This window comes from Herbaspirillum rhizosphaerae, assembly GCF_001189965.1.
Lineage (GTDB): Bacteria > Pseudomonadota > Gammaproteobacteria > Burkholderiales > Burkholderiaceae_D > Herbaspirillum > Herbaspirillum rhizosphaerae.
Genome location: NZ_LFLU01000003.1, coordinates 339,518 through 396,615 on the forward strand (window position 1 = coordinate 339,518; position 57,098 = coordinate 396,615).

Annotated in this window: 52 protein-coding genes (1 of these 52 cut by a window edge); 38 read left to right on the forward strand and 14 right to left on the reverse strand. The window is 57.2% G+C overall.

Features of this window, described 5'->3' with window-relative positions; genetic code table 11:
* The 3 genes from AKL25_RS07030 to AKL25_RS07040 all read right to left on the reverse strand — a co-directional run.
* On the reverse strand, positions 1 to 147 hold the 5' portion of the coding sequence (locus AKL25_RS07030) for a vWA domain-containing protein (RefSeq protein WP_050476914.1). It extends 1,023 nt beyond the left edge of the window; only the first 147 of its 1,170 coding nucleotides appear in the window; it begins with the start codon at positions 145 to 147; its stop codon lies off the left edge, out of view.
* Between the two features lie 22 nt (positions 148 to 169).
* Positions 170 to 757, reverse strand: coding sequence for a GNAT family N-acetyltransferase (locus tag AKL25_RS07035; RefSeq protein WP_050476915.1), 588 nt, complete (start codon positions 755 to 757; stop codon positions 170 to 172).
* A 61-nt stretch (positions 758 to 818) separates the two neighbouring features.
* Positions 819 to 1,673 carry an AAA family ATPase gene (locus AKL25_RS07040; RefSeq protein ID WP_050476916.1) on the reverse strand — a complete coding sequence of 285 codons (855 nt, stop codon included), beginning with the start codon at positions 1,671 to 1,673 and terminating at the stop codon, positions 819 to 821.
* Positions 1,674 to 1,901: 228 nt separating this feature from the next.
* On the opposite strand from AKL25_RS07040, the gene AKL25_RS07050 reads away from it, so the two are divergent.
* From AKL25_RS07050 to AKL25_RS07060, 3 genes are all read left to right on the forward strand, one after another.
* On the forward strand, positions 1,902 to 4,025 hold the full coding sequence (locus tag AKL25_RS07050) for a site-specific recombinase (RefSeq protein ID WP_050476918.1): 2,124 nt from the start codon (positions 1,902 to 1,904) through the stop codon (positions 4,023 to 4,025).
* A gap of 244 nt (positions 4,026 to 4,269) precedes the next feature.
* Complete coding sequence (locus AKL25_RS07055; protein ID WP_050476919.1) at positions 4,270 to 4,584, forward strand: c-type cytochrome; 315 nt, start codon at positions 4,270 to 4,272, stop codon at positions 4,582 to 4,584.
* Between the two features lie 12 nt (positions 4,585 to 4,596).
* On the forward strand, positions 4,597 to 4,950 hold the full coding sequence (locus AKL25_RS07060; protein ID WP_050476920.1) for a c-type cytochrome: 354 nt from the start codon (positions 4,597 to 4,599) through the stop codon (positions 4,948 to 4,950).
* Positions 4,951 to 5,067: 117 nt separating this feature from the next.
* Here AKL25_RS07060 and AKL25_RS07065 read toward each other — a convergent pair whose 3' ends face one another.
* Positions 5,068 to 5,490, reverse strand: coding sequence for a DUF1841 family protein (locus AKL25_RS07065; RefSeq protein ID WP_050476921.1), 423 nt, complete (start codon positions 5,488 to 5,490; stop codon positions 5,068 to 5,070).
* A gap of 189 nt (positions 5,491 to 5,679) precedes the next feature.
* Between AKL25_RS07065 and AKL25_RS07070 the strand changes: the two genes are divergently transcribed.
* Positions 5,680 to 6,903 (forward strand): branched-chain amino acid ABC transporter substrate-binding protein, encoded by a 1,224-nt coding sequence (locus tag AKL25_RS07070; protein ID WP_050476922.1) that lies wholly within the window; start codon positions 5,680 to 5,682, stop codon positions 6,901 to 6,903.
* A 39-nt stretch (positions 6,904 to 6,942) separates the two neighbouring features.
* Here the strand turns inward: AKL25_RS07070 and nth are convergent, their stop codons facing one another.
* From nth to fdxA, 5 genes are all read right to left on the reverse strand, one after another.
* Positions 6,943 to 7,593 (reverse strand): endonuclease III, encoded by a 651-nt coding sequence (gene nth, locus AKL25_RS07075; protein WP_050476923.1) that lies wholly within the window; start codon positions 7,591 to 7,593, stop codon positions 6,943 to 6,945.
* 16 nt (positions 7,594 to 7,609) lie between these two features.
* The gene (gene rsxB, locus AKL25_RS07080; RefSeq protein ID WP_240475675.1) at positions 7,610 to 8,338 is read right to left on the reverse strand and encodes an electron transport complex subunit RsxB; all 729 of its coding nucleotides are present in this window, start codon (positions 8,336 to 8,338) and stop codon (positions 7,610 to 7,612) included.
* Between the two features lie 159 nt (positions 8,339 to 8,497).
* Positions 8,498 to 9,733 carry a polyhydroxyalkanoate depolymerase gene (locus AKL25_RS07085; RefSeq protein ID WP_050476925.1) on the reverse strand — a complete coding sequence of 412 codons (1,236 nt, stop codon included), beginning with the start codon at positions 9,731 to 9,733 and terminating at the stop codon, positions 8,498 to 8,500.
* 320 nt (positions 9,734 to 10,053) lie between these two features.
* Positions 10,054 to 11,136 carry an NAD(P)/FAD-dependent oxidoreductase gene (locus tag AKL25_RS07090; protein ID WP_050476926.1) on the reverse strand — a complete coding sequence of 361 codons (1,083 nt, stop codon included), beginning with the start codon at positions 11,134 to 11,136 and terminating at the stop codon, positions 10,054 to 10,056.
* A 202-nt stretch (positions 11,137 to 11,338) separates the two neighbouring features.
* Positions 11,339 to 11,662, reverse strand: a complete 324-nt coding sequence (gene fdxA / locus AKL25_RS07095) for a ferredoxin FdxA (RefSeq protein ID WP_007878247.1) — start codon at positions 11,660 to 11,662, stop codon at positions 11,339 to 11,341.
* A 403-nt stretch (positions 11,663 to 12,065) separates the two neighbouring features.
* Between fdxA and AKL25_RS07100 the strand changes: the two genes are divergently transcribed.
* The 4 genes from AKL25_RS07100 (at position 12,066) to AKL25_RS07115 (ending at position 17,129) form a co-directional block, all read left to right on the forward strand.
* A complete protein-coding gene (locus AKL25_RS07100; protein WP_050476991.1) occupies positions 12,066 to 13,226 on the forward strand; it encodes an ABC transporter substrate-binding protein in 1,161 nt (386 codons plus the stop codon).
* A gap of 161 nt (positions 13,227 to 13,387) precedes the next feature.
* Complete coding sequence (gene pncB, locus AKL25_RS07105) at positions 13,388 to 14,560, forward strand: nicotinate phosphoribosyltransferase (protein ID WP_050476927.1); 1,173 nt, start codon at positions 13,388 to 13,390, stop codon at positions 14,558 to 14,560.
* A 193-nt stretch (positions 14,561 to 14,753) separates the two neighbouring features.
* Complete coding sequence (locus tag AKL25_RS07110; RefSeq protein WP_205627222.1) at positions 14,754 to 16,127, forward strand: sodium:proton antiporter; 1,374 nt, start codon at positions 14,754 to 14,756, stop codon at positions 16,125 to 16,127.
* Positions 16,128 to 16,145: 18 nt separating this feature from the next.
* Positions 16,146 to 17,129: a 2-hydroxyacid dehydrogenase gene (locus AKL25_RS07115; RefSeq protein WP_050476929.1), complete on the forward strand. Its 984-nt coding sequence runs from the start codon at positions 16,146 to 16,148 to the stop codon at positions 17,127 to 17,129.
* A 101-nt stretch (positions 17,130 to 17,230) separates the two neighbouring features.
* Here the strand turns inward: AKL25_RS07115 and AKL25_RS07120 are convergent, their stop codons facing one another.
* Positions 17,231 to 17,485, reverse strand: coding sequence for an acyl-CoA-binding protein (locus AKL25_RS07120; RefSeq protein ID WP_050476930.1), 255 nt, complete (start codon positions 17,483 to 17,485; stop codon positions 17,231 to 17,233).
* A 36-nt stretch (positions 17,486 to 17,521) separates the two neighbouring features.
* Positions 17,522 to 17,878, reverse strand: coding sequence for an FKBP-type peptidyl-prolyl cis-trans isomerase (locus AKL25_RS07125; protein WP_050476931.1), 357 nt, complete (start codon positions 17,876 to 17,878; stop codon positions 17,522 to 17,524).
* Positions 17,879 to 18,165: 287 nt separating this feature from the next.
* Between AKL25_RS07125 and AKL25_RS07130 the strand changes: the two genes are divergently transcribed.
* From AKL25_RS07130 to AKL25_RS07150, 5 genes are all read left to right on the forward strand, one after another.
* Positions 18,166 to 19,158 (forward strand): YVTN family beta-propeller repeat protein, encoded by a 993-nt coding sequence (locus AKL25_RS07130; protein ID WP_050476932.1) that lies wholly within the window; start codon positions 18,166 to 18,168, stop codon positions 19,156 to 19,158.
* The gene (locus tag AKL25_RS07135; protein WP_050476933.1) at positions 19,158 to 20,003 is read left to right on the forward strand and encodes a polysaccharide deacetylase family protein; all 846 of its coding nucleotides are present in this window, start codon (positions 19,158 to 19,160) and stop codon (positions 20,001 to 20,003) included. The genes AKL25_RS07130 and AKL25_RS07135 overlap by 1 nt, the downstream gene beginning before the upstream one ends.
* Positions 20,004 to 20,029: 26 nt before the next feature.
* Entirely contained in the window at positions 20,030 to 21,016 is a 987-nt protein-coding gene (locus tag AKL25_RS07140) for a sterol desaturase family protein (RefSeq protein WP_050476992.1), read from the forward strand.
* The gene (locus AKL25_RS07145) at positions 21,016 to 21,837 is read left to right on the forward strand and encodes an EI24 domain-containing protein (protein WP_050476934.1); all 822 of its coding nucleotides are present in this window, start codon (positions 21,016 to 21,018) and stop codon (positions 21,835 to 21,837) included. The genes AKL25_RS07140 and AKL25_RS07145 overlap by 1 nt, the downstream gene beginning before the upstream one ends.
* A 72-nt stretch (positions 21,838 to 21,909) precedes the next feature.
* Positions 21,910 to 22,719: a competence/damage-inducible protein A gene (locus AKL25_RS07150; RefSeq protein ID WP_050476935.1), complete on the forward strand. Its 810-nt coding sequence runs from the start codon at positions 21,910 to 21,912 to the stop codon at positions 22,717 to 22,719.
* Between the two features lie 314 nt (positions 22,720 to 23,033).
* Here AKL25_RS07150 and AKL25_RS07155 read toward each other — a convergent pair whose 3' ends face one another.
* The gene (locus AKL25_RS07155; protein WP_050476936.1) at positions 23,034 to 23,600 is read right to left on the reverse strand and encodes a phasin family protein; all 567 of its coding nucleotides are present in this window, start codon (positions 23,598 to 23,600) and stop codon (positions 23,034 to 23,036) included.
* A gap of 224 nt (positions 23,601 to 23,824) precedes the next feature.
* Between AKL25_RS07155 and AKL25_RS07160 the strand changes: the two genes are divergently transcribed.
* Positions 23,825 to 24,727, forward strand: coding sequence for a histone deacetylase family protein (locus AKL25_RS07160; protein WP_050476937.1), 903 nt, complete (start codon positions 23,825 to 23,827; stop codon positions 24,725 to 24,727).
* An 81-nt stretch (positions 24,728 to 24,808) separates the two neighbouring features.
* Positions 24,809 to 25,759: a DMT family transporter gene (locus AKL25_RS07165; RefSeq protein ID WP_240475667.1), complete on the forward strand. Its 951-nt coding sequence runs from the start codon at positions 24,809 to 24,811 to the stop codon at positions 25,757 to 25,759.
* 12 nt (positions 25,760 to 25,771) lie between these two features.
* Here AKL25_RS07165 and AKL25_RS07170 read toward each other — a convergent pair whose 3' ends face one another.
* On the reverse strand, positions 25,772 to 26,566 hold the full coding sequence (locus AKL25_RS07170) for a helix-turn-helix transcriptional regulator (protein ID WP_050476939.1): 795 nt from the start codon (positions 26,564 to 26,566) through the stop codon (positions 25,772 to 25,774).
* A 163-nt stretch (positions 26,567 to 26,729) separates the two neighbouring features.
* On the opposite strand from AKL25_RS07170, the gene AKL25_RS07175 reads away from it, so the two are divergent.
* The 3 genes from AKL25_RS07175 (at position 26,730) to pbpG (ending at position 29,802) form a co-directional block, all read left to right on the forward strand.
* Positions 26,730 to 27,491 carry a class I SAM-dependent methyltransferase gene (locus AKL25_RS07175; RefSeq protein ID WP_050476940.1) on the forward strand — a complete coding sequence of 254 codons (762 nt, stop codon included), beginning with the start codon at positions 26,730 to 26,732 and terminating at the stop codon, positions 27,489 to 27,491.
* Positions 27,492 to 27,606: 115 nt separating this feature from the next.
* Positions 27,607 to 28,539: a DMT family transporter gene (locus AKL25_RS07180; RefSeq protein ID WP_050476941.1), complete on the forward strand. Its 933-nt coding sequence runs from the start codon at positions 27,607 to 27,609 to the stop codon at positions 28,537 to 28,539.
* A gap of 144 nt (positions 28,540 to 28,683) precedes the next feature.
* Positions 28,684 to 29,802 (forward strand): D-alanyl-D-alanine endopeptidase, encoded by a 1,119-nt coding sequence (gene pbpG, locus AKL25_RS07185; protein ID WP_050476942.1) that lies wholly within the window; start codon positions 28,684 to 28,686, stop codon positions 29,800 to 29,802.
* Positions 29,803 to 29,892: 90 nt separating this feature from the next.
* Here the strand turns inward: pbpG and AKL25_RS07190 are convergent, their stop codons facing one another.
* The gene (locus tag AKL25_RS07190; protein ID WP_050476943.1) at positions 29,893 to 30,687 is read right to left on the reverse strand and encodes an IclR family transcriptional regulator; all 795 of its coding nucleotides are present in this window, start codon (positions 30,685 to 30,687) and stop codon (positions 29,893 to 29,895) included.
* Between the two features lie 920 nt (positions 30,688 to 31,607).
* On the opposite strand from AKL25_RS07190, the gene AKL25_RS07195 reads away from it, so the two are divergent.
* The 20 genes from AKL25_RS07195 to AKL25_RS07275 all read left to right on the forward strand — a co-directional run bounded on the left by AKL25_RS07195 (position 31,608) and on the right by AKL25_RS07275 (position 57,041).
* A complete protein-coding gene (locus tag AKL25_RS07195; RefSeq protein ID WP_240475668.1) occupies positions 31,608 to 33,062 on the forward strand; it encodes a ShlB/FhaC/HecB family hemolysin secretion/activation protein in 1,455 nt (484 codons plus the stop codon).
* Positions 33,063 to 33,087: 25 nt separating this feature from the next.
* On the forward strand, positions 33,088 to 41,109 hold the full coding sequence (locus AKL25_RS07200; protein WP_050476944.1) for a hemagglutinin repeat-containing protein: 8,022 nt from the start codon (positions 33,088 to 33,090) through the stop codon (positions 41,107 to 41,109).
* 12 nt (positions 41,110 to 41,121) lie between these two features.
* Positions 41,122 to 41,397, forward strand: a complete 276-nt coding sequence (locus AKL25_RS24125; protein WP_157050524.1) for a hypothetical protein — start codon at positions 41,122 to 41,124, stop codon at positions 41,395 to 41,397.
* Positions 41,398 to 41,713: 316 nt separating this feature from the next.
* Entirely contained in the window at positions 41,714 to 42,205 is a 492-nt protein-coding gene (locus AKL25_RS07205) for a hypothetical protein (RefSeq protein WP_050476945.1), read from the forward strand.
* A 1,023-nt stretch (positions 42,206 to 43,228) separates the two neighbouring features.
* On the forward strand, positions 43,229 to 43,819 hold the full coding sequence (locus AKL25_RS24130; protein WP_157050526.1) for a hypothetical protein: 591 nt from the start codon (positions 43,229 to 43,231) through the stop codon (positions 43,817 to 43,819).
* Positions 43,820 to 43,890: 71 nt separating this feature from the next.
* On the forward strand, positions 43,891 to 44,427 hold the full coding sequence (locus AKL25_RS07210) for a hypothetical protein (protein ID WP_050476946.1): 537 nt from the start codon (positions 43,891 to 43,893) through the stop codon (positions 44,425 to 44,427).
* Between the two features lie 86 nt (positions 44,428 to 44,513).
* Positions 44,514 to 44,915 (forward strand): hypothetical protein, encoded by a 402-nt coding sequence (locus AKL25_RS24135; protein ID WP_157050528.1) that lies wholly within the window; start codon positions 44,514 to 44,516, stop codon positions 44,913 to 44,915.
* Positions 44,916 to 45,028: 113 nt separating this feature from the next.
* The gene (locus AKL25_RS07215) at positions 45,029 to 45,640 is read left to right on the forward strand and encodes a hypothetical protein (RefSeq protein WP_050476947.1); all 612 of its coding nucleotides are present in this window, start codon (positions 45,029 to 45,031) and stop codon (positions 45,638 to 45,640) included.
* A 558-nt stretch (positions 45,641 to 46,198) separates the two neighbouring features.
* Complete coding sequence (locus AKL25_RS07220; protein WP_050476948.1) at positions 46,199 to 46,900, forward strand: hypothetical protein; 702 nt, start codon at positions 46,199 to 46,201, stop codon at positions 46,898 to 46,900.
* 409 nt (positions 46,901 to 47,309) lie between these two features.
* Positions 47,310 to 48,440, forward strand: a complete 1,131-nt coding sequence (locus AKL25_RS07225) for a GGDEF domain-containing protein (protein ID WP_050476949.1) — start codon at positions 47,310 to 47,312, stop codon at positions 48,438 to 48,440.
* A gap of 140 nt (positions 48,441 to 48,580) precedes the next feature.
* Positions 48,581 to 49,117: a hypothetical protein gene (locus tag AKL25_RS07230; RefSeq protein ID WP_050476950.1), complete on the forward strand. Its 537-nt coding sequence runs from the start codon at positions 48,581 to 48,583 to the stop codon at positions 49,115 to 49,117.
* 314 nt (positions 49,118 to 49,431) lie between these two features.
* Positions 49,432 to 50,445: a sulfate ABC transporter substrate-binding protein gene (locus AKL25_RS07235; protein ID WP_050476994.1), complete on the forward strand. Its 1,014-nt coding sequence runs from the start codon at positions 49,432 to 49,434 to the stop codon at positions 50,443 to 50,445.
* Between the two features lie 82 nt (positions 50,446 to 50,527).
* A complete protein-coding gene (ssuE, locus tag AKL25_RS07240; RefSeq protein ID WP_050476951.1) occupies positions 50,528 to 51,118 on the forward strand; it encodes an NADPH-dependent FMN reductase in 591 nt (196 codons plus the stop codon).
* A 99-nt stretch (positions 51,119 to 51,217) separates the two neighbouring features.
* Positions 51,218 to 52,186 carry a sulfonate ABC transporter substrate-binding protein gene (locus tag AKL25_RS07245; RefSeq protein WP_050476952.1) on the forward strand — a complete coding sequence of 323 codons (969 nt, stop codon included), beginning with the start codon at positions 51,218 to 51,220 and terminating at the stop codon, positions 52,184 to 52,186.
* Positions 52,187 to 52,268: 82 nt separating this feature from the next.
* Positions 52,269 to 53,450, forward strand: a complete 1,182-nt coding sequence (gene ssuD, locus AKL25_RS07250; RefSeq protein ID WP_050476953.1) for an FMNH2-dependent alkanesulfonate monooxygenase — start codon at positions 52,269 to 52,271, stop codon at positions 53,448 to 53,450.
* Positions 53,451 to 53,459: 9 nt separating this feature from the next.
* A complete protein-coding gene (gene ssuC / locus AKL25_RS07255; RefSeq protein ID WP_050476954.1) occupies positions 53,460 to 54,317 on the forward strand; it encodes an aliphatic sulfonate ABC transporter permease SsuC in 858 nt (285 codons plus the stop codon).
* A gap of 14 nt (positions 54,318 to 54,331) precedes the next feature.
* The gene (locus AKL25_RS07260) at positions 54,332 to 55,177 is read left to right on the forward strand and encodes an ATP-binding cassette domain-containing protein (RefSeq protein ID WP_050476995.1); all 846 of its coding nucleotides are present in this window, start codon (positions 54,332 to 54,334) and stop codon (positions 55,175 to 55,177) included.
* Between the two features lie 45 nt (positions 55,178 to 55,222).
* Positions 55,223 to 55,438 (forward strand): TOBE domain-containing protein, encoded by a 216-nt coding sequence (locus AKL25_RS07265; RefSeq protein WP_007884497.1) that lies wholly within the window; start codon positions 55,223 to 55,225, stop codon positions 55,436 to 55,438.
* Between the two features lie 138 nt (positions 55,439 to 55,576).
* Positions 55,577 to 56,443, forward strand: coding sequence for an EAL domain-containing protein (locus AKL25_RS07270; RefSeq protein ID WP_050476955.1), 867 nt, complete (start codon positions 55,577 to 55,579; stop codon positions 56,441 to 56,443).
* A 1-nt stretch (position 56,444) separates the two neighbouring features.
* Entirely contained in the window at positions 56,445 to 57,041 is a 597-nt protein-coding gene (locus AKL25_RS07275; protein WP_050476956.1) for an RBBP9/YdeN family alpha/beta hydrolase, read from the forward strand.
* The last annotated feature ends 57 nt before the right edge of the window (positions 57,042 to 57,098 follow it).

Genomic DNA, 57,098 nt, shown 5'->3' on the forward strand with positions numbered 1-57,098 from the left:
GACCAGCGTGATGCGTGCGAGGTAGTAGAAATCATCGATCGACGACGAGATGACGTTCTTTTGCATGGCTTCGAGCAGGATCAGGAACTCCTTGATGGAGACCGGGATCCGTGCATCCTTGAGCGTGAAAAAGAAGTCGATCAGCATACGAAAAATAGTTGAATCCGGATCAATGGCCGAGCTTGAATTGCAGATGGCGTTTGACCGACGGCCATTCGGATTCGATGACCGAATACACCACCGTATCGCGCAGCGAGCCGTCCGGCATGCGCTGATGATTGCGCAGGATGCCGTCCTGTTTGGCGCCGAGACGCAGGATGGCGGCGCGCGATTGCTGGTTCAGCCAGTGCGTGCGGAATTCGACGGCGATGCAGTGCAATGTTTCGAAGGCGTGCGTCATCAGCATCAGCTTGCATTCGGTGTTGATGCCGGTGCGCTGGGCGCTGGCGGCAGTCCAGGTCGAACCGATCTCGACGCGGCGATGTAGCGGGTCGGCGTTCATGTATGTCGTCATGCCGCACAAGCCGCCGGTGTCGTGGCGCCGCGTGACGAAGGGCAGCATCGAGCCTTGTTCCTGCAGCTTGAGGCGGCGTTCGATTTCGGCGCGCATGTTTTCCGGTTTGGGAATCGAGGTGTACCAGAGCTTCCACAGCTTGCCGTCGGATACCGCCGCAATCAGCGCATCGTGATGATCGAGCGACAGCGGCTCCAGCGTGGCGTACTGGCCTTTGAGCGTGATCGGGTGCAGGAACTGCATGGCGGACTCCCAGGGTTGGCGACGACGATGTAAGACGATTTACGGCAGATTGACGATCAGCTTATCGGTTATTGCGCGACATGAACACCAGGCGCTCGAACAGATGCACGTCCTGCTCGTTTTTCAGCAATGCGCCGTGCAGCGGCGGAATCACCGCCTTGCCGTCCTTGCTGTGCAGCGTTTCCGCCGGGATGTCTTCGGCCAGCAGCAGCTTGAGCCAGTCGATCAGTTCCGACGTCGAGGGCTTTTTCTTCAGGCCGGGGATGTCGCGCACTTCGTAAAAGGTCTGCAGCGCCTGCGCCAGCAGGTCGCGCTTGAGATGGGGAAAGTGCACGTCGACGATTTGCTGCATCGTGTCCTTGTCGGGGAACTTGATGTAGTGGAAGAAGCAGCGGCGCAGGAAGGCGTCCGGCAATTCCTTCTCGTTGTTCGAGGTGATGATCACCAGCGGGCGATGGCGGGCCTGCACCATCTCGCGCGTTTCGTAGACGTAGAACTCCATGCGGTCGAGTTCGCGCAGCAAGTCGTTGGGGAATTCGATGTCGGCCTTGTCGATTTCGTCGATCAGCAGGACTTGCGGTTCATCGGCGGTGAAGGCTTGCCACAGCACGCCCTTGACGATGTAATTGTGGATGTCCTTGACGCGCTCGTCGCCGAGCTGGGAATCGCGCAGGCGCGAGACGGCGTCATACTCGTACAGGCCTTGCTGCGCCTTGGTGGTCGATTTGATATGCCATTGCAGCAGCGGACGGTTGAGCGCGGCGGCGACTTCTTCGGCCAGCATGGTCTTGCCGGTGCCGGGCTCGCCTTTGATCAGCAGCGGGCGTTGCAGGGTCAGCGCGGCGTTGACGGCCAGTTTCAGGTCGTCGGTGGCAACATAGCTGGAGGAACCTTCAAATCGAGTTTCTTGTCGCATGGCAGGATGTCATCAGGACGAAAATAAATTCGAGTATAAAGTAGAACGCATCTTGCGATTCTTGATGAAGATTATTGATGAGATGCGTTCGACAAGATTGAAGGCTATTTTTCCCCGTTATTTGATTGAATTCACGCTTTTCATCCCCAAATACTACAGTTACGAGGTTCCGGCCGGCCTGCAGGGCAAGCCGGGATCCTTTTCCCTCATAAATACACAGAGTGAGGCATGAAGTTCCTTTTCCTTAAAATGCGCGTGATCTGGCGGCGCTTTCGCCATGGTCTGCAAGCGCGTTACGAACACCACGTCGACTATGCGCCGCAGCTGGAAGTGCTGATGCGGCGGGCCGATATCGACGCCGTCTGGCATGACCGCGCCAACTGGATGATCGACGTCGCCGAATGGCTGCGCCATCAGCCGAAAGTTTCTCTGCTCGATGCGGAAGGGCGCCGTCGCGTCAGGCATCAGCGCGTGCACGCCATGCTCGACTGGCTGGATGAACATCGCGACGTGCGGCGCCAGGTGCAGAATTGCCTGCAAAAGACGCTGCGCGAAGCCAGCGGGCCGGAACTGTTTTCGGTCACCGGTCTGCCGCACGAGTCGGCGTTTTTCAGCGAGCTGACCGAGCGCGCGTTCAAAATGGTGCTGCCGCGCCATTTGTCGGCGAGCGAGTTGCCGACCTTGTTTGCGGCGATGTTCCCCGATCCGGAAGACGCCGAATGGCTGCTTGAACTGGATCAGGAGCAGCAGGAACGTCTATGGAAGCTGGCCGCCGACGACGGTATCTCTCACGCCTACTGGCAGCAGATCGAAGAAGCGCTGACCTATCTGACCACCGTGGTCGTCGCCGACGGCATCAGCCCGGCGTTTCGTCAGCGGCTGGAGCCGAAGATGCCGCTGCAGGCAACGCCGTTCATGGCCTTGCGGCGCGAGATGGAAGCCTATCTGCGCGCCAGTCCGAACGATGAAGGCCCATTGCGCAGTGCGCGCATGCTGATTGCCGTGTGTCAGGAACAGACCGACCGCATCTACGCGCACCTGGACGAATACGGCGTGTCGGTGAGCCTGGTGTACCGGATCGAGCGCATGCGCGCGCAGCTCACGCGCATGGGACGCCTGATCGATGTGCGCTCGGCGACGTGGCGCGAGCCGGGCACAGGCGGCAGCGCCGGCCGCGTGCAATTGCTGCTGGCCGACCTGATCGCCGCGCATCACAGCCGTTCGTCGGTGCGCAGCCTGGTGCGTCGCAGCTTTGCGCTGCTGGCGCGCAAGATGGTCGAGCGCAGCGCCGATCATGGCGAACATTACATTGCGCGGGATCGTTCCGGTTACCGCGCGATGCTCAAGGCGGCTTGCCTGGGCGGCGTCGTGACGGCCTTCACCGTGCTGATGAAAATCGCGTTGGGCAAGCTGGGGCTGGCGCATTTCTTCGAAGGCGCCTTTGCCTCGATCAACTACGCGTTCAGTTTCCTCGTCATTGCCGCCATCGGCGGCGTCCTGGCGACCAAGCAGCCGGCGGTAACGGCGCCGGCGCTGGCGGCCAAGATGGGCGAGCTGGATACGGTCGACGGCCTGCGCGCCTTGCTGGGCGAGACGGCGATGCTGCTGCGCTCGCAGGCGGCATCGATCTTCGGCAATCTGACGGCGGTGATTCCGACCATGCTGCTGATCACGGCCGGCTTCACGCTGGCCTCGGGCACGACGCTGATGAGCCCGGAAAAGGCCGCCGGCGCCATGCACGATCTGTCGCTGATCGGGCCGACGCCCTTGTACGCGGCCTTGACCGGCGTCTTGCTGTGGCTGTCCAGCCTGGTGGCGGGTTTTGCCGACAACTGGTTCGCCCTGCGCCGTCTGCGCGAAGCGCTGGCGCACCAGCGGCGCCTGGTGCATGCGCTGGGGCCGGCCCGCGCAGCGCGCTGGGCGGCATGGCTGGAGCGTCACACGGCGACCATCGCCGGCAACGTCTCGCTGGGCGTCTTGCTGGGCATGACGCCGGTGCTGGCGGAATTCTTCGGCTTGCCGCTGGATGTGCGCCATGTCACGCTGGCTACCGGTACGCTGGTGGCGGCGTCCGCCAGCCTGGGCTGGAACGTACTTGCGACGCCGCCGTTCTGGCTGGCGGTGAGCGGCATCGTGCTGATCGGCGTGCTGAACGTCGGTGTGGCGTTTGCCAGCGCCATGGCCCTGGCGTTACGCGCGCGTGATATTCCGGCGCGGATACGACGAGTGGTTTTTCGTGCTGTGCTGCGACGATTTACTGCTTCGCCCTTGAGTTTTTTCTTCCCTGAAAAAGCTGCAAGCGCTGCTGCCAAGCCGGTTCCCAGCGAATCGGAAACGGAAGAAGAGCGCTGAAGCACCGCAATAAGAGAATAGTAAGCGCAAGGATGTTGTAATTTGGAGCGCCCCGACAGTTTGACTCGGGGCGCTGTTGGGGTAAAATCAACCGGTTTTTTGGCGTCGCAGGGGACGGGCGAGAATGCTTAAGCCGAAATGGTTGAGCCAATAATGTATAGCCAAACCTGTGGGACCAGCTTCGAACGGTGTCGTATTTCGACTTAGTTTGTGCCTTAGTTTGATTTTATTTACCCCTGCCAATATGAAAAAACTATTCGTACTGCTCGCTTTTGCGGGTGTTGCCAGCGCGGCTTCGGCCGTCGATCTTGCAGGTAACACCGGTAAGGTCAACGTGTCGATGTGCATCGGCTGCCACGGCATTCCCGGCTACAAAGCGACGTTCCCCGAGGTCTATCAGGTCCCCATGCTGGGCGGCCAATCCGCAAAATATATCGAAAACGCGCTGAAAGCCTATCAAAAGGGCGAGCGTAAGCATCCGTCCATGCAGGGTATCGCCGGTAGCTTGTCCGACAAGGATATCGCCGAGCTGGCTGCTTACTACTCACAGCAAAAATAAGGGAAGCACGAGATGAAAAAGATCATGACTTCGGCGGTTTTCGCCGCTTCTTTCCTTGTTTCCCTGAGCGCAGTGGCGGCCGGCAATGCCGAATCCGGCAAGCTGCTGACCGAGAAATACAATTGCGCTTCCTGCCACGGCAAGGATTTCAATTCACCGATCGATCCGTCCTATCCGAAACTGGCCGGGCAGCATCAGGATTACCTGCAGCACGCGCTGGTGGCGTATCGCCGCGGCAACGACGGTATGAACGGCCGTACCAACGCTATCATGTCGGGCCAGGCCAAGGCGCTGACCGACAAGGATATCCAGGACATCGCAGCCTATCTGCATGGCCTGCCGGGTTCGCTGGTGCTGGAAAAGTAAAAAGCCGGCGGCAACGCCGGTCCGCAATAAAAAAGCCACGGCATGCCGTGGCTTTTTTCATGGGCGCGTCATTTGCGTGTCATCTGCAGGGAGCAGACTCAGCAGATTGCTGCCAGCTCAGCGGCGCCGGATGCTTTCGATATAGGCGGCGCTGTCGGGCGGCAAGCCGCTGCGCTGGGAATTCCAGATGACCTCGCCCAGGCATTCCATGATCTCGTGCTGGGCTTCGTGCTCCGACCCCTTGCGTTGCGCCAGGGCCTGGAAGGCTTTGCGGATGCCGGGCGGCTGGTCGATGGAAATCTGCTCGCTGATCGACAGGTGCATAGACAGGTGCAGGAAGGGATTGGTCTGACCTTGCTCGACCGAATAATCGGCTTCCAGCGCGCGCTCGACATCGATGAGCTGGTCGTCGTACTCGGGGTGCTGGATGATCCAGTCGCGGGCGATGGCTTCGAGCGGGGTCAGGATCTGGTTTTCGCGATGTTTGCGGAAGGCTTCGCAAAAGAAGCGGCGCACATCGTGCTGGCTAGGGTTGAACATTGCGGCTGCTGGGACGACGTAAAGGCATCATTGTACGTCTTATCGCCGAAGTCTTCCCGCCGCCGGGTCCGGGCTTTCTCCGCCTGCCGCGCTCCACTGCGCCAAAATATTCCGGCTTGAGTTGTCGTGCGGTAATATGGACGCAGATGGCGAGGACACATCGCCACATTTCGGAAAGGGACGCCGATCATGAAACTCCGGTTTTGCACATGGCAGCAGCCTTTGCGGCTGGCCTTGTTGATGGGTGCGCTTTGCCTTGCAGCGAGCCCGGATACGCTTGCTTCGCTGAAAACGGACAAAGCGGAAAAGGCCGAGAAAGCAGAGAAGGCCGGCAAGGAAGCGCAGACGGTACTGATCGGCTATGCCGGGCCGCTGAGCGGCATGTCGTCCGGCGTCGGCAAGAGCATGGCCAACGCGGCTCAACTGGCCGTGGATGAGGCCAACAAGCGCGGCTTGCAGATCCAGGGCAAGCCGGTCTTGCTGCAATTGCTGCTGCAGGACGATCGCACCAATCCCCGCACTGCCGAATTCATCGCCCGCTATCTCGCCAAAACCGGCGTGGTAGGCGTGATCGGTCATTGGAACAGCGCCGCCAGTCTGGCGGCGGCACCCATCTACAATGCTGCCGGCGTGATCCAGATATCGCCCGCCACCATGAGCACGCTCTATACGCAGCAGGGCAATCGCGCCGCCTTTCGCACCATCGGCAACAACGGCAGCGCCGGCAGCTACACCGCTGACTACGCGGTGAAAGTCCTGCAGACCAGGCGCGTTCTGGTGGTCGACGACGGCACGCCGTTCGGGCGCGGCTTTGTCGAGCAATTCAGCCGTACCGCAAAGGAGCAGGGAGCGCAGATTGTGGGAGCGCATACGGTCAGCGACAAGACCTCGGACTTCAACGCGGTGCTGGCAGACGCGCTCAGATTGCGTCCCGACGCGGTCTTGTTCGGCGGTCTGGACATGCAGGCTTCGACATTGGCGCGCGCCATCAAGCGCAGCAAGCTGCAGACGCGTTTCATCGGCGCCAGCGGCACCGTCGGTCTGCCGTTTCTGAAGGCTGCGGGCGCCGACGGCAACGGCAGCATTGTGCTGGAGCCGGGGCTGCCGACGGAGAAGATGCCGGGCTGGAAGAGTTTTGAAAAGAACTACATGCAGAAATTCGACAGCAATATCGATTTGTACGCGCCGTTCGCCTACGACGCCACACAGGTATTGATCGCCGCCATGCGTCAGGCCAACTCGGTGGATCCGAAAAAGGTGGCGGAAGCGCTGCACGACATCCGTTTTGCCGGCATGACGGGAACGATTTCCTTCAATCACGAAGGCGATCTCAACAACCCGACCTTTACCATCTACGAAGTGCAGAACCAGAGCTGGGTGGTGCGCAAGATCATCTCCGGCAGCGTGAATTAGCCGCACATTGAGCCGCACCTTGCACGCAGCGGATGACGCTCAGACGCCCTTTTGCGGCAGCGGCGTCTTTTGTTTGAATTCGCACAGGTCGGCGATGATGCAGTTCCAGCACTGCGGTTTGCGCGCGATGCAGGTATAGCGGCCGTGCAGGATCAGCCAGTGGTGGGCATCCTGCAAAAATTCCGGCGCGACGAATTTCATCAGCTTGCGCTCGACTTCATCGACGTCTTTGCCCGGTGCAATACCGGTGCGGTTGGAGACGCGGAAAATATGCGTGTCGACGGCAATGGTGGGATGGCCGAAGGCCGTATTCAGCACCACGTTGGCAGTCTTGCGGCCGACGCCGGGCAAGGCTTCCAGTTCTTCGCGCGTCTGCGGCACTTCGCCGCCGTGCTGTTCCAGCAGGAGGCGGCAAGTCTCGATCACGTTCTTGGCCTTGGTGCGGAACAGGCCGATTGTCTGGATATAGGGAATCAGTTCATCCACCCCCAGCTTGTAAATTTTGGCGGGCGTATTGGCGACCGGATACAGCTTGCGCGTGGCCTTGTTGACCGAGACGTCGGTGGCTTGCGCCGACAGCAGCACGGCGATCAGCAGCTCGAACGGCGTGGTGTATTCCAGCTCGGTGGTCGGGGTCGGATTGGCTTGACGCAGGCGGGTGAATATTTCGCGGCGCTTTTCGCTGTTCATGGCTGGGCTTGGCTATTTAATGTGGCTTGGCTGTCGGAGTACTGTCGGCTGCTGCGGCTTGTTCTTTCTTCAGGCGTGCGCGTTCGATGGCGGCCTGGATGATGGCTTTTTTGCGCTCTTGTTCGGCTTTTTCTTCGGGCGAGAGCGCGTTTGCCGACTCAACTTCTTTCAGTTTCGCAGCAGCCTTGGCGGCAAGGCGGGCGTCATTTTCTTCCTTCTCGCGGCGCAGGCGGAAGCTGCGGAAATCATGCTGCGCGCGCGCCGCGTCTGCTTGTGCTTGCGACCAGGCGTCCCAGCCGGTCTTGCCGGGCGTAACGTCGACCATGGCGATGCAATCGACCGGGCAGGGCGCGACGCACAGATCGCAGCCGGTGCAGGCATCCGCCAGCACGGTGTGCAGTTGCTTGGCGGCGCCGACGATGGCGTCGACCGGGCAGGCCTGGATGCACAGCGTGCAGCCGATGCAGACGGCTTCATCGATGACGGCGCGCGTGCGGCTGCGCTCGACGCCGTTGGCCGGGTTGAGCGGCAACAGCGGGCGTTCCAGCAATTGCGCGAGGCGGGCGATGCCTTCGGCGCCGCCGGGCGGGCATTGATTGTAGGAGGCGCTGCCGTCAGCGATGGCTTCTGCGTACGGCCGGCAGGCAGGATAGCCGCACTTGCTGCATTGGGTTTGCGGCAGCAGGTTTTCGATCTGGTCGGCGAGTGACAGGACAGCGGGAGAAGACACGGTGAATAGCAGCAGTAGTAAGCGGTAGTAATAAGCTGCGCCGCAGACGGCGCAAAGGACCCGGAGCCGTATTATCCGGGAAACCGGCCTGGCGTGGGAAACCGTCGGGCAATAAAAAAGCCTTTGCCGGCTGCCGGCAAAGGCTTTTTCAGCTTTTCAGTGCAGCGCCAGGTATCAGGAATTTGCCTGGATGAATTCGCCGATCTTCGGACAGATGACTTCGCGCCAGCGGCGACCCGAGAAAATCCCGTAGTGGCCGCACTTCGGTGCAGTGAAATGCTGCTTGCGCGCCTTTGGAATCGACGAGCACAGGTCTTGCGCCGCCTGGGTCTGGCCGGAGCCGGAAATGTCGTCCAGTTCGCCTTCGATGGTGAACAGCGCTACCGACTTGATGTCTTGCGGACGCACGGTCTTGCCGTCGATTTCCCAGGTGCCCTTGGGCAGGTCGAAGTCTTGGAACACGATCTTGATGGTTTCCAGGTAGAACTCGGCCGGCATGTCGAGCACGGCGTTGTATTCGTCGTAGAACTTGCGATGGCTTTCCGCCGACTCGTCGTCGCCGTCGCGCAGGTGCATGTAGAAGTCCCAGTGGCTCTCGGCATGGCGGCGCGGGTTCATGGCGACGAAGCCGGCGTGCTGCAGGAAGCCCGGATAGACCTTGCGGCCGAAGCCGGGATAATTCGGCGGCACGCTGTAGATGACGGTGTTTTCAAACCAGCTGAACGGCTTTTCGGTCGCCAGGTCGTTGACCGCGGTCGGCGATTTGCGCGCATCGATCGGGCCGCCCATCATGGTCATGCTCTTGGGCAGCTTGGGATCGTTGGCGCTGGCCATCAGCGCAATCGCCGCCAACACCGGCACGGTCGGCTGGCACACCGAGATGACGTGGACATCAGGACCCAGCGTGCGGATGAAGTCCTGAATGTAGTAGACGTAATCGTGCAGGTGGAAGGAGCCTTTATCCATCGGCACCATGCGCGCATCGGTCCAGTCGGTGATGAAGACGTCATGGTTCGGCAGCAGGCCGCGCACGGTGTCGCGCAGCAACGTGGAATGGTGGCCGGACAGCGGCGCGACCAGCAGCACGGTCGGCTGTTTGAGCGCGGCCAGTTGCTTGGTTTCCAGATCCTTGCGGAAGTGGATCAGGCGACAGAACGGCTTGGTTTCGGCAACTTTTTCGATGATATCGACGGTCTTGCCGTTGATTTCGGTCGATTCGATCTGGAATTCGGGTTTTTCGTAGTCTTTGCCGAGGCGGTAGAGCAGTTCGTAACCGGCGGCGATGCGTTGTGCAAAGGGCGTGTGGGCAAGCGGTGAAACAGGATCCGAGAACAGCTTGGCTGAGGTTTCCGCCCACTGCATCAATGGGTTGAGAAAGGTGCGGTTTAATTCATGAAGTTGATAAAGCATGGCTGACCTTTACACATATTACGCATGAAGCTGGCTGACGGGTCCGGGGCGGCATTGTGTGCTGCCCAGACAAAAAACCTTGCTATGTTGCAATGCAATATTTTAACACGCTTTGGTCTTACCTGTGATTCTACGGCGGATGATAATAACTGAAATGTCGACAAAGAATTTTCAGGTTGTTGAATAAATTGGTTCTTTTATTCAACGATTTATAGCGACATTATCGGCGTCCGAATGTGTTGCTTGAGCTTATATCGGGACGACCGGAAAAGAAAAAAGCCCCAATCCAGAGGAGAGGGGCTTTGGGCAATAGTTTCGCGTTAATCGAAAACCGGTGTTTCCACGCCGAGGATCTTGTGCAGTTTCGGCGACGTTGTCGTGTATTGCATGTGGATCTTCTTTTCCGGGAAGATGTACGGCGCTGCGCCGAAGGCCGCCAGCGCGGCTTCGTGGAAGCCCGACAGGATCAGCTTCTTCTTGCCTGGATAGGTATTGATGTCGCCGACCGCGAAGATGCCCGGAACGTTGGTTTCGAACTTTTCGGTGTCGACCACTTTCAACTGCTTGCGCTCGATGTCCAAGCCCCATTCGGCGATCGGGCCCAGTTTTGGCGACAAACCGAAGAACACCAGCAGCATGTCCAGCGGCAGGCGGCGGGTGACGCCGTCGGCGCCGGTGACCTTGATTTCGGACAGCTTGCCGTCCTTGGCTTCAAAGCCGGTGGCCTGGCCGACCAGGAATTGCATTTCGTACTGTTCGCACAGTTCCTTCATCTTGGCCACCGATGCCGGCGCCGCGCGGAATTCTTCGCGACGGTGCAGCAGCACGACGGATTCGGCCTTGCCGACGAAGTTCAGCGCCCAGTCCAGCGCGGAGTCGCCGCCGCCGCAGATGACGATGTTCTTGCCTTCGAACTGGGCCGGATCCTTGACGCGGTAGAACAGTTGCGAGCCGTCGAAGGCTTCGATGCCGTCGACCTTCAAGGTGCGCGGCTGGAACGAACCCACGCCGGCGGCGATGAAGATGGTCTTGGTGATGAATTTGGTGCCGGCGGATGTTTCGAGGTCGAAACGGCCGTCTTCGCGCTTTTGCACGACGGTGACTTCCTGGCCAAGATGGAAGACCGGGTCGAACGGTTCGATTTGCTTGAGCAGATTGTCGGTCAGTTCCTGGCCGGTGCAGACAGGCACGGCGGGGATGTCGTAGATCGGCTTGTCCGGGTACAGTTCGACGCATTGGCCGCCGACATTGGCGAGCGAGTCGATGACGTGCGCCTTGATTTCCAGCAGGCCCAGTTCGAATACCTGGAACAGGCCGACAGGGCCCGCGCCGACGATGACGGCATCGGTTTCGATCGGCGTTGTTTTGCCGGCGTCAGCGGCCGCAATCTTGAAGTTGTCCATAAAAATCCAATTCCCGTTTCAGTTGAGAGGTGTTTCCAGACTCAATTGGCTACCGGCCAAGGCAGGTTTGCGCGGCATGGTGCTACTGCCTGTGCATTCCCGATCTTGGCTATATGGCTAGAGGTGAAGGCTGTGTTCGTGCCGCCGGGGCCGGATGGATATCGAAATCCGATATCCATCCGGCTGCCGGCCGGTGCATCGCTTAGCGTTGCAGGAACTCCAGTTTGTTCTTGGCGTCTTTCCATTCCTCGGCTTCCGCCAGGGGAGCCTTGGTCTTGGTGATGGAAGGCCAGTTGCGCGCCAGTTGCTCATTGAGCTTGATGAATTCTTGCTGATCGGCCGGGACGTCTTCTTCCGCATAGATCGCATTGACCGGGCATTCCGCAACGCAAACGGCGCAGTCGATGCACTCGTCCGGATCAATCGCGAGAAAATTCGGGCCTTCGCGGAAGCAATCAACCGGGCATACATCAACGCAGTCCGTATAACGGCAGCGGATGCAGGAGTCGGTGACAACGTGGGTCATAACAGTCCTATCTGTAAAATTTCTTTAAAACCGATGTCAAACTCAGCCGGATTTAGTGGCAATATGGCGCGCAATGTGTCGCGCAATGTGTCACGATTATGCAGCGATTCATTTGCGCATGCATTGTTGCCGCTGCGTTTGCGGATCGGGAGCGCCTTTCAAGGCTGACTCGGCGCAAATTCGCTGCTTGCGAACAATTCCTATCTAACCGGCTGGAAAGCCTTGTATTTTAAGGCAATTCAACTTTTCTCACAAATGAGGCTTATACAGATTACGTATAAGTAAATATGAAATATTCATTCGCCAAAGGACAGGTTTAAAAGTGCACGCCGGATATACAAAAACAAAAGTACGGCTCGGCCGCCTGACCAGCCCGACCAGCCTTGTTGCTGCCTGTCTGCTCATGCTGACGGCAATTGCGCAAGCACAGAACATCCGCATCGGCGAGATCAACAGCTACAGCGGCGTACCGACCTCGAGCCAGTCCTACCACAACGGCGCCGAGCTGGCCGCAGCGGAAATCAATGCCGCAGGCGGCGTGCTGGGGCGCAACATCGAGCTGGTGTCGCGCGACGACACCGGAATCCCCGATGAAGCCGTCAAGCATGCCGAGCAGTTGATCAGGACCGACAAGGTCGACGTGCTGAGCGGCTCGATGCTGTCGAACGTGGCGTTGGCGGTTTCCAGGGTGGCGGCTTCGGAGAAAAAGCTGTTCCTCGTCGGCGACGCCTTGTCGGACGCGATCACCCTGGACAAGGGCAATCGCTACACCTTCCGCCTGCGCCCGTCGACCTATATGCAGGCGGCGATGCTGGCCGAGGCGGCCGCCAGGCTGCCGGGCCGCCGCTGGGCCATCATTGCGCCCAATTACGAATACGGCCAGAGCGCCGTTGCCAATTTCAAGCTGCTGCTGAAGGAACGTCGTCCCGATATCGAGTTCGTCGCCGAGCAATGGCCTGCCATGGGCAAGCTCAAGGCCGCGGAAGCGGTGAGGGTGTTGCGCCAGGCGCGTCCGGACGCGATTTTCAACGCGACTTTCGGCACCGACTTGCAGCAGTTTGTGGAAGAGGGAAGCCGGCAGGGTTTGTTTGCGACAAGCACTGTGTACTCGATGTCGGCCGGCGAGGCGCTGGGCGACATGCTGGCCCAGTATGACGCGGTGCGTAACTGGGTCGTGTTGGGCTATCCGCCCGACCAGATTGCCACGCCCGAACATCAGCGCTTCCGCGAGGCGTATCTGAAGCGCTATGGCGAAAAACCGCACCAGGCGGCAATCTTCGGCTACAGCACCATCATGGCGATTGTGTGCGGCATGAAGAAAGCCGGTTCGACCGACTCGGACAAGCTGGTGACGGCCATGCGCGGCATGAACATGGATACCCCGGTCGGCCCGGTAGTGTTCCGTGTACAGGATCAGCAATCCAGCATGGGCGCCTTTGTCGGCACCCTGGGCTACAAGGACGGACGCAGCCCATCGAGCGACTGGCGCTATCTGGACGGCACGCGCTACATGCCTGACGAGACCTACGTCAAAGGCCGTCGCCCGGCTTCGGCAATGCGATAAGGCGGGCGCCGTTTGCGTGGCAGGGAGGTGTGGTCGATGTTCCGGTCATGCCTGATGAAAATAAACCATGCGTGCAGGCGGGGCACCTTCGGTCCTATCCAAGGTAAGATAGTGCCCCTTGTATCCTCTATCGCACACGTGGTGGTGCGTCGCCAGGTCCCATGATTATTTCTTCTTTGCTCGATACCGATCTGTACAAATTCACCATGATGCAGGTCGTGCTGCATCATTTTCCCGGTGCCCAGGTCGAATACCGATTCAAATGCCGCAATGACGATGTCGACCTGACCCCCTACATCGACGAGATCAAGGCGGAAATCGCCGCGCTGTGCCGCTTGCGTTTCCAGGAGTCGGAACTGGCCTACCTGCGCAGTTTCCGCTTCATCAAAAGCGACTTCGTCGACTTCCTCGAACTCTTCCATCTCAACGAAAAATACATCAGCGTCACGCCGTCGCCCCTCAACAACGGCGAGATCGACATCCAGGTCAAAGGCCCGTGGCTGCACACGATCCTGTTCGAAGTGCCGGTGCTGGCGATCGTCAACGAAGTCTATTTCCGCGCTACCCAGCGCGCGCCCGATTATGAAACCGGCCGCACGCGCCTGCGCGACAAGATCGCGCTGCTGACCGACAATCCTTTGCTGGAAGGCTGCAAGATCGCCGACTACGGCACGCGCCGCCGTTTTTCGCGCAGCTGGCATGCGGAAGTGATCCTGGCGATGAAGGACAGCATGGGCAGCCATTTTGCCGGCACCTCCAACGTGCAGTTCGCCATGCAGCACGACCTGACGCCGCTGGGCACGATGGCGCATGAGTATCTGCAAGCCTGCCAGGCGCTCGGCCCGCGTCTGCGCGACTCCCAGATCTACGGCTTCGAAATGTGGGCGCGCGAATACCGCGGCGACCTCGGCATCGCCTTGTCGGACGTGTACGGCATGGATGCGTTCCTGCGCGATTTCGACATGTATTTCTGCAAGCTGTTCGATGGCGCGCGCCACGATTCCGGCGACCCGTTTGAATGGGGCGAGCGCTTGCTGGAGCACTACAACAACAACCGCGTCGACGCCAAGAGCAAGGTGCTGGTGTTCTCGGACGGCCTCGATTTCGACAAAGTGGTGTCGCTGTATCTGCGCTTCAAGGATCGCGCAAAAGTCGCCTTCGGCGTCGGCACCAACCTGACCAACGACCTCGGTTACACGCCGCTGCAAGTCGTCATGAAAATGGTGCGTTGTAACGGCCAGCCGGTCGCCAAATTATCCGACACGCCGGCCAAGAACATGTGCGACGACGAAGCTTATGTGAAGTATCTGCGGCAGGTGTTCGAGATCAAGTAGGGGCCTGCGGCGGTGCAATTTCGCAAGGGAATTGCACGAGTTGAAATATTTTAAGGCAAGCCGATTCCGGTCATGGGAGCCGGTCTTGCTGGTATAGTGTGCCCTCGACCGATTCGGCTTTTTTCTCGATTCCACAGGGCTAAAATTGCGCAAAAAACTCCTCACAACCTCGGCCTCCCTGGCCCTCGTCTTACTGCTTCCCAACCTGGCTTTCGCGGCCGATGTTGATGGCAGTACCTTGTCTGTGTTGTGGGGGATTCCCTTCATCGGGCTGTTGTTGTCGATTGCACTCGGACCTTTGCTGTTCGAGCACTTCTGGCATCATCACTACGGCAAGATTGCGATCGCCTGGGGACTGGCCTTCTTGCTGCCGTTCGCTGCCGTGTTCGGCGGATATGCGGCAGCGGCCGGTACGGTGCACGCCTTGCTGGCGGAGTACATTCCTTTCATCGCCTTGCTGACGGCGTTGTTCGTCGTCGCCGGCGGCATCTGCGTGCGCGGCAACTTGCACGGTACGCCGGCGCTCAATACCGGTTTGCTTGCACTGGGCACCGTGCTGGCCAGTTTCATGGGGACGACGGGCGCTTCGATGCTGCTGATTCGTCCGCTGATCCGCGCCAACGACAACCGCAAGCATGCCGTGCACATCGTCGTGTTCTTCATCTTCCTCGTGGCCAATGCGGGCGGTTCGCTGACGCCGCTGGGCGATCCGCCGCTGTTCCTGGGTTTCCTGAAGGGCGTGGATTTCTTCTGGACCATGCAGCATATTTTTCCGGAGACGCTGTTCGTCTGCATTTCATTGCTGGCGATCTTCTACCTGCTGGACCGGCACTACTATCTGAACAAAGAGGAAGAGTTGCCGCCCGCGCTCGACCCTACGCCGGATTCCCGTATCCGCTTCGAAGGCAAGATCAACTTCGTCTTGCTGTTGGCGGTCATCGGCCTGGTGCTGATGAGCGGCTTCTGGAAGTCGGGCGTGGAATTTTCCATCATGGGCACGCCGGTTGAATTGCAAAGCCTCTTGCGCGATGTGGCGCTGGTGGCCGTGATCTTGATTTCGCTGTGGGTGACGCCGAAGTCGGCGCGGGAAGGCAATGATTTCGCCTGGGGGCCGATTGCCGAAGTGGCGAAATTGTTTGCCGGGATTTTCATCACCATCACCCCCGTCATCGCCATGCTCAAGGCCGGCGAGGCAGGCGCCTTCGGCGTGGTTGTGCGCGCCGTGACGGGCGCCGACGGGCAGCCGATCAATGCCATGTACTTCTGGATTACCGGTTTGCTGTCGTCCTTCCTCGACAATGCGCCGACCTATCTGGTTTTCTTCAATACCGCCTCCGGCGACGCCAAGACCTTGATGACGACGCTGTCGTCGACGCTGGCTGCGATTTCGGCGGGGGCCGTGTTCATGGGCGCCAACAGCTACATCGGCAATGCGCCCAACATGATGGTCAAGGCCATTGCAGAAGAGCGCGGGATCAAGATGCCATCGTTCTTCGGTTATATGGTGTGGTCGTTCGCGATTCTGATGCCGCTGTTCATCGTGATGACCTTCATCTTCTTTGTTTAACGATAAAAAGAGACAAGCATGAAACCTAAGATTTTTGTGGCCCGCGCGGTGTTTCCCGAAGTGCTGGAGCGCCTGGCGCAACATTTCGAGGTCGAATCGAATCAGGAAGACCGCATCTTTCCAGCGGACGAGTTGCTGGAAAAAGTGCGCGGCAAGGATGGCCTGTTTTCCACGCCCAGCGAACCGGTGACTGCTGCGCTGTTTGCCGCCAATCCGCAACTGAAGGCGGTGTGCAACATGGCCGTCGGCTACAACAACATCGATGTCGCCGCCGCGACCAAAGCCGGTGTACAGGCTACCAACACGCCTGACGTGCTCAACGAAACCACCGCCGATTTCGGCTGGGCCTTGCTGATGGCGACCGCGCGCCGCGTGACGGAATCGGAGCATTGGCTACGGGCCGGCCATTGGAAGAAATGGAGCTACGACAGCTTCACCGGCCCGGATGTCCATGGCTCCACACTGGGCATCATCGGCATGGGCCGCATCGGCCAGGCGATTGCCCGCCGCTCGATGGGCTTCGACATGAACGTGATTTATCACAATCGCTCGCAACTCTCCTCGGAGCTGGAGGCGCGCGCCAACAAGGCGCGCTACGTCGGCAAGGAAGAGTTGCTGCGTACTGCCGACCACGTGATCCTGGTATTGCCGTACTCGAAAGAGTCGCATCACACCATCAAGGCGGCCGACATCGCCCTGATGAAACCGCAGGCGACGCTGATCAACCTGGCGCGCGGCGGCATTGTCGATGATGCCGCGCTGATCGCCGCCTTGCGCGACAAGAAAATCGCGGCGGCGGGGCTGGACGTGTTTGAAAACGAACCGGCCTTCAATCCGGACTTCCTCGGTTTGTCGAACGTGGTGCTGACGCCGCATATCGCCAGTGCTTCGACGCCGACCCGGCTGGCGATGGCCAATTGCGCGGCCGATAACCTGATTGCGGCGCTGTCGGGGCAGACGCCGCCGAATCTGCTGAATCGGGACGTGCAGCCGAAGCGCTGAGGCATGTTGCCGCTTGGATAATAAAAAACCCGCCGAGGCGGGTTTTTTATTGTGCTGGTCCTGAACGACGGAAACCGCGAGGCATTCTTCCGCCCTCGATTTCAGCCTTTCAGATCGGCGATCAGATCGATGTACTGCTGTTGCGCCTCTTCCTGAGGCACGCCCTTGACGGCTGCCCATGCATCCCATTTGGCGCGCGCCACAAAGTCGGTCATGCCCGGACGTTCGCCTTGCACGTCGCCGCTGCTGCCTTGCTTGTACAGGCCGTACATCTTCAGCAGCGTCATGTTGTCGGGGCGCTCCGACAGGTTCTTGGACTCCGCCACGGTTTGCTCAAATTGTTCCTGCAGACTCATCGTCTTCTCCTTGAATGGATATCAGGCTAAACGGACTCAGACAGCCAGCAGTTCGACTTCGAAAATCAGCGTTGCGTTCGGTGGAATCACGCCGCCGGCGCCGCGTGCGCCATAACCCAGCGAGGCGGGAATGATCAGCTTGCGGATGCCGCCGACCTTCATGCCCTGGACGCCTTCATCCCAGCCCTTGATCACATGGCCTGCGCCCAAAGGGAACGCAAATGGATCGTTGCGGTCTTTACTGGAGTCAAATTTGCTGCCGGCGCTGCCGTCCGGGTTTTGCAACCAGCCGGTGTAGTGCACGCTGACATGGTTTCCGGCTTTGGCTTCGTCGCCTGTGCCAACCTGGATTTCTTCGTATTGCAGTCCAGAGGAGGTAGCGATAGTGGACATTTTTTTCCTTTCAAAGAGTATGTTTGTGCCGTCGGCCGGCAACTGATTAGCTGTATTTTTAGCCGCGCGTTCGGGAGGTCGGACCTTTGAAAGGCCCGGTTTCCCTATGTTCTGCGCATCTGCATGCTGCGTTACTGAACGGGGTTGGTCGCAGTGTAAACCAAAACATACCGTTGAACATCCTCTCGTGTCAGCCGAATCGGCATCAGAGGCGTTATGTGCCCTGGGGCGTGCTGTCACAGATGTTACGCACGATAAGATCGAAAATTTTTAAGTAAAGTTTCTTCATGCTGCATAGTTTTGCCCGGCTTTTCCGGATTTCCCGGCTTTTCTCCTTCGTGCTGTCGCTGTGCGTGCTGCTGGCTGCTCCTTCGTACGCCAACGTCGTCGTCGTTCTCAATTCGGGCGACGCCACCGTGACCCTGTTGGATCAGGCCACTTATAAGGAAATCAACACATTTTCCGTCGGCAAGGAACCGCACCATCTGATGGCGACCCCGGACAACAAGTCCCTGATCGTCGCCAGCGCCACCGGCAACCAGCTGATTTTCCTCGATCCCAAGACCGGTGAGATCCAGCGTCAGTTGCGCGGCATCATCGATCCGTATCAAATCGGCTTTTCGCCTGACCAGAAATGGTTTGTCGCCAACGGCCTGCGCCTGGACCGCGTCGACGTCTATCGCTACGACGGCCGCGATCTGGAACTGGCCAAGCGCGTGCGCCTGGCAAAGACGCCAAGCCACATCGCTTTCGACGCCGGCAGCACCACCGCTTTCATCACCCAGCAGGGCAGCAATGAGATCAGCGCCATCGATCTGGCGACTCAGCAGGTCAAATGGACCATGCCGGTCGGCAAATTGCCCGCCGGTATTTTCATGACGCCGGACAACAAATACCTGCTGGTCGGCATCATGGGCAAGGATTACGTGCAGGTCATCGACTGGCGCACGCAAAAGACAGTCAAGACGATTCGTACCGGCGAAGGCGCGCACAATTTCCGTGCACACGGCGACAAGCGCTACGTCTACGTCTCCAACCGCGTCTCCAACACGATCAACGTCATCGATCTGCAGACACTGGAAAACGTCGGCAACATCCAGGTGCCGGGCGGCCCGGATTGCATGGAAATCACCGAAGACGGCAAGACCATGTGGGTCACGCTGCGCTGGATCAAGAAAGTGGCGGTGATCGACCTGGCCAGCAAGAAGGTCATGAAGGTCATTCCGGTCGGCCGCTCGCCGCACGGCATCTATTTCTTCAATCGGGCTCCCGACCTCTGATGCAGACGCCGTCGCCAGCCAGGCCGTCTCGCCTGCGCAAGCTTGCCGCTCTGGCTGCCACGGCGGCGGTCGCAACGGCAATCTGGCCGGCGCAGGCGGCGACCGACAGCGCCGCCTCCTGCAAGGGCACGATCTACCTGAGTTTTGATACCGGCAGCCAGTCCCAGGCGGACTACATCGCCCAAACGCTCAACAAGCACCACATCAAGGCGACATTCTTCCTCGCCAACGAAAAAACCATCCACGGCGACTACACGCTGGATCCGGCCTGGGCGCCGTACTGGAAGGCCCGGGTGGCGGAGGGGCATGCTTTCGGCACGCATACCTTCGATCACGTGTACGTCCAGCGCGATCTGCCGGACGGTCGTATCGAGGTCAAACCGCAATTCGGCGCACAGGCCGGCAAGAAAGAAGTCTGGACTGCCGCGCAGTATTGCAGCGAGCTGCAGCGCGTGGCGGATCGCTTCACCGAACTGACCGGCGCCAAACTGGATCATCTGTGGCGCGCACCGGGCGGCAAGCTGACGCCGCAATTGCTGGCGGCCGGGCGCGCTTGCGGCTATTCTCATGTGGCCTGGGCTGAAGCAGGATTTTCCGGCGATGAGTTGCCGAGCGACAAATGGCCGAATGCCATGCTGCTGCAAAAAATGTTGAGTAGACTCAAGGACGGCGACATCGTGATGGCGCATCTGGGCATCTGGTCGCGCAAGGACCCGTGGGCGCCGGCGGTGCTGGAGCCGCTGATTTCCGGATTGGAGCAAAAAGGCTATTGTTTCGCCACCTTGCGCGACCATCCGGCCTACCAGGCGGCGATCAGCAAGCAGCAGACTGCCGTCATTAAATAGACATGTACTGATTGATCATGATGCACCTGATTCAAACCTTTTCAGATTTGTTCGCCACGGCCCAAGGATGGCTGTTCGAAACCCTGGTTCAGCCCGCGGTGTTCGCGCTCGGCCTGGGTGAATTCGTCGAAGAGGCATTTACCGGCACTGAGTGGTTTCTGGTCGGCGTGTGCGAGCTGGCGGTGCTGTTCGTCATCTTGCGTCCGCTGGAGTCCATGATTCCGGTGCACCCGATTACCGACAAATACGCGCGCTGGAACGATTTCATCTACACTGCCTTGCATCGTCTGGGCGCGTTTTCCATCATTGTGTTCTTCCTGCTCGATCCGGCGATGTCCTATCTCAGCGAGTTCCTGCATTGGGAAGGCTGGGGCACCTTCAACCTGGACGACGTCTGGCCCGGCGTGACCGACCAGGCGCTGGTCAGCTTCCTGTTCTACCTTGTCGTGCTGGATTTTTGCGACTACTGGTATCACCGCGCCCAGCATGGTTTCCGCTGGCTGTGGGCCTTGCATAGCCTGCATCACAGCCAGGAAAACATGAATCTCTGGAGCGACGACCGCAACCATCTGCTCGACGATCTGGTGCGCGATGTCCTGATGGGCCTGGTTGCGCTGGCGATCGGCGTGCAACCGGGGCAATACATCCTGCTGGTGTCGGCGTCGCGCATGCTGCAAAGTTTGCAACATGCCAATGTGCGCATTCACTTCGGCCGTATCGGCGAATACCTGCTGGTGTCGCCGCGTTTCCATCGCCTGCATCACGCCATCGGCATCGGCCATGAAAGCCGCGGCAAGAATTCGCTGGGCGGGCACAACTTCGCGGTGCTGTTCCCGATCTGGGACGTCATCTTCCGCACCACGCATTTCAGCAAGGCGTTTGCCATGACCGGCGTGCGCGACCAGCTGCCGCCTCCGGCCGGCAAAGGGCGCAATTACGGGCGCGGTTTCTGGGCGCAACAGTGGCTGGGACTGAAACGCATCGTCGAATTCTCTCGCCGGACTGCCCGCTGATGCGCCTGTTCGCAACCTCATTCGGCCGTGCGCTGCTGTCGCAGCTGCACATCAGGATGCTGCTGCTGACGGTGCTTCCCTTTGCGCTGTCGATCCTGATCTGGGGCGTCGCCTTGTGGTGGGGGCTGCAGCCGATGATCGACTGGCTGCAAGACTACTTCGTCGGGCATAACGGCTTCGGCGTGGCGGGCTCGATACTCAACTGGTTCAACATGGGCGCGCTGAAAACGGTGATCGTCCCCTTGATCGCCATGTGGGCCTTGCTGCCGTTGATGATACTGACGGCCCTGGTGTTTGTCGGATTGTGGGCGGTGCCGGCGATCGCGCGCCATGTCGGCAGCCGCCACTATCCGCATCTTGAACAGCGTCACGGCGGCTCCTGGTGGGGCAGCATCTGGACCTCGCTCTGGTGTTTCGCCGTCTTCGTCTTTGCGTGGATCATCACGCTGCCGGTCGCCATTTTTCCGCCGCTGGCCTTCGTGATTCATCCGGTGTTGTGGGGCTGGCTGACCTATCGCGTGATGGCCTACGACACGCTGGCCGACTATGCGACACCGGCCGAGCGGCGCGCGATCCTGCACGAACATCGCTGGCCTTTGCTGCTGGTGGGCGCGATCGCCGGCACCATGGGCGCGGCGCCGACCTTGCTATGGCTGGGCGGGGCGCTGTCGGTGATCTTTTTCCCCATCCTGGCCGCCGGTGCGATCTGGCTGTATGTGCTGGTGTTCGTCTTCACCGGCTTGTGGTTTCAATACTATTGCCTGGAAGCCCTGGGCAAACTGCGCGCCGATCATCCTGCGGCGCCTGAAACCCAAAACTAGCGATCAGCCAGCCTGATTTTTCGGATCAGGGCATAATTCCGGGTTACCACCTGCAGGAGTGAACGGATACATATGGCTATCGGACTCATCATCATCGGCGACGAAATCCTGTCCGGAAAACGCGTCGACAAGCATTTCCCCAAAGTACTTGAACTGCTTACCGCACGCGGCCTGCAACTGGCCTGGGTGGAATATGTCGGCGACGACACGGAGCGCATCACCGCGACATTGAAGAGAACCTTCGCCAGCGAAGACATCGTCTTTTGCACCGGCGGCATCGGCGCCACGCCGGACGACCATACGCGTCAATGCGCCGCTGCCGCCCTGGGCGTCGCGCTCGAACTGCATCCGGACGCCAAGGTGAAAATCCAGGAGCGCATCGCCGAGACCGCGCGCGAAGCGGGCATCACCCCGAACTACGAAGCGCCGGAAAACCTGCATCGCCTCAAGATGGGCGAGTTTCCGGTCGGTTCCTCGATCATTCCGAATCCTTATAACAAGATTCCCGGCTTCTTCGTGCCCAATGCCAGCGGCGAGGGCGCGCATTACTTCGCGCCGGGCTTCCCGGTCATGGCCTGGCCGATGTTCGAATGGGTGCTCGATACGCGTTATGAACATCTGTTCCATCGCTTGGCCTGGGCGGAGAAATCCGTTCTGGTCTACGAAATGCCGGAATCGACCGTTACGCCGCTGATGGAAGCCATCGAAGCCGAATACCCGCTGGTGAAAGTGTTCAGCTTGCCGCACGTCGGCGACGAACAGACGCGTCGCCACATCGATCTGGGCGTCAAGGGCGAGCCGTCGCAGGTGGAAGATGCGTTTCGCAAGATGGAAGAGGGACTGCGCAAACTGAACGCCGACTATCAGCCGAACAGCAAATAAAAAGATGGTGCAATGGAAGCCGGGCAGAAGCGTGCGCCGGACAGGGGAGGGGCAAAAAAATGCCCCGGCTCACCGAGGCATCAGAAACGGTATCTTAGGAGGAAAATCAGATACCGAGGAGACAAAGATTGCTCTGAGGCGCTACGGATAAAACGGGGTTTCGCCTCTTTGCTGAATTCGTGTCTTGCACAAGCGTCGTTGCGTGAAACCTTAAGAATCTTGCAGCGTTACAACTGTGTCAACGTGATGAAGCATTCGGGCAGAACAGTCATCATATCCAATTATGTCTGCCCGGGTGAGGCTTGTTGCTCAAATTATTTTTTCGAGCCGCGGCCTGTTGCTTTTACGGTCGCTTGCGACAACTGGTCAACCGCTGTCGTCACGTTGGCTTCCATTGCTTCCGCAGCCTGCTTGGCGCTCTTGGTGAGCTGCTCGTAGCCCGCATTGAAATTGCCGATCGTTGTCTTGACGAAAGAGAGCGCGCCTTCCGAACCGGCCGGCGCATTCTTCGCGGCTTCGTCGATCATCGAAATCACCTTGCGGTTGACTTCGGCAAGCTGGGATTCGGCAGTCTTGGTCAGTTCAGCCTGCGTGCTGGAGAAGATGCCGGCGACATGGCGGCCGTAAGCGATGCCTTTTTCCACGCTGGGCTGGGCTTGCGCGCTCGACAGCGAGAAAAATTCCTGGGCATCCTTGGCAGTCAGCAGCTTCTGGACTGCTTCGTGCGTTTCTTCCAGGGAAGACTTGGTTGCCTTCAAATTCAGATCCACCAGCTTTTCGACGCCCTCGAAAGTCTTGTTTGCGAACTGGCTGAACAGTGCGACTTGAGCTTCGAAGTTCGCTTTGGTAGCGGCGGAAAATTGGTCGGTGAGAGTCGTCATATTCGTGGTCCTTTGGTCTGATTAAAAAAAGAGAATGAAGGGTTCAGGGAACATGCACGCGTATTGTTGGAAACTGAATTTGTGCGGTGCACAATTCAGATTCTAGGTGAAAATACTTACAAGTCAATATTTTTTGTCGCCGATTTTTAAAAAGATTGTGCGCTGTTTTTTTAAGCCAACGCACATACTTCCGCGTCGGTTTTTTAAAGGGAAAGAAGACTGTTTTGAGAGCGTTTTACAGCGACCATTTTGTATTGCCGTTACCGGCCGGGCATCGCTTCCCGATGGTGAAATACCGCATGATTCGTGAGGGCGCGGCCGCTGCGGTGCCTGATCTGGAGTTCCTCGAAGCGGTCGCCGCCAGCGACGGCATGCTCGCACTTGCTCATCATCCGAAGTATGTTGAATTGGTGTCGACTGGTCAGTTGTCCGATCACGCGCAAAAAGAAATCGGCTTTCCCTGGTCGCCCGAAATGGTCGAACGTTCGCGCCGGTCGGCGGGCGCAACCATCGCCGCATGTCGCAGTGCAATGGAGCAGGGCGTCGCCGTCAATCTGGCCGGCGGCACGCATCACGCCTATGCCGATCATGGCGCCGGGTTCTGTGTGTTCAACGATGCCGCAGTCGCTTCCCGCCTGATGCAGGCCGAGCGCCGCGTATCCCGCGTAGCGGTTGTCGATCTCGATGTGCATCAAGGCAATGGCACTGCATCGATACTCGCCAACGACGATTCCGTTTTCACTTTGTCCCTGCATGGCGAGCGCAACTATCCCTTTGAGAAGGAGCGTAGCGATCTCGACGTTGCCTTGCCGGATGGCGTGGGCGATGTGGAATATCTATCGGCATTGCAAGACGCATTGGCGCAATTGATGCAGCGTTTCGATCCGCAATTGATCATCTATCTGGCCGGCGCCGACCCGCATGAAGGCGATCGGCTCGGCCGCATGAAGCTGAGCCTGGCCGGCCTCGCCGAGCGCGACAAGCTGGTGTTCGAACTGGGGCGTCAGCAAAAAATTCCGATCGCGGTTACGATGGCGGGCGGCTACGGAAAAAACATCGAAGACACCGTCGCCGTCCACATACAAACAATTACGCTTGCCAGTCGATACGCTGCCGACTGGCGCTGATCGCGCTGTGCCGGCCTCACGACCTGAGGTCCGCCGTCCGGCGCGTTCCGGCGGAGACAAAGGCAGTCGTTTTGGATAATCATGATTCGCGTCACCACCCGTAGTCAATCCGGTCCTCAGTCCGATCCCCAGTCAGACCCACAGCAGGACAAGCGCTCCTGGCATCCCCAGTTGCTCAATCTCGTGCCGCTGGCATTCGTGCTGATCTGGAGCACCGGCTTCATCGTCGCCAAGTTCGGTTTGCCTTATGCGCCGCCGCTGACTTTCCTGATCCTGCGCTTTACCGGGGTGCTGCTGTTTTTGCTGCCGCTGGTGTGGGTGCTGCGCGCGCCATGGCCGCGCGGCAAGCAAGCCGTGCACATCGCCATCGCCGGCATGCTCTTGCATGCTGCCTATCTGGGCGGTGTCTGGACGGCGATCAAACTGGGCATGCCCGCCGGGCTGAGCGCGCTGATCGTGGGTTTGCAACCGGTGCTGACCGCCTTCGCCGCGCCGTTCGTCGGCGAGCAAGTCAAAAGGCGGCAATGGCTGGGATTGGGGCTGGGCTTGTGCGGCGTGGGGCTGGTCGTCGCCAACAAGATTTCACTGATCGGCTTGTCATGGACGGCGATCTGGCTATGCGTGATGGCGCTGGTGAGCATCACCATCGGTACGCTGTATCAAAAGCGGTTTTGCGCCCACTTCGATCTGCGCACCGGCACCATCATTCAATTCATCGCTTCTGCGCTGGTGCTGCTGCCGTTCGCGATTTTCGCCGAGGATTTCAGTCTCGATCTGCATACGGTCACGTGGACGTCGCATTTTATCGGCGCCATGCTGTGGTCCATCCTGGCCTTGTCGATCGGCGCGATTTTCCTCTTGTTCGCCTTGATCCGCCGCAGCGCGGCAACGCAAGTCACCAGTCTGCTTTACCTGACGCCGCCGACCACGGCGGTGATGGCCTGGCTGATGTTCGGCGAGGCGTTCAGCATGGTCGGTATTGCCGGCATGGTGATCGCCGTGATCGGCGTCGCCTTCGTCGTCAGGAAATAAAGCGAACCAAAATCAGGCCGGCATCAGCGTAATCAGCTTGAGGTCCGGCCGGTTCGCCACACGAAAATTCACTTGCTGATATGTCAGGGTTCCGCGCACCGGATGCCGGAACAGGCGCTCGCCGCCTTCGCGTTCCACTACGTCCTGCAGACTCCACGCGCGTTTGAACAGACTGCTGCGTGAAGACAGCTCTTCGACCATCTGCTTGATCTGCGGATCGTCCAGATATTGTCCGCAATCGGCGCGGAATTCGCCAACCAGGCGGCGTGCGCGTTGTTCCCAATCCGTGATCAATTCTTGCGACGCCGTTGTGCAAAAGGTGAAGTAGAGCAGGTTGCTGCTTTCGCTTTTCGGACTCAGCCAGCCGGCGAATAAATTCTTTGCGGGAACGTTGCAGGCCAGCGCATTCCAATAGCGATCCAGCACATAAGCCGGCTGGCGGAAATTGCGCACCACGTCCAGGATTTCCGGCGCCACGATTTCGGCGTGGTCGTCCTGATGCACGGGATCTTTCTTTTCCGCCAACTCAAACAGATAAGCGCGCTTGGCGCGCGGCAGGTGCAAGGCGTCGGCGATGCGCGACAAGGCTTGCGGCGAGATGGAGTCGGTGCGTCCTTGTTCTATCCAGGTGTACCAGGTCACGCTGATGCCGCAGAGCTGGGCCACTTCTTCGCGGCGCAGGCCCGGCGTGCGGCGGCGCGTGCCGTGCGACAGATGGCTGAGGCCGGCCAGCGCCGGCGAGGTTTGTTCTCGTTGCGATTTGATGAATTCGCCGAGTGCCTTGCGTTTGATGTCTTCGTTTTGCATGGTGGACGGGCAGGGCGGCACGCGCCTCAGGGTAGTAGTCGGTGGGGTGAAACTATTGGTTTTGATAATAGTATAAACACTGAACTTGTACCAGAATAGAAGATCGCTAGACTAGCACTTCCCAGCCGTTTTTATTAACTCTCTTCCCCATCAGGAGCCAGGAATGCGTAGCCATAATCAAGTGATCTCAGAACAATTCGGTACCACCGCAGCGTCGTATCTGACCAGTGCCGTACATGCCCAGGGCGCAGATCTGCAAGACCTCGCGGCCTACGCTGCAGCCTATCCGCAAGCGCGCGTGCTGGATCTGGGTTGCGGCGGCGGCCATGCCAGCTTTGCCGTGGCGCCGTTTGCTGCGCAAGTGCTTGCCTATGATTTGTCGGCGCAAATGCTGGAAGTCGTACGCATTGCCGCAGAAGACCGCAAGTTGCCGAACATCGAGATCCGCCAGGGCAGCGCCGACAGCCTGCCGTTTGACGATGCAAGCTTCGATGTCGTCTGTACCCGTTTCAGCGCGCACCACTGGCGCAATCTGCCGCAAGCCTTGAAGGAAGCGGCGCGGGTATTGAAGCCGGGCGGTCGTTTCATCGTCATCGATACTGCCGCACCGGCAGATGTGCTGGCCGACACCTACATGCAGGCGATCGAATTGCTGCGCGACACCTCGCATGTCCGCAATGTCAGCATGTCGTCCTGGAAGAAGCTGATCGCACAGACCGGCTTGCAGGTGGAGTTTTCCAAGAGCTGGAAGCTGACGCTGGAGTTTTCTTCGTGGGTGGCGCGCATGCGCACGTCGCGCGAGCACATCACCGCGATTCAGTCGCTGTGGCGCGCGGCGCCTGCCGAGGTGCGGGATTACTTCAACGTCGGCGACGATTATTCTTTCGACATCGACACCGTACTGGTCGAAGCGATCAAGAAATAAGGTCTGGTAAATAATATAAATCACGACCTAAATCCATCCCAATAATATATTGGACCAAGGATGAGGCGGCGCTTAAGCTGGCGGCATTGTTTCTCACGCTAGTCGTCGCCAGCCCATGAAAGCTTCGCGCTCATCCAGCTCATCCACCTTCCTCGCCGTTCTGGCGCTCGCTGCCGCAGCGCTGTTCTGGGCCGGGAACATGCTGGTCGGCAAAGCGCTCAATCAGCAAGTCGCCCCCATGGCGCTGGCATTCTGGCGCTGGGTCCTGATCCTCCTCATCCTGGCGCCGTTCGTGCTGCGCGACGTGGTGCGGCACCGGCAGGAAATCCGCGCCGCATTGCCCTTGCTGACGCTGTTGGCGCTGCTCGGCACCGGCTTGTACAACGCGCTCATTTTCGGCGCCTTGCACTTCACCAGCGCCACCAACGCCGCCTTGCTCAACTCATCGATTCCCGTCTGGACCTTGCTGCTGTCGGCGCTGCTGCATCGACATCGTCCTGGCCGCATGGAGCTGGCCGGCGTGATCGTGTCGCTGTACGGCGTGGCGATGATCATCAGCCACGGTTCGTTCGCCGGCCTGGCAAGCTTTCAGCTCAATCGCGGCGACGGCTGGATGCTGGTGGCCATGGTGATGTGGAGCCTGTATCTGCTGCTGTTGCCGCGGCGCCCGCGCGCCTTGCCGAGCTTCGCTTACCTGTGGGTGACGGGGGCGATCGGATTGATTGCACTGACTTTTGCAATGCTCGTCAACGGAGGCGGGCAGGCGTTCGTTATACCGCTCAGCCAAAGCAGTTTGGCCGGTGTTTTTTATCTGGCGGTGTTTCCCAGCATCCTGGCGACGCTGGTATGCAATTACGGCATAGACCGTATCGGTGCCGTCAGAGCATCTCAATGCGTTCATCTGGTGCCGGTATTTGCGTCTGTTATCGCGATGGCCTGCCTCGGAGAGACGTTACACTGGTATCATGCTTTGGGTTTTATTTTTGTACTGGCGGGTCTGGTTATAGCAAATTACAGGGGTATCGCGACACAGAAAAAAGTCGCGTAGGTTTCCAAAAAGTAAAATAAAGCGCATTTCTGAAGAAAGTTGTTTAAATAGTTGCGCTAACTACCTAATTATCTTGCGATTTTTCCTTGATTTGCTACACTGCCAACAGTTTCTTGTATGTATCAATCAGGGGGAGGTTCACCAATGCTTAAATCTGCGCTAGCTGTCGTCACTACGCTACTTTTCGTGCTGGCCGGCATTTCTCCCGCACAGGCCCAAACGTCGGCCAATACCAAGAAAACAGTCGTTAAAAAGACCGTAGTCAAGCGAGCCGTCGTTAAACGACAAGCCGCTCCGAAGCGCGCAGCCTCCCAGGCCTCCCTCGATCACCGCGAAAAACTCGTCAAAAAAGTTGCTTACGTACACGGCAAGCGCCGCGTCGTTTACCAGCGCGTCGCCGCAATGCCGACCATGCCGGTCGTTCCTCCCGTGATGACCGCCGGCGACATGGCCGGCCTGAACCTGACCCAGGATCCGCTGGCGCTGCGTTCCAATGTTGCATTGGTGATCGACCAGGCCAGCTCGCAAGTCCTGTTTGAAAAGAATTCCTCCGTTGCCTTGCCGATCGCGTCGGTGACCAAGCTGATGACATCGCTGGTCGTGGTGGAAGCGCGTCAGAACATGGAAGAGACATTGACCGTCACCGATGACGACGTCGATCGTCAAAAGCACAGCAGCTCCCGCCTGCGCGTCGGTGCGCAATTGTCGCGCGACGACATGCTGCACATCGCGCTGATGAGTTCCGAAAACCGCGCCGCATCGGCACTGGGCCGCAACTATCCGGGCGGTCTGCCGGCTTTTGTCGCCGCAATGAACGCCAAGGCGCGCTCGTTGGGCATGATGGATACGCACTACGTCGATTCGACCGGCCTGTCCAGCAACAACGTCGCCAGCGCCCGTGACCTCGCCAAACTGGTAGTCGCCGCTTACAACTATCCGATCATCCGTCAATACTCCACCGACGCCAAATACATGGTCGAACCCAGCGGCCACGCCCTGCAATACGCCAGCTCCAACCGTCTGGTCGCCAGCAAGGACTGGGACATCGGCCTGCAAAAGACCGGCTATATCAACGAAGCAGGCCACTGCCTGGTCATGCTGACCAAGATCGAAGGCCGTTCGGTGGTGATGGTGTTCCTCGACTCCAAGGGCAAGCTGTCGCATGTCGGCGATGCCGCCCGCATGCGCAAGTGGCTGTCCGAACAAGGTCCGCAAAATCTGACCCGCGTGAACCTGCGCGGCGGACGTGCAGACGAAGGCTGATTCAGATCAACTCGGCAACGTCCGATGAATAAAAAAAGGCGAACCGGGGTTCGCCTTTTTTATTGCCCGGGTCCGGGACAAGCCGCGTGATTAAGTTGCGCCGTCCTGCTGGCTCACGAAGCCCAATGCCGATGAGATCTGCGCGGCAGTCGTGATCAGGTCTTCCACCCAATCTTCCTGCAGTCGGTCGGCCGGCGCCGAGATCGACAAGCCCGCCACCAGCTTGCCGGAGTCGTCGCGGATGCCCGCCGCCATGCAGCGCACACCCAGTTCCAGCTCTTCATTGTCGCGTGCGTAGCCGAGTGCGCGCACCATGCTCAGTTCACGTTCCAGTTTGCTGAGATCGGTGATCGAATTCTTGTTGTGTCCTGCGAGTCCGGTGCGCGTCGCGTAAGCGCGCACGGCCTTGGGATCGTCAATCGACAGGAACAGCTTGCCGGTCGAGGTCAGATGCAAGGGCGCGCGGCCGCCGATGGCGCGCACCACCTGCATGCCGGAGCGCTCGGAGAAGGAGCGATCGATGTACACGATCTCATCGCTCTGGCGGACCGACAAATTGATCGTTTGATGCGTCTTGCGATGCAGGGCGCGCATGAAGTCAAGCGCGGCTTCACGTACGCTGAGGCGGCTCTTGACGATGTTGCCCAGCTCCAGCAAACGCATGCCGAGGCGATACGTGCCAGGCTCGGAACGGTCGACGAAACGCTTCACCACCAGATCGTTAAGGATGCGGTGGGCGGTCGACGGATGGAGTTTGGTCGCAGCCGATAATTCCTTCAGGCTGACCGGATCCGGATACATTGCCAGAGCGTCCAGCAGAGACACCATGCGCTCAATGACCTGAATCGATATCGCGCCTGTCTCGTCTTGGGCTTCTTTTTTCATATCGGTGTTTGATGCATTGCAATAGGTTCTTTATACCACATTGTGAAACACCGCAGAAGGCGATGCGCTAAGAGGAGGCGTTTTCAGGTGTTTCCAGTAGTTTTACCAGCGTCAAAATGAAACGGCTTTTCGATATACACCAGCGACCGTTGTCACGGTGGGGCGTTCTTATCGTTTGCGTGGATTCAGTGATTGATGGTTGCTGACTTATCTGACGGAGAGTTGCTATCGGCATCATCAACGTGTTGCAAGAACATTAATTGCTATCAGGCATATGTTGAGAAATGGATTAAGCGAAGAGGATCTTTTTTAATATTTAAATGCGAGTAAGGTGATGAAAACTCTACGCTGACACTACGAGAGTTATCGTTTTTCGGTGTGTTTTAAGCTATCAACATACTAATTAGTATATTGTTTTTATTGATATAAATGCATTTATCTCTTTCCTATTTCAATTTGTTATCGATAAATAATAAATAAATGATAATAAAAATAATGCGAGCTGTTGTATTTTCAATGTTTCTTCACAAAAACTAACATTCCCATAAATCAAGAATGTGATCTGCGGATAAAATCCCGCCCGGCAACAAATTTAAAGAACCAATAAGAATTTCCGGGGTGTGGTTTTGCATTATCAGAACAAGAAGTTTTCTTACGGCAAGTGTTTCGCGAGCTTTCTATTAATCGGCGCAGCAGTGCACCTTGGCGCTGCCGCCCAGACTGTTCAGACATCCGAGAGTGAAGAGCAACGCCGACGTGCCCGTGCTGAAGCAGCCGAGCGCGAACGACTGGCGCGCGCACCTAAAGTTGAACTGCAAACAAGCGGGGCTGTTCCGGATTCGTTGGCGCTTCCGACTGAAACTCCCTGTTTCGCCATCGAACATTTCACTTTGCATGTTCCAGAACAGCTGCCCGCGCCGATGCGCGCATTGGGGGCCAGTACGCTCTCGCAGGATCCGTTTCGGTTCGCTCAGCAATATCTGGAGCAATACACTGGCGCTTGCATCGGCAAGGAAGGTCTCAACCTGATCGTCAAACGCCTGACGGCGCTGATTCTCTCCAAGGGTTACAGCACGACGCGCCTGGGGATTCCGGCGCAGGATTTGTCCAGCGGCACGCTGACGCTGACTTTGGTGCCGGGTGTGATCCACGCCATCCGTTTTGCCGATCCCTCCCTGTCCGGTACTTGGAAGAACGCCTTTCCGACAGGTCCAGGCCAACTGCTCAACCTGCACGACATCGAGCAAGGACTTGAGCAGATGAAGCGGGTGCCGAGCCAGGAAGTCGACATGGAGATCGTCCCCGGGGATTTGCCCGGCGAGAGCGACGTGGTGATCACCGTCAAGCGCATCAAGCCATGGAAGGTTACCGTTTCTCTGGATGACAGCGGCGCCAAAGGCACAGGCAAATTGCAGACGGGCGTGAACGCTGCACTGGACAACGCGCTCGGCGCCAATGACCTCTTCAACTTCGGCGTCAATACCGATGCCGATCGCAAGGGCGAACAACGCGGCACGACCGGCGGCAACGTCTACTACGCCATTCCCTACGGCTATTGGACCTTCTCGGTCTACGCCAGCAGCTACGACTATCACCAGCAAATCGCCGGTTTGTATCAAACCTTCGTGTCCAGCGGCAAATCGCGCAGCCTCGAATTCACGACGCAACAGCTGTTCTATCGCGACCAGTATCAAAAACACAGCTGGCAATTCAAGGTCGGAAAGCGCTGGAGCCATTCCTACGTCGACGACACCGAGCTGGAAGTGCAGCGCCGCAATACCACCTTTGCGGAACTGGCGTGGGTGCACACGCGCTATATCGGTGACGCCCAGCTCAATCTGACGCTGGCCAATCGCTGGGGCGTGTCGTGGTTCAACGGCCAGCCGGACCTGGAGCCGCGTACCACCGATGCGCCGACCTATCGCTATACCTTGCAAACGCTCGATGCCAGCCTCTATGCGCCGTTCAAGTTGTTCGGCCAATCGTTCAACTACATCGGCGCCTTGCGGGCGCAAGCCACACGCTCCGCCTTGTTCCAGTCGGAACAATTCTCCATCGGTAACCGCTACACCGTGCGCGGTTTCGACGGCGAACAAACGCTGGCCGCCGAGCGCGGTTTCTACGTGAGAAATGAACTTGAAATACCGCTGGCGCAAAGCAAACAGTCCCTGTATGTCGGGCTCGACGCCGGACGCGTGTTCGGCCCGAGCGCTCAGTATCTGCTGGGCGACAAGATGGTCGGTGCGGCGGCAGGTATCCGCGGCGGCGTCGCCGGGCTGCGTTACGACGCCTTCCTCAGTTGGGCATTGGTGAAGCCGGACGGACTCAAGACCGCCACACCAGCAGCCGGTTTCAGCGTGAGTTACCAGTATTGATCAATCGAACAAGACGAAGAATAAAATGAACAAGCAAGCTTACCGCGTCATCTTCAACGTGCGTCGCGGCGCACTCATGGCCGTCGCAGAGAACGTCTCCAGCCAGGGCAAGAGCCCATCGGAAAGCGCCGGCGCAGGCGCCGTGGCGCCATCGGCAAGAACCGGCTGGATGCGGCTGGCGCAGCTGGGCGTGATGATTGCCGTCCTGTTCGGCGGCGTGACCGTGGTGCAGGCGCAGATCGTGGCTGATCGCAACGCCGCCAGCCGTCCGGTCGTCGATCAGTCGGCCAACGGCAAGCCCGTGGTGCAAATTGTGACGCCCAACGCCGCCGGCGTTTCGCATAATCGCTACGACCAGTTCAACGTGAACCAGGGCGGCGCCATCCTGAATAACTCAAGTACGGTGACGCAGACGCAGCAGGCCGGCTACATCAATGGCAACGCAGCGCTGGCCAACGGCAGCGCCCGTCTGATTCTCAACGAAGTGACCGGCGCTTCCCGCAGCCAGCTCAACGGTTATATTGAAGTGGCGGGTCAAAGAGCCGAAGTCATTGTCGCCAACCCCAACGGGATCTCCTGCAGCGGCTGCGGCTTCATCAATACCAGTCGCGGGGTGCTGACCACCGGCACACCGGAATTCGCCGCAGACGGCAGCCTTTCGAATCTGCGCGTGACACGCGGCGATATCACAATCGACAGCGGCGGTTTGAACGGCGCGGGAATCGACCGCGTCGATCTGATTGCACGCAGCGTGCAAGTCAACGGCCAGTTGTGGGGCGACCAGCTCAACGTCGTCACAGGCGCCAATCTGGTGAACTACGCCAACCTCGGCGTGCAAGTGATCCAGGGACAAGGCAGTGCGCCGACAGTGAGCATCGACCTGGCGCAACTGGGCGGCATGTATGCGAACAAGATCAGGCTGGTCGGCACGGAGGCGGGCGTCGGTGTGCGCAGCCTCGGCGCCATCGCTGCACAAGCCGGCGACATCAGCATCGACAACAACGGCAAAGTTACGCTCAACGGAAGCACCACCGCAAGCGGCAACATCGCGATCAACAGCCAGGGCGACGTGAGCAACGGCGGCAACCTGTATGCGCAGCAGGCAGTGCAGGTCAATGCAACAGGCAGCGTCAGCAACACCGGCGTGCTGGCCGCGCAGGGCGATGTCACGGTGCAGGCACACGATATCGCTTCATCAAATTCGATGGCGGCCGGTGTCGATACGTCCGGCAACGCTGCAGCCAACGGCAAGCTGAGCCTGACGGCGACGGCGGGCATAGACAACACCGGCGGCAATCTCTACGCCAAGGACTCGTTGACGGTGCGTGCGGGCGCCGACGTGACGAATTCCAACGGCGTGATCCACAGCGACAACAACATTGACATTGCCGCTACCGCTGCGCTGACAAACGTCGCCGGGCGCATCGAAGCAAACGGCAGCACGGCGGCGCTGACGCTGGCGGCGGCAAGCCTCGACAACAGCGGCGGCCGCATCGCCAATAGCGGAACCGGCCTGACGCAGATTGACGGCGGTGCGCAGATCGTCAATGCCAATGCTGCCCAAGTGGCAAATGGCGGCGTCATCGGCGGCAACGGCAACGTGCAGCTGCGGGCACTGGCGATGAACAACAACCTCGGCGGGCAGATCAACGTCGGCACCGATCTTTCCTTGCAGTTTGCGACGCTGAGCAACACCGGTGACATCAGCGCCACCCGCGACCTGAGCATTGCGGTGACCAATGCCTTCGCCAACGCCAACACGGGCATGCTCAGTGCAGTGCGCAACCTGAGTCTGACGGCCGACAGCGTCGACAACAAAGGCTTGATCAATGCCGGCGCCACGACGGTGGTGCGCGCCACGACGACGTTCAACAATACCGGCAGAATCTACGGCGAAGACGTCGCGCTGGGGGCGCAAACCTTCACCAACAATGTCGACGCCACGACCAATATCGCGGGCGTGGTGGCCTCCCGCAACAGCATGCAGATCGGTGCAGCGCAGGTAAGCAATAGTGAACATGCGTTACTGCAAAGCCTGGGTGACATGAGCATTGCCGGTGCGCTGGATAGCAACAATCAGGCTACAGGCAGCGCGACGAGCATCATTAATGAGTCTGCAACGATCGATGCCGGCGGCGCATTGAATCTGCAAACGGCTTCGCTGATCAACCGGAATAATCATTTCAGTACGACGGTGCAAGATGATCCTGCGTTGACCAGGCATGTCACCCAGTATGCATACTGGGCTGCGCCTGATACCTGGTTCGACGCTAACCAAGTTACCTGGAGCGATAGCGGTGGCGGCGGTATCGTTCTGGTCATTCCGGACGGCAATCGGTTTGAGCAATTCTATAAACGTGACTACACGGAAGTGGTTCAGAAAACAGTCGTGCTGAGCAGCGATCCAGGGCGAATCAGCTCCGGTGGCAACATGCTGTTGTCGGGTAACGTAACGAACGACAAGAGCTTGATGGTCGCGGGCGGAACGTTGAGCGGTTCGGTCGGCGCGATTAACAACATCGGCGCCACTGGCACCGAGACCACCATCTGGCACATGACCGCCAACGAGAACTACTATCACTGGGTCAGCGGTCATCCGCATACCAATTACTACACCTATAATCAGGACGGTAATCCTTACGATAACGTGCAGGCATCGACCACAATGGATCTGTCGGTGGCGAGCGTGCAGCAGAACACTGCGCCTGCAGGCATCGCCAATGCTGCCGCAAGTGCCGGCAGGCCCAATGCCGGCAGCGGCATGATTTCCGGGTCATTGCCTGGTCTGGTGGTGCCTGGAAATGGTTTGTTTCCTCAGGTCACCCAACCCGGCCTCAACTACCTGATCGAAACCGATCCTAAATTCACCAGCTATAAAACCTTCGTCTCCAGCGACTACATGCTGAGCCGCCTTGCACTCAATCCACAGACGATACAAAAACGTCTGGGCGACGGCTTTTATGAGCAGAAAATGATCGGCGACCAGATCACCGAATTGACCGGCAAGCGCACGCTGGCGGCTTACAACACGGCCGAGGATCAATACAAGGCCTTGATGGACGCCGGTGTAGCGACGGCCTCACGCTTCCAGCTCACGCCGGGCATTGCATTGACCGATGCGCAAATGGCGGCATTAACGTCCGACATCGTCTGGTTGGTGAACAAGCCGGTGACGCTGCCTGACGGCACGCAAACTCAGGCACTGGTGCCAGTGGTGTATCTGAGCCGGGTAAGCACCGAAGACATCGCTCCCTCCGGTAGCCTGGTCTCCGCCAAAGACATCAACCTGACCATCAACGGCAGTCTGAACAACGGCGGTACGCTGCTGGCATCGAACAGCATGATCGTGCAGGCAACCGATATCAGGAATACCGGCAGCATCCAGAGTTCGGATACAGCGGGAACGGTATCGTTGACCGCCAGCAATGACGTGGTCAGCAGCGGCAGCATCAGCGGCAATCGTGTCGGTATTCTGGCGGGGCGCGATGTGACGTTGGCGACCACTACGGCGTCGAACATGGCCACCGATGGACTCAATACCAAGATTGACCAGGTCAGCAGCGTCAATGCCGGCCAGTTGACCGTACAGGCGGGGCGCGATGTCAACCTGGCGGCGGCAGCGGTGAACACGACCGGGAGCGCGAGTTTCGCCGCAGGGCGCGATGTGAATTCGACAGCGGTTAAAACACAGGACAGTTATAACGTCACCTTCAACAGCGACAATCACCTGAATGAGAGCTCGACCCAGGTGTTTGGCACGGCGATCGCTACTGGTGGTGCATTGACGCTGTCCGCGGCGCAAGACATCAACACGCAGGCTGCCTATGTCAATGCAGGCGGAGCATTGACCGCGACCGCCGGACGCGATGTCAACCTGGGCGCCGCGCAGCAAGGAAGCAGTGTCGATCAGGCGATTTACACCACATCGAAAGGATTGTTCTCTTCTTCGTCTTTTCGGGCGCAGAGAAGCGATAGCTCGACAACCAGCGTTGGCAGTACCTTGTCGGGAGACACCGTCAATGTACAGGCCGGCAACAATCTGAACGTCATCGGCAGTAGCGTGGTCGGAACCGGTGATGTGAGCCTGAACGCCGTCAACAACGTCAACATTGTTACCTCGCAAAATACCAGCAACAGCAGATTCGAAGTCCAATCCAAAAAATCCGGACTCTTTGCGAGCGGTTTGACGCTGTCGCTGGGGAGTTCCTCGCAGAATCAGCTGCAGGTCAACAACTCCGTCACGAACAACGCCAGTACGGTGGGCAGCACCGGCGGCAATGTCACGATTACCGCAGGTAAAGATGCTGCTGTCAGCGGCAGCAATGTGATTGCAGGCAAAGCGGTAGCAGGAACCGGGGGCGGCATCTCGATCACCGCGCAGAACATCACCATTGACCCCAGCCAGGATATCGCGCACGTTGAACAAAGCTACGATATTCGTCAACGCGGTATCGGTTTGACCCTGGTCGGTACGCCTTACGATACCCTCAAGAATATGCTTGCCATCGGTAATGGCGGCGGCAGCAAGGCGCAGAAGGCCAAAGCTGCAGGAGATGAAATGGGTGCATCGGCGCTTTCGACGCCGCAACTTGCGCTCACGATTGGCAGTAGTTCCTCCAGCGGTTTTGCGAGGCTCGACAGCATCACCAACAACGGCAGTACGCTTACCGCCGCGGGTGACTTGCGCTTGACGGCAACCGGCAACGGCAGTGTCGATGCTTCCGGTCGGGCTGTTGACGGCAATATTTCGATTCAGGGAAGTCAATTGACGGCAGGAGGCGCTGCTATTCTCAACGCGGCCAACAACGTCAACATCGTCGCGGCGACGAACAGCACGGTGCAAGACAGCAGCACTTCCTCTTCCAGCAGTTCCATCAACTTCGCCGCAGCGGATTGGGGAACCTTGGGGCGAAGTTTGTCGGGCGGTCCGAACCAAGGCGGCACCAGCATGTCCCCGATCGGCGTTGCACACGCAAACGGTAACGGTTCCGGCGTAACCACCACTCAAGTGAGCAGCGGTATCGGCGCCGGCAGCATCGATATCAACAGCCATACCGGCGACATCAATGTGGCGGGCTCCAGCATCGTTGGCGACAACGATGTGTCCCTGCTGGCTCAGCAGGGCAAGATCAATATCAACGCCGGCCAAAATGAGCAGGTTTCGCACCAAGACAACAACAGCACTGCTTTCGGCAATCTGGGAAGCAGCAACAATGGCACCGCCACCACGGTCGGCTACCGCAGCACCAGCGACACGGTCGACAGTAATCAGCAACTGCAAAACCCGGTCCGCAGCCAGATCGTCAGCAACAACGGCAATGTCTCGGTTGACGCGAAACAGGATCTGAACATTCGAGGCACCGATTTGTCGGCCGCCAACAATGTGACGCTGATCGGACAGAACGTCAGTCTGGACGCGGGTACAGACACCAGCCAAAAAACCGAGGCGCACAAGAGCAACCAGATTGGCGTCACCATGAGCGTGGGTGGGGTAGCAGGGCAGATCACCCAGGTGACCAATGCTGCATTGGCTGCCCAGGCCAGCGGCGACAGTCGCCTGACCGGACTGTATGGCGCCCAGGCCGGCATCATGGCCGCCACCGCCGCCAAAGGCATCACGACTGACGGCACCAGCTCGCCTCAGTTGGTCAAAGTAACAGTTGCACTGGGGACCAGCAACAGCGAAAGCCAAAGCAACAGCCGGGCGACACAACAGCAGGGCAGCACTCTGGCCGCAGGTAACCTCATGACAATTCTCGCTACCGGCAACGGCCAGACCGACGCGCAGGGCAAAGCTGTCGATGGTGATATCAATCTGATGGGCACGCAAGTTAGCGGCAAAGACGTCCATATAGTGGCGGCACGTGACATCAATGCCATGAGCGCCACCGACACGACGAGTAATCGCAGTAGCAGCAACTCCAGCGGCGCCTCGATTGGCGTTGGGGTAGCGTTGGGCGGCGACCAGAATGGTTTTACGCTGGAGCTGGGTGCTACCAAAACCAATGCCGTTGCCAATGGCGAATCGACGGTCAACCACAACACGCACATCACCGCCAGCGACACGCTCTCCGTCACCGCCGGGCGTGACGCCAATTTGCTGGGCGCGCAATTGCGCGGCGACACCATCACGGCAGATGTAGGCCGCAATCTGAACATCGCCAGTCAACAAGACAGCGACACCTATCACAGCCAACAAAACAGTGAAGGCGTGGGCGTGAGCTTGTGCATTCCGCCGTTCTGCTTTGGCAATATGGTCTCGGCCAGCGGCAGTGTGGAAAGCGGCAACATCGACAGCACCTACAAAAGCGTCAACGAGCAAAGCGGCATCTACGCCGGTAACGGCGGCTACGACATCCACGTCAACAGCAACACCGACTTGAAGGGCAGCGTCATCGCCAGTGCGGCGACTGCCGACAAGAACAAACTGACCACAGGAACACTCACCACCAGCGACATCGAAAACAAGGCCGAATACAGTGCCAGCAATGGCGGCGCATCGCTGAGCGTGACCACCGGCAAGGTCGGCGTGGCACAAAACGTACTGAACAATGTCGTGTCGAATCTGGCCGCCAATAGTCAGAATCCGCAGCAAGGCAACGCAGAAAGTACGACTAAGAGCGCCATCAGCAACGGCACGGTCGTGATTACGGACTCGACGGGGCAACAGCAGAAGACAGGGCAAACTGTCGAGCAGACCATTGCCAGCATTAACCACGATACGGCGAACGCCAGTGCCCCGATTGACAAGATATTCGACCTGCAAAAGATTCAGCGGGATCAGGAAGTGGCTAAGGCGACGAGTCAGTTGGCGCAGCAGATTGCTCCGCTGCTGTATGAAAAAGTGGGAGATTGGTTGCAGACGAATGACGCCGATACTTCGACTAAAGTGGCTGTGCACGCACTGATAGGTGGCTTGATGACCAAGGCCATGGGAGGGGAGTTCGGTACTGGTGCAGCAGGCGCCGCAGCGGCTGAATTGGCAGTGCAAATGTTCGGTAAAGATATTTTGGGAATGGAAGACATAAGTCCCGAAGACAAAGCTGCATTGGTGCAATTGCTAGGGCTGGTTGTCGCCAAGGCGACTACACAGCTTGCAGGTGGAACAGCAACAGACGGTAACGCTGCGGGGCTGACTGCAAAACTTTCAACAGAATTTAACTACCTGAGGCACCAAGAACGCAAGGATCTGAACAAAGCAAAGAGCGATTGCTATTCCAAACGCGATAAAAAAAGTTGTGACACCGCCGAGGTATTGCAGAAAAAAGATGAAGCGTCTAACCGAGCTTTAGAGCAATCGATCGCTGCTTGCGAGGGCGAGGCCTGCAATAAAGTAGCGCAATATATCAAAGATGAGATGGCCAAGTTGGGTTGTGCAATTCCTAACCTTTGCCCTGACAACGAGACGCTTCATGCTTATTGGGAAGCTGCACAAGCTAAGGCTCAGGGGCTGCTTCCAGTCTATGTAGAGGCTTGGTTGATGGATGCCAAAGCTGCTTATGACGTGAGTAAAATCGCATTTAACGTCTTGAGAGCATTGGGGCCAGGGGCTACAGAGCTAGCGATTGCAGAAGCGATCGTCAAGGCGACAACGGACGCTGCAAAGAGCAATAATTTCTACAGGGATGGTGTAGAGCTTCCGCAGGCGTTGAAGGCTTCCACGGGAAAGGCAATTCAAGCTAATCCGGATAAAACAACGACTGTTTTGGGTACTTGGATTGATGACACCAATAGTATTATTAATCAGCAAATTGGAATTCCGAAAAATATGGGATACCTTGATCCCAAAGTTGGAGGTTTCAATTTGTTAAACACACCAGATGAGTTATATAACGCATTGGGCCCAACTCAATTTTGGGAGCAGGTAAATCGCCCATTTTTAGATGCTGCGATTCGCCGAGGCGATGATATCGTCTTGGCAACAAATCCAACGAGCTATGTGTTAGTTAAAAACGGCGTTCAAACGGGTTTTGGTAAAGAGTACCAATATCTACTGGCAAATGGCTACCGCTACGATGCCGCAACGGGCTACATGATTAAGAAATAAGGTGAAATTAAATTGAGTAATAGCGAATTGGATTCCGAAATAGCGAACGGTTATGTCTCGGCGGCTTCTCTGAAAGAATTTAGGGATGCTGAAATTTATGGAACAGCCGCGCCTATGCAGTGGCTTGAGAAGAGGCTTCGTGTTCTGGAAAAACTAATTACAGAAGGGCAAAGTCTTAAGGTATACGATGGGACAACGTACATGGTCATTCAAGAGAAGTCAGAATTCTATAGGTGGTCTGAAAATGTTTTTCCGGATGCCTCTAGGTGCTTTTCTGCTGATAAATAATGGCACCGTTAATTTGCCCGCAAAATGGAATCTCTTCAATTGATGTTGCTCTAGGCCGATAAGTAATTCAACCGTTGCAAAGTGAATGACTCCACCTTTTCACAACACGATCTGCGGAGCACATCTCACGCCCCCTGAGATCATTGAGGAAGGCGGAAAACGCTATGTCTGTTCAGAATTTGAAGAGCCGTGAGCGATAGGATTTATAGCATCTATGTACCAGGCTTCGCTTCCGAAGCACTTTCTAAAAATAAAAAAGATCTACGAATTTCTTCTGTAGATCGATTGCCGTCTTAGTAAGAAAAATTAAATTCACATGAAAACTCTAAAATACTTACTGATCACCACTTGCATCATCATATGCACCGCCTGCGCCTCAGGAAGTCAAAAACCGGTTGTCGGTCCGGCAGCCACGTTGTACATATCGGATCCGGATTCATATGGTGTCTACGCGACTCTGGGTTTTACGGATTGCGGGATTTCCTTCATCAACGACTGCGATCGCTCGAAGGGGTATGTCAAGGGAAGCAACAAGCAAAGTTCTGGATGGAAAATGTCTGCGCCGACTCCAGGCAGAGCAGTACTGCTCAATGCGGATTGGATGGCAAGCAAGAGAGAAGTTTGTCATTTTGAGGCGATCTTTAAGCCCAAGCCCGACAATACCTATTTGCTTGTCGTATCGCTCATCAAACAGACGGAATTCTGGAGTGCGGCCCAATGCAAGGCGGAGTTCCTCAATACAACGGATCCGGAGAACGTAGTGCCTGTCGAACTCTTTCCGTGCAAGCTCTATGCATTTTGTAAATAGGATTTCTGTTTTACTGCTCAGTTGGGCGGAGCCTTGCTTATCCTGAGGACAAGTCCGCGACGGTGAAGCGCATCAACAGATATGCTGAGAGATACGCAGCTACGGTATTTGATTCTTGTAGCCAGGACAGTTTCGGTCAGCCTCCACTTGGGCATCACGCGCATAATCCTTTCGCTACTGTGGCACGTATGTTCACAATATTGGATGGCCTGACTGACATGACGGCAATCGGCCAGCAACGGACATATAGATTTGTATTGCTACCTATGACTCCTGAACAGCGAGCTGCACGAGTGCGAAAATTGGTCAGTTCGGCCAAGGCGCTATTGACATTACAGGTCGGACTTTTTGTTGGGGCTAGCCGCATTGAGAACGTGCTCCGAACCCTTGGTCCTGAGTTCGATACTAAGCACAAGATATTTTCAGAATTCGAGCGGAGTGTCTATCGCTGAGTACAGAAGGAGAGTTCAAGGCAGGAGCTTACGAGCCCAGGGTTATCAGCCAAGATAGCAAGTGTTCGGAAACTGTGAAAATCCCACGGAGTAAGAAAGCAAATTAGACTTCGTCTCCGCAACGCCAGCCAGCCGCAGCGGAAAGAACAGAAAATATATGACTGAACCTTGCCTAGACTATGTTTATTGTTGAGGATGAAATCCACTCAGAGTGGTGCGGAGAATTCAGCACCCGTAATGCGGCCATAGCAGCTCTCTTAGCACTTAGTAAGCTGCCGTGGAATAGCCCACTTAATGCCTGTCCATGCATGAGCTGGCAAACTTGCGGTCGTGACTATGCGCTCGTTGAATTCGATACCGCTTTCAATCCATGGGAAGAGCTATCCAGAACGCTGATTTTCTCAATTTCATCTAAGGGCATATCCTGGCACTCAAAGTTGCCGAATATATAGTTGCCATTGGTATGGAGGCTTAGAAAACATCCAACCAAGAACAGCGTGGGCGAGTGAGTCAGCTCGTTACCAACGTCCGCAACCGGCCAACACCGGCCTTTGAACTAATTGGAGTTTTTGTGTCTGAAATTACCGAATTCATCGAACACTACACCCCTTCGGGGCATGAAAGAATTGCGTTCGCTTGGAACGGGAAGCACGCCGAAGAATTTATCGACGCAAATCAATCGTTTCGCTGGACCGTTGTACAGGAATGCCTCGCGAATTCCGAGCGAGTGCCGTTGCCCCTGCTTGAAAATCTGTTTCTTGCCGATGCAGATTGGGCGGTACAGGCTTGGGGTGCACCAGGACATTTCGCACCGCTTGGGGGTGCATTGTTGGTTCGTGGCGGGAGCGCCGCGCTTGAGTCATTCTCAAAAGGTTTTAATGCGTCATTTGATACCTTTGGTGCTTGCCACGAAATTCAGCTTCCAGAGAGTTTATTGCCTTCGCTAATAACCTCAGTACATGAAATGCAAGAGCACGTCACGGATGAACATCAGACAGCTAGACTAGACAGCACGCTTGAACTATTTCAAAAGCTCCAACAACCGAATGTGGCCACTGGTTGGGTGAAAATTGTACCTGGGACGGAAGTTTCGGATATTCAAATTGTAAGGCCTCGTTGGTACCGTAAGGCTTGGGAATGGTTTCTCCGTAAATCTAGCTAGAGTTGGATGAAATCTGACGTTTTGGACGGCCGCAATCGGCCAGAAGCAGTCACTTCAACTTGAGGATAAAAATGGAGTCCATCTCGATTCTCGAACAGGAATATTTTCACCTTCGATTCGGTTGGGGGAATGGTTCAGGTTGCGTGAACTGGGCCATGAACCGGTTGCGTAACAATGAAGAAGGCGAAGACCTTGACATCATTCTTCTCGCCGCCGCTAGCGAAATGGATGATGTGCGTCCAATTGTAGAAACGCTTTTAGAGCGGTACTGCGGGACGGAGCGCTTAGCAGACGAATTTATTGCGGGAAAGTTTGTAGCGGCACTACGCATTGCCTATCTACATGGTTTCGAAACAATTCACTCATTGGACATGAAGTTCAGCAAGCTCTATTCGGAGTTGGGCTATGTAGATTGGCTAACAATGCTTAGTCGAAACTGCGAATACGCTATTGACATTTCAGAATTTGAAGTTCCCTTCGAAAAAGAATTCGATTACATTTCAAATCTTTGGACTGCAGCGAAAAACCTTCAAGAATTTAAAACTAGTTACAGTCGAGAGAAATCGAATCAACACGACGTTTTTTCAAAAAACGCACCTGAAATTTAAATCGAATCGGCTCGACGACCGTCCGCAACCGGCCAGAAACGGTCAATCTCAGAGTGATTTTTCTTAATAGATTTCCTTAATACACCATGACCGTCGCTGCGCATTCCTTGACCTCCTTTACATTTCCAGATGAAACAGAGATCGATCTGATTGAACGGCGAGGAGAAGGTACTTTGAAAATCTACGTTAGTGACCTGAAAAAGCAGTCTGGGCGCTGCGTAACATTTCACTTTGCAATTAGCGTCCGGATAGCCGATGAGCGTGATTTAATGGAATATTGGCCTGTCTGCTCGACACCGGCAGGATGGTTATTTCGGGTTCTTGACGGAGGATGGTTAGCGCAAGAGCTTAATCGGCCCGGAAGCATCTCACCAAAAATAGATCCTGATATCAAAGAGTATTTGATCACGGGAATTCATGACTGCGTATCTGTATTGAGCATAGAAGAGCCGGTATTGTCTGAGTATCATCCATATCGACGCGTGTAATCGTCAAGGGCAGCAATCGGCCAGAAGCGGACAGCCTCATAGTGAGAACTACGGGCAAAAATTCTTCAGCAAGCATTGGTCTTTACATATTTAGTTTCCTTGAGATTTAAGTTATGAAATCTGTAGTTAGCAGTGATAACCCTGACAAATCGTTTTTCGGTCTTGATATTGCAGCGGCCAAATCACCGCGCTTCCTCGTCGTTCTGGGTGTGTTTTCAATGATCGCGGGATTTATCGTGACAACGGGATTTAAAGACGCTTACTTGGGACTTTTGATATGGTTACTTACATCCGATAATGGGAGGTTGGTGCTACCTTCGCAAACACCCTTTACCCCATTAATGTTGCACTGGAAGGTATGGTTCATCTGTTTTTCCTTCGTGTTTATTCCAATGGTGGCAGCAACGCTAACTTTAAGAACTACGACACAGCGCCTTTGGATCGCAGTCGGAATTTTTTTGGTGTCGATTGCTAGTGCCGCAGCAATTTTTTCACTATATCGAGTCTATCTACAACAAAAGATTACGGTTGCGATTGTCGCTGAAGGTACGGTATCTAAATTGATAACTGTGCCGCGTGCGGAGGTAACACAATTCCTAGATGTCCCCATAATTAGCCTGTCGGTGGGTGCATCTGTATTGATCGCTATTGCTTATATATTTATTGCTATGCGAAGTATGCCAAGGGGGCCTCACGCTCACGTTGGGAACGCAAGAGGCCGCTAACGGCCAGAAGAAGAAATTGTTGATTTGAACTTTTTTGGGGAAGTGATGGGAATTGACGTGGCTTGGATAACCGAGCGCCATGAGCCAATACAGGAGGTGTTCGACCCCCGGGGATACTTGACTGCATTGGCCATATCCACATGGCCAAGCTTGACCTCAACATGCGTACGCTTCATTGACCCTTGGGGTAATACCGTCTTTAACAGAACCCAGATTCCGGTGCTGTTAAGTGAACTTCGTTCTGTCAGGCAGGACACCTCTGATAAAGAAACACGCGCGCATCTAGAGAAGGTTGTTCGTTTAATAGAACGGGCAGTCGATAGAACACATACTTATATAAAATTCACCGGCGACTAACGCTGGAATTTGGCGCTATTGCTTAGGCGTTGAAAATAGTCGAATGTCTGTAATCGGCTAGGAGCGGTCGCTCCATAACGGACATCAGACTAATTCATGCCGAGCTTTTTTTAATTCTTACATTAATCGCCCGCAACAACGTTCGCGATGAGAAAAGAAAAAATTAACAAATTTCAAGCGTGTTTTTAAGGAGAAATAGTGATGGGGCGCAAGTTTCAAAAAAAGATCGTGAGCTTAGGAATTGTTCTGGCACTTGGGGCAATGCCGGTGCTTGCGCAGCAATACACGCTTTCTGGAAAAACTTATGAGATGACCTGGCCCAATGGCGGCTGGGATGGAAAGTATGCATTCCCAGGAGTCTTCTGCGTGGCGTTCCCCACGCCAGACAGGGCGAAGAGAATGGTGACCGGAATGTTCAATCGTAATGCGATTCATCTGGTACGCACGATTTACGATCAGCAAATTATGGCTGCGATTGCGGTATCTGTCGTTCCCGAGGGGCGCGATGCGGAAGCGGAAATCACCAAATTAGCGGACATGTATCGCCAGGGCGAAAGCGCCTCCGGGCGCAGCTTCGGAGTGGAGCGTTTGACCACCGGCTTTGGCCCGACGCTGGGCTTGAAAATGAAAGATATTGCGCCTGAGTCGAGAAACGGTCCGTTCCCGTTAAATATCGGTGCCTTCTATAACCCCGCCAAGCAACCCATAGAATCGCTGTCCGTCCATCGTGTGTTTGTTAGGGGACCCGACCGTATCGAGGTCGCGGTTTTTCAGATGGCGCCGCAGCCAGCCGTGGCGGAGACCGAAGCAGAGATGACGCGCCGTCTGACAGACTTGGCGGACAAGTTGGTCACATCTTTGCAATCTTGTACATCGACAATGCCTGTGCGAACACGGCAGTGAAATTCTTTCGCGGCAGCGCCGGCTGCCCCGAATAAAACACATTTGATTGGACAAGAAGTAGTATCCGTCCGCAACCGGCCAGAAGCTGTCTTTGAATAGGCACGAAATTAATCACGGATACGATAAAGATGAAGCGCCGCAGAGCTTTACCAAAAAATCGAAAAGGCCACCGCTTCCTAGTCGACGCTGACTGAAACGACCCAGGAAATCAATAATCATCGGCATTTCAATTTTAAGAATTTCGCACGAGCAACTCTTCGGGCAAGCTCTTTTCCCTCTTGCACAACGTGACAAATAATTAGAAGATAAGCGCGCTGTATATGCTTCGACAGACGCAAAGACGGCGCCGTTCTGTCCCGTCCTGAAAAAATGGCGGCAGCCCACAGGAACTCGTTAAAACCAATAAATAATGACAAACGTTCCGCCGACGATCACCGACCAGCTTGTATCCCCCTATGACGCGGCGATTCGCGCCGATAGGCTTTCACTTCTTTTTCGTCAGTCTTTCCCGGCTCTTTTTCTGAGTCTGCTGATCGCCTGCATCATGTGCTGGACACTGTGGGGAAGCGTTTCGCCGCACGCTGCCTATGCATGGATTAGCGTGCTTAGTGTAAGCACACTTATCCGCCTGATCATGTTCCTGCGTTATTTTGAGGCTAGCCCTCAGGGGCCGCAGATTCTGGCCTGGGAACGTCCGTATGCGGTAACGCTCATGCTGTCCTCGCTTATATGGGGACTGGGGGCGCTGTATCTGATACACGAATGCAAAACGATGCAACAGGGTATTGTGCTGTTCTTCCTGGCCGGTATGCTCGGTGGCAGCATGGTTACCTACGCCTCTCATCGCGTAATGACAATCTGCGCGATGAGCTCCGTGATGTTACCCAGCACATTATGGCTGTACATCCAGCCGGGCCAGGCCGCACTTGGCATGGCGATCGCTTCCACCGTCATGATGGCCACCGCATTTCTGGGGACAAAAGTACTTTCAAACGCCATGCAAAGTAGCCTGTTACTGAGTTATCAGTTGCAACACGCCCGCGATATAGCAGAAAACATGGCCCGTACCGATGCCCTCACCGGCATCTTCAACCGGCGAGCCTTCGTCGAATGCGGCGCACAGGCAATTCGGCTGTGCGAACGCAACGCGCATCCAGTCAGCATCCTGCTGATCGATATCGATTTTTTCAAACACGTCAATGACACCCATGGCCACGGCGCCGGCGATCTTGTCCTGAAAAAAATGGGGCATTTGCTCGAATCGCGATTCCGTAAAACGGATATATGCGGCCGCTTCGGCGGGGAAGAGTTTGCCGTATTACTGCCGAATACGGAGGTCGCCGCTGCCAAAATACTTGCCGATAAATTTCGACAAGCCGTTGCCGACACGGCGATTCCCTGGCAAACAGAAAATCTCGGCGTGACCATCAGCATCGGCGTCGCTGCCGATAGCTACGATCTGGAATCGCTGCTGCAACGTGCGGATATGGCGATGTATCAGGCAAAGGCGAGTGGACGGAACGCCATGGTTTGTTTCTAGCCACGGCCCCGCATTGATCGTAAGCCCCTCCTCATAACTCGCAATTCGCAGCACAACATGACGTTGCTTGCGTGACTTGGTCGCTTTTGTCTTAACGGCAGGTTCCTGCCAGAAGCAGTCGCTTCAACTTGAGGATAAAAATGGAGTCCATCTCGATTCTCGAACAGGAATATTTTCACCTTCGATTTGGTTGGGGGAATGGTTCAGGTTGCGTGAACTGGGCCATGAACCGGTTGCGTAACAATGAAGAAGGAGAAGACCTTGACATCATTCTTCTCGCCGCCGCTAGCGAAATGGATGATGTGCGTCCAATTGTAGAAACACTTTTAGAGCGTTACTGCGGAACGGATCGCTTAGCCGACGAATTCATTGCGGGAAAGTTTGTAGCGGCACTACGCATTGCCTATCTACATGGTTTCGAAACAATTCACTCATTGGATATGAAGCTGAGCAAGCTCTATTCGGAGTTGGCCTATGTAGATTGGCTAACAATGCTTAGTCGAAACTGCGAATACGCGACTGATATTTCAGAGTTTGAAGTTCCCTTCGAAAAAGAATTTTTTTACATTTCCAATCTTTGGACTGCAGCGGAAAGCCTTCAAGAATTTAAAGCTAGTTACAGTCGAGAGAAATCGAATCAACACGACGTTTTTTTCAAAACCACACCTGAAATTTAAAGCTCATCGGCTCGACGACCGTCCGCAATCGGCCAGAAATGGACACTCTCGGATACCATCTATTTGATGTTGCTCTACCAACTACTGCATATGCGAATACTCCCCCAAGCCGGACGCCACATTCACCGCTATATTGCTCCCGGTGATTCCCTTATGCGAATTTGATATGAACAGGCCGGCTCTATATTCAGCGGCGTTGCGATTGCATATCTGTTTTTCGCATATTGAGAGAAGAAAGTATTCGTTCGTTTTTCCTTGCCCACTCATTAATCTGTGACCTCCAGAACAAAACTGAACCAAGAGGGATGCAGATCATGTTGAAAAAGTTTATCAAGTCGGTTGCGGTGGCAGCCTTGTTTTCGCAGGTCGTGCCGCTGGCGCACGCCGCAGATATCTCGTTGCTGAATGTCTCTTACGATCCGACTCGTGAACTTTACGCGGACTACAACAAGGCCTTCGCCAAATACTGGAAAGCCAAGACCGGCGACAACGTGACCATCAAGGCATCGCATGGCGGCTCGGGCAAGCAAGGCCGTTCGGTGATCGACGGTATTGACGCCGACGTCGTCACGCTGGCGCTGGCCTACGACATCGATGAAATCTCCGAAAAGGCCAAGCTGCTGCCGGCCGACTGGCAAAAGCGCCTCGATCACAACAGCTCGCCTTACACCTCGACTATTGTGTTCCTGGTGCGCAAGGGCAATCCCAAGCACATCAAGGACTGGGACGATCTGATCAAGCCGGGCGTCTCGGTGATCACGCCGAATCCGAAGACCTCCGGCGGCGCACGCTGGAACTACCTGGCAGCCTGGGCCTATGCCTTGAAGAAGGGCGGCAACGACGCCGCGGCGCGCGACTATATTTCCAAGCTGTTCAAGAACGTACCGGTGCTGGATTCCGGCGCGCGCGGCGCTACCATCAGCTTCGTTGAGCGCGGCCTGGGCGACGTCCTGCTGGCGTGGGAGAACGAAGCGCTGATTTCGCTCAAGGAATGGGGCCCGGACAAGTTCGACGTCGTCACGCCATCGATCTCCATCCTGGCTGAACCGCCTGTCGCCGTCGTTGATAAGGTCGTTGACCGCCGCGGCACCCGCAAGGTCGCTGAAGAATACCTGAAGCATCTGTATTCCGACGAAGGCCAGGAAATCATCGCCAAGAATTACTACCGTCCGATCAATCCGAAGATCGCTGCGAAGTACGCCTCGCAATATCCCAAGGTCAATCTGATCACCGTCGACAACACCTTCGGCGGCTGGCAGAAGGCACAGAAGGATCACTTCTCCGACGGCGGCAGTTTCGATCAGCTGTACGTGCCGGGCAAGAAATAAACACCTCAACAATACATGACATCTCCGGAAACCGACATGACGATTTCCGGAGCCATCACCAGATTCATCCTTTGAGTTGACCATGACGATTCTCTTGCTGGCCGGTAGTCCTTCAGCACCATCCCGTTCCACCCGTTTGCTGCATCACGTCGGCGACAAGCTGGCTGCATTGGGCCATCGCTATTCCAAACTGGATGTGCGCGACTTGCCGGGGCAGGCGCTGATCCGTGCCGACTTCAACGACGCCGAGATCAAGGCCGCGCTGGCCCGTGTCGAAGAAGCCTCCGCCGTAGTCGTCGCCACGCCGGTGTACAAGGCGGCGTATAGCGGCGTGCTGAAAGCCTTCCTCGATCTGTTGCCGCAATTCGGCCTGACCAACAAGCTGGTGTTGCCGCTGGCGACCGGCGGCAGCCAGTCGCACATGCTGGCGCTCGATTACGCCTTGCGTCCGGTGCTGTCGTCGCTCAATCCCAAGCATGTCTTGCCCAGCATTTACGCGACGGAAGCGCAGGTAGTGTGGTCGGAGCAGGATGGCCTGGTGCTGGACACGCCGATCATTGCGCGCGTGCAGGAAGGCGTCGAGCAATTGTCGAACAGCCTGATCGCCTTGCACAAGACTGCGCCGGGCGAATTCAGCGACGTTCCTTTTTCGCAGATCCGATGTAGCGTTTAGACGCCCCAGACAGCATTTCATTTTTTAATTTGTCCTCAGTATCCGCGATATGCATGGCAACGCGGAGGGACCTTGTTACGCAAAAAAACGGAAAACAACATGAGTGCACAACAATATTTTTCCCGACGCCGCGCCGTCAGCCTGTTGTCGGCCTTGACCGTAGCGATCGCTGCAACCGGCTTCGGCAATGTCGCTCTGGCGCAATCCAAGCCGGTGCTGCGCATCGGTTACCAGAAGGCCGCCAGCACGCTGGTGCTGCTCAAGGCGCACGGCGCGTTGGAAAAACGTCTGCAAGCGCAAGGCGTGGAAGTGAAGTGGGCGGAGTTCGCCGCAGGTCCGCAATTGCTGGAAGCATTGAACGTCGGCTCGGTCGACTTCGGCTATGTCGGCGAAGCGCCGCCGGTGTTTGCGCAGGCAGCGGGCGCCAACTTCGTCTACAGCGCCTATGAAATCCCGACTCCGAACGCCGAAGGCCTGCTGGTGCAAAAGGATTCGCCGATCAAGACCGTCGCCGAACTCAAGGGCAAGAAGATCGCCTTCAACAAAGGTTCCGACGTGCACTGGCTGGTGGTTGCCTTGCTGAAGAAGGCCGGCCTGACTTACAGCGACATCCAGCCGGTCTACCTGGCGCCGGCCGATGCGCGCGCCGCGTTTGAAAAAGGCGCCGTCGATGCCTGGGCCATCTGGGATCCGTTCCAGGCTGCCGCCGAGAAGCAGATCAGCGCACGCCGTCTGGCGACGGGCGTCGGCGTGGTCAGCCATCATCAGTTTTTCCTGAGCGCGCGTCCGTTCGCAGAAAAGAATGGCGAGATCCTCAAAGTCCTGCTGGAAGAAATCACCAAGGAAGGTCAATGGATCCGCGCCAACACCAAGGAAGCTGCCGCACAGCTGGCGCCGATTCAAGGTCTGGATCCTGACGTCATCGAAGTCAGCCTGAAGCGCTACGAGCACATCTTCAAGCCGGTCGACGCCAAGGTGCTGGATGAGCAGCAACGCATCGCCGACGCTTTCTTCGAGCTGAAGCTGATCCCGAAAAAACTGAACGTCAAGGATGCGGTGCTGAAGTAACTGCATCCACGCGCTGCGCTCTCCGGGGCGTGGCGCAAAACTGATTTTGCACGGTATTGAATATTATCGATTGGAGTCTGCAATGAACGTTTTCTGGTTTCTCCCCACCCATGGCGACAGCCGCTATCTCGGCACCTCGGAAGGCGGCCGTCGCGTCAGCCACGACTATCTGAAACAAGTGGCAGTCGCCGCCGACACGCTCGGCTACGACGGCGTGCTGCTGCCGACGGGGCGATCCTGTGAAGACGCCTGGGTGACGGCATCGAGCCTCATCGCCGAAACCCGGCAACTGAAATTCCTGGTGGCGGTGCGTCCGGGCCTGAGCGCACCGACCTTGTCCGCACGCATGGCGGCGACCTTCGACCGTCTGTCAGGCGGTCGCCTGCTGGTCAACGTCGTCACCGGCGGCGATCCGGCCGAGCAAGAGAGCGACGGCATCTTCGGCACGCACCAGGAACGTTATGAAATCTCCGACGAATTCCTGAAGATCTGGCGTGAAGTATTGAGCAAGACCCACACCGGCGGCGAGACCAATTTCGAAGGCAAGCATCTGAGCGTCAAGGACGCCAAGGCCATTTATCCGCCGATCCAGGCGCCGTATCCGCCCTTGTATTTCGGCGGCTCGTCGGACGAAGCGATCGATCTGGCGGCAGAGCAGGTCGACGTCTACCTGACCTGGGGCGAACCGCCGGCAGCCGTTGCCGAGAAAATCGCCAAGGTGCGCGCCCGCGCGGCAAAGGCCGGCCGCACATTGCGCTTCGGCATTCGCTTCCACGTCATCGTGCGCGAAACCAATGAAGCCGCCTGGCGCGCTGCGGACGAACTGATCAGCAAACTCGACGATGAAACCATCGAGAAGGCGCAGAAGTCGTTCGCCAAGATGGATTCGGAAGGTCAGCGCCGCATGGCGGCGCTGCACGGCGGCAAGCGCGACAAGCTGGAAGTCAGCCCGAACCTGTGGGCCGGCGTCGGCCTGGTGCGCGGCGGCGCCGGTACGGCCTTGGTCGGCGACGGGCCGACGGTGGCGGCGCGCATGAAGGAATACGCCGATCTGGGCGTCGACACCTTCATCCTGTCGGGCTACCCGCATCTGGAAGAGTCTTACCGTTTTGCCGAGCTGGTATTTCCGCTGCTGCCGCGCAAGCAGAAAGAAGACCTGCCGGGCTTCAACATCACCGGACCGTTCGGCGAGATCGTGGCCAATACCCACGTGCCGTCGGCGCCCAGGAAAGAGCCGCAGGAACTGCGCGTCTCCGAAAGCTGAGGAATCGACATGAGTGCAGGCATCACAAGTTCAGGCGTAGCCGAAACTGCAGCAGTCGCTACATCCGCTGCGCCGGCCAAACCGGCACGCAAGAACGAGCGCGGCGACAGTTTCGGCGGCAGGCAACTGGCGTCGTGGGCTTTGCCGGTCGGGCTGATCGTCTTCTGGCAAATCGCTGCGCAGGCCGGTTGGCTGTCCAGCCGCATTTTGCCGGAACCGTTCGCCGTCTTGCGCGCGGCATGGCATCTCGCGGTGACCGGAGAACTGTGGGTGCATCTGGGCGTGAGCACAGGGCGTGCGGCTTCCGGTTTTGCCGTCGGCGGCGGACTTGGTTTGTTGCTCGGTCTGCTGACCGGCACCTTCCGCCAGGCCGAGACCTTGCTCGACACCACCTTGCAGATGGTGCGCAATATTCCGGCGCTGGCGCTGATTCCGCTGGTGATCCTCTGGTTCGGCATTGATGAAATGTCGAAACTGTTTCTGGTCTCGGTCGGCGTGTTCTTTCCGATCTACCTCAACACCTTTCACGGCATTCGTTCGGTCGACAAAGGCCTGATCGAAATGGCCAAGAGTTACGGCTTGTCGGGCTGGCCGCTGTATCGCGATGTGATCCTGCCGGGCGCCTTGCCGTCGATACTGGTGGGCGTGCGATTTGCGCTGGGTCTGGTGTGGGTGCTGCTGATCGTGGCGGAGACGATCTCGGCGCAGGCCGGCATCGGCTACATGACCATGAATGCACGCGAGTTCCTGCAGACCGATGTCGTGCTGGTCGGCATCCTGCTGTACGCCTTGCTGGGCAAGCTGGCCGACGTGCTGGCGCGCGGCCTGGAAAAATTCTGGTTGCGCTGGCATCCGGGTTACCAATGAAAGAGGGTGACATGATGCAAAACAATCACGTTGAAACCACGGAAGTAAAACAGGTCGCCGAGCAGAAGACCGGCCAGGTGCGCGGCGTTCGCGTCGCCGCCAGGGCGCTGTCCAAATCCTACGGCGGGCGCGAAGTGCTGAAGGCGGTCGAGCTGGAGGTCAAGCCGGGCGAGTTCGTCGCCATCGTCGGCCGCAGCGGTTGCGGCAAGAGCACCTTGCTGCGCCTGATCGCCAAACTGGAAACCGCCACCAGTGGCGACATCGCCTTCGCCCAGGACGGGCATCAGCCTGAAACGCGCATCATGTTTCAGGACTCGCGCCTGTTGCCATGGAAGCGCGTGCTCAACAACGTCGCACTCGGATTGCCGAAATCGGCGCTGTCGTCGGCGACGCAAGCGCTGCGCCAGGTCGGCCTGGAAGAGCGCGGCGGCGAATGGCCGGCGGTGCTGTCCGGCGGCCAGCGTCAACGCGTCGCCCTGGCACGTGCGCTGGTGCACGACCCTGAATTGTTGCTGCTCGACGAGCCGCTGGGCGCGCTGGATGCGCTCACCCGCATCGAGATGCAGCAACTGATCGAATCGCTGTGGCAAAAGCGCGGCTTCACCGCCGTGCTGGTGACCCACGATGTGCAGGAAGCGATCGCGCTGGCGGACCGCGTGGTGCTGATCGAAGACGGTCGCATTACGCTCGATCAGGTGATCGATCTGCCGCGGCCGCGTGCACGCGGCAACCTCGCCTTCGCCCAGATCGAAGAAGCTATTCTCTCGCGCGTGCTGCAACATCCGGCCAGTGCGCCGGACAGCACGCTCGGCGATATCTCATTGCAAAAGAGCGTCAGCCAGGTGCAGTGGGCCATTTGATTTATCTCATTCGTTTTTTAACCGCAGTCCCTCAAGGAGCAAAGCATGACCATTCAAGCCATCAACGTTCGTAACCAATTCAAAGGCAAAGTGAAAGCCATCATCGAGGGATCCGTCGTCTCCGAAGTCGATGTCGAGACGCCGGCCGGTATCGTCACCTCCGTCATCACCACACGCTCGGTCAAGGACCTGGGCCTGGTGATCGGCAGCGAAGTGGTGGCGCTGGTCAAGGCGACCGAAGTCTCGATCGCCAAGCTCTGATTCTGGCTGCATCTTTAGAGCGGCTAACAAAACGCCGATGGCAAGGCGCGCCGACGAAGACAGTACGAAAGTACGGCTAGCAGAAGCAACGCCGACAGCGGTGTTTTGTTAGCCGCTCTTATTGCATCGGAGCCATTGATGAAGTATCAAACCCTGGAAAAATATCTTGCTCGTCTCAACGGCTCCGTCAGGGAAGAGTCCAGGGTGTGGCTGGATGCGGAAGGGCGGGCGCAAGGCAAGTATTTCAATACGACGCTGACGTCCGCCTTCCAACCGATACGCGCATTTGGAAGTACGACGATTGTCGACGCCGGCATCGTTGCGCACGAAGGATTCGCGCGCAGCTATTCGGAAGACGACAGCGGCCTGCATCTGTGGCGCCTGCTCGACCAGGCCGCCAGCGACGACGAATCGGTCGAGCTGGACCGTTTGTGCCGCATGCTGCATTCCATCAATTTCTATCGCCAGGTGGAGGACGACGTCAGTCTTCACCTGAGCGTGCACGCGCGCCTGCTGGCGGCAGTCGACAGCAATCACGGGATTGCCTTCCGGCGCATCCTCAATATGCTGGAGTTGCCGCATGAGCAGATCGTGTTGCAAATGCCGGTGGTCACGCACAACCAGCGCTGGTTGCTGAACTACGTGCTGGACAATTACCGGCGCAACGGATTCAGGCTGGGCGTCAGCGCAAGCGACGCGCGCGATGCGCTGGCCTTGCTGGAGAAGGTCAAGCCCGATCTGATCAAGGTCGATGCGCGCGAGATCACCGATGAACAAAGCACTGAGAAGCTGTTGCGCATCGCCGGCGAGCAGGATATCCGGGTGGTCTTCAAGCGTGTTGAAAACCCGGACGTGTTCGCCAGATTGCAGGCATTCGGGCAAGCGCTCGCGCTGCCGGTGTATGCTCAGGGCTATCTGTGGGATACGCCGAAATCGACGCTGGCTGCGCCAGCCGCGCACGATTGCCATTCGGCGACCACGCCTTCCGACATCAAGGTGGCCTGACATGCGCGAGACGACTGCACTGCAAGAAAATCGGAGCAAATTACCGCGCCTGGCCGATTTTCGCGTGCTGGTCGTCCCGGGCTTGCACGGCAGCGGGGCTGAGCATTGGCAGTCGCGCTGGCAGCGTCTTTATCCTTCCTTTGAACGTGTCGAGCAGGATCGCTGGGATACGCCGGATTTGCCGGTGTGGTCGCAGCGCCTGCACGAGGTTTTGCAGCGCGATGTGCGGCCGACGCTGATTGTTGCGCACAGCTTTGGTTGTCTGACTACGGTGCATCGGGCTGCTGCGGATGCAGGTCTGATTGCGGGGGCTTTGCTGGTGGCGCCGGCGGATCCGGTCAAATTCGGTGTGGCGGATTTCGTTCAGGCGGCGTTGCCGTTTCCTTCGATTGTGGTGGGGAGCGGGGATGATCCCTGGATGACTGCTGCGCGGGCGGAGCATTGGGCCTCTTTGTGGGGGAGTGAGTTTGTTTATGCCGGGGAGGTGGGGCATATCAATGCGGAGTCGGGGTTGGGGGATTGGGTTGAGGGGCAGGAGGTGTTGGGGCGGTTGCTTGCTCGGGTTGCTTCTCCGGTCTCGGCTTCCGTCTCCGGTTGAGTTGTTCCGACTGGTTTGCTTGCGTAACTAATTCATTTCTTTCTTCGATCAACCGTG

What these genes read in the sequence shown, in the direction of transcription:
- AKL25_RS07035 (WP_050476915.1), bottom strand. Translation starts at nt 757, where the DNA reads ATGCAGTTCCTGCACCCGATCACGCTCAAAGGCCAGTACGCCACGCTG.
- AKL25_RS07040 (WP_050476916.1), bottom strand. Translation starts at nt 1,673, where the DNA reads ATGCGACAAGAAACTCGATTTGAAGGTTCCTCCAGCTATGTTGCCACC.
- AKL25_RS07050 (WP_050476918.1), top strand. Translation starts at nt 1,902, where the DNA reads ATGAAGTTCCTTTTCCTTAAAATGCGCGTGATCTGGCGGCGCTTTCGC.
- AKL25_RS07055 (WP_050476919.1), top strand. Translation starts at nt 4,270, where the DNA reads ATGAAAAAACTATTCGTACTGCTCGCTTTTGCGGGTGTTGCCAGCGCG.
- AKL25_RS07060 (WP_050476920.1), top strand. Translation starts at nt 4,597, where the DNA reads ATGAAAAAGATCATGACTTCGGCGGTTTTCGCCGCTTCTTTCCTTGTT.
- AKL25_RS07065 (WP_050476921.1), bottom strand. Translation starts at nt 5,490, where the DNA reads ATGTTCAACCCTAGCCAGCACGATGTGCGCCGCTTCTTTTGCGAAGCC.
- AKL25_RS07070 (WP_050476922.1), top strand. Translation starts at nt 5,680, where the DNA reads ATGAAACTCCGGTTTTGCACATGGCAGCAGCCTTTGCGGCTGGCCTTG.
- nth (WP_050476923.1), bottom strand. Translation starts at nt 7,593, where the DNA reads ATGAACAGCGAAAAGCGCCGCGAAATATTCACCCGCCTGCGTCAAGCC.
- AKL25_RS07085 (WP_050476925.1), bottom strand. Translation starts at nt 9,733, where the DNA reads ATGCTTTATCAACTTCATGAATTAAACCGCACCTTTCTCAACCCATTG.
- AKL25_RS07090 (WP_050476926.1), bottom strand. Translation starts at nt 11,136, where the DNA reads ATGGACAACTTCAAGATTGCGGCCGCTGACGCCGGCAAAACAACGCCG.
- fdxA (WP_007878247.1), bottom strand. Translation starts at nt 11,662, where the DNA reads ATGACCCACGTTGTCACCGACTCCTGCATCCGCTGCCGTTATACGGAC.
- AKL25_RS07100 (WP_050476991.1), top strand. Translation starts at nt 12,066, where the DNA reads ATGCTGACGGCAATTGCGCAAGCACAGAACATCCGCATCGGCGAGATC.
- pncB (WP_050476927.1), top strand. Translation starts at nt 13,388, where the DNA reads ATGATTATTTCTTCTTTGCTCGATACCGATCTGTACAAATTCACCATG.
- AKL25_RS07115 (WP_050476929.1), top strand. Translation starts at nt 16,146, where the DNA reads ATGAAACCTAAGATTTTTGTGGCCCGCGCGGTGTTTCCCGAAGTGCTG.
- AKL25_RS07120 (WP_050476930.1), bottom strand. Translation starts at nt 17,485, where the DNA reads ATGAGTCTGCAGGAACAATTTGAGCAAACCGTGGCGGAGTCCAAGAAC.
- AKL25_RS07125 (WP_050476931.1), bottom strand. Translation starts at nt 17,878, where the DNA reads ATGTCCACTATCGCTACCTCCTCTGGACTGCAATACGAAGAAATCCAG.
- AKL25_RS07130 (WP_050476932.1), top strand. Translation starts at nt 18,166, where the DNA reads ATGCTGCATAGTTTTGCCCGGCTTTTCCGGATTTCCCGGCTTTTCTCC.
- AKL25_RS07135 (WP_050476933.1), top strand. Translation starts at nt 19,158, where the DNA reads ATGCAGACGCCGTCGCCAGCCAGGCCGTCTCGCCTGCGCAAGCTTGCC.
- AKL25_RS07145 (WP_050476934.1), top strand. Translation starts at nt 21,016, where the DNA reads ATGCGCCTGTTCGCAACCTCATTCGGCCGTGCGCTGCTGTCGCAGCTG.
- AKL25_RS07150 (WP_050476935.1), top strand. Translation starts at nt 21,910, where the DNA reads ATGGCTATCGGACTCATCATCATCGGCGACGAAATCCTGTCCGGAAAA.
- AKL25_RS07155 (WP_050476936.1), bottom strand. Translation starts at nt 23,600, where the DNA reads ATGACGACTCTCACCGACCAATTTTCCGCCGCTACCAAAGCGAACTTC.
- AKL25_RS07165 (WP_240475667.1), top strand. Translation starts at nt 24,809, where the DNA reads ATGATTCGCGTCACCACCCGTAGTCAATCCGGTCCTCAGTCCGATCCC.
- AKL25_RS07170 (WP_050476939.1), bottom strand. Translation starts at nt 26,566, where the DNA reads ATGCAAAACGAAGACATCAAACGCAAGGCACTCGGCGAATTCATCAAA.
- AKL25_RS07175 (WP_050476940.1), top strand. Translation starts at nt 26,730, where the DNA reads ATGCGTAGCCATAATCAAGTGATCTCAGAACAATTCGGTACCACCGCA.
- AKL25_RS07180 (WP_050476941.1), top strand. Translation starts at nt 27,607, where the DNA reads ATGAAAGCTTCGCGCTCATCCAGCTCATCCACCTTCCTCGCCGTTCTG.
- pbpG (WP_050476942.1), top strand. Translation starts at nt 28,684, where the DNA reads ATGCTTAAATCTGCGCTAGCTGTCGTCACTACGCTACTTTTCGTGCTG.
- AKL25_RS07190 (WP_050476943.1), bottom strand. Translation starts at nt 30,687, where the DNA reads ATGAAAAAAGAAGCCCAAGACGAGACAGGCGCGATATCGATTCAGGTC.
- AKL25_RS07195 (WP_240475668.1), top strand. Translation starts at nt 31,608, where the DNA reads ATGCGCGCATTGGGGGCCAGTACGCTCTCGCAGGATCCGTTTCGGTTC.
- AKL25_RS07200 (WP_050476944.1), top strand. Translation starts at nt 33,088, where the DNA reads ATGAACAAGCAAGCTTACCGCGTCATCTTCAACGTGCGTCGCGGCGCA.
- AKL25_RS07205 (WP_050476945.1), top strand. Translation starts at nt 41,714, where the DNA reads ATGAAAACTCTAAAATACTTACTGATCACCACTTGCATCATCATATGC.
- AKL25_RS07210 (WP_050476946.1), top strand. Translation starts at nt 43,891, where the DNA reads ATGGAGTCCATCTCGATTCTCGAACAGGAATATTTTCACCTTCGATTC.
- AKL25_RS24135 (WP_157050528.1), top strand. Translation starts at nt 44,514, where the DNA reads ATGACCGTCGCTGCGCATTCCTTGACCTCCTTTACATTTCCAGATGAA.
- AKL25_RS07215 (WP_050476947.1), top strand. Translation starts at nt 45,029, where the DNA reads ATGAAATCTGTAGTTAGCAGTGATAACCCTGACAAATCGTTTTTCGGT.
- AKL25_RS07220 (WP_050476948.1), top strand. Translation starts at nt 46,199, where the DNA reads ATGGGGCGCAAGTTTCAAAAAAAGATCGTGAGCTTAGGAATTGTTCTG.
- AKL25_RS07225 (WP_050476949.1), top strand. Translation starts at nt 47,310, where the DNA reads ATGACAAACGTTCCGCCGACGATCACCGACCAGCTTGTATCCCCCTAT.
- AKL25_RS07230 (WP_050476950.1), top strand. Translation starts at nt 48,581, where the DNA reads ATGGAGTCCATCTCGATTCTCGAACAGGAATATTTTCACCTTCGATTT.
- AKL25_RS07235 (WP_050476994.1), top strand. Translation starts at nt 49,432, where the DNA reads ATGTTGAAAAAGTTTATCAAGTCGGTTGCGGTGGCAGCCTTGTTTTCG.
- ssuE (WP_050476951.1), top strand. Translation starts at nt 50,528, where the DNA reads ATGACGATTCTCTTGCTGGCCGGTAGTCCTTCAGCACCATCCCGTTCC.
- AKL25_RS07245 (WP_050476952.1), top strand. Translation starts at nt 51,218, where the DNA reads ATGAGTGCACAACAATATTTTTCCCGACGCCGCGCCGTCAGCCTGTTG.
- ssuD (WP_050476953.1), top strand. Translation starts at nt 52,269, where the DNA reads ATGAACGTTTTCTGGTTTCTCCCCACCCATGGCGACAGCCGCTATCTC.
- ssuC (WP_050476954.1), top strand. Translation starts at nt 53,460, where the DNA reads ATGAGTGCAGGCATCACAAGTTCAGGCGTAGCCGAAACTGCAGCAGTC.
- AKL25_RS07260 (WP_050476995.1), top strand. Translation starts at nt 54,332, where the DNA reads ATGCAAAACAATCACGTTGAAACCACGGAAGTAAAACAGGTCGCCGAG.
- AKL25_RS07265 (WP_007884497.1), top strand. Translation starts at nt 55,223, where the DNA reads ATGACCATTCAAGCCATCAACGTTCGTAACCAATTCAAAGGCAAAGTG.
- AKL25_RS07270 (WP_050476955.1), top strand. Translation starts at nt 55,577, where the DNA reads ATGAAGTATCAAACCCTGGAAAAATATCTTGCTCGTCTCAACGGCTCC.
- AKL25_RS07275 (WP_050476956.1), top strand. Translation starts at nt 56,445, where the DNA reads ATGCGCGAGACGACTGCACTGCAAGAAAATCGGAGCAAATTACCGCGC.